Origin of the sequence: Campylobacter sp. JMF_08 NE1 (assembly GCF_027737875.1) — a bacterium.
Lineage (GTDB): Bacteria > Campylobacterota > Campylobacteria > Campylobacterales > Campylobacteraceae > Campylobacter_B.
Genome location: NZ_JAOVUC010000004.1, coordinates 57,672 through 115,342 on the forward strand (window position 1 = coordinate 57,672; position 57,671 = coordinate 115,342).

A 57,671-nucleotide genomic window follows, 5' to 3' on the forward strand; every position below is an offset into this window, starting at 1 on the left:
TCACGCCACGCGGATTTCGCGCGAAAATTTCAGCCCTAAATTCACTCTCGTTTTTTAAATTCAGCATTTCACCCGCCACCGACAAATTCGACTATTTCGTAAATTTTAAAATCTGAGATTTGCGAACTTTTCCAAAGCTTTTTTGATAAAATTTCTCCGTCGGCTTCCACGGCGATATAGCGCAAATCAAACCCTTGCGTAATCATAAATTCTTCCACGCTCATATCGGCGTCAAACTCGCACTCACGCCCATTTACGCGCACTTTTATCATCACTCTTCCCCCAGGCTCGCTCTGTATTCTTCGTAAGTCCCGCGAAAATCCACAATCTCGCCGTTTCCTTTAAGGTGCAAAATGCGGTTCGCAAAAGCGTCGATTAGTTCGCGGTCGTGGCTGACGCAAATCACGCACCCAGCGAAGTTATAAAGCGCTTCGCCAAGAGCGATAATCGCCTCCAAATCAAGGTGGTTGTTTGGCTCATCAAGCACCAAAAAATTTGGCTTAGTTAGCATTAGTTTGCTTAGCATTACGCGGTGCTTTTCGCCACCGCTTAGCGCACCCACGCTTTTTTCTTGCTCAGCTCCACTAAAAAGCATTCGTCCAAGGCACTTGCGAATTTCGTCTAAATCCTTGTTTTTCTCATCTCTGAGATAATCATACAGCTTCGCTTCGCCACTCACCGCCGAGCTCGTATCCTGCGCGAAGTATCCTTGCTCGATAGTCGCGCCCACATGCACTTTGCCCTTATCTGGCGCCATTTCGCCCACGATGATCTTGCACAGCGTCGATTTGCCCACGCCGTTTCGCCCGATAACCGCGATTTTATCGCCCTTTAAAAGCTTTAAATTGAAATTTTGCAAAATTTTAATCTCACCGAAACTCTTATCAATCTCGCTAAGTTCTAAAATTTCATTTCCAATCTCGCGCCCTAGTTTAAAAAGTATGCTTGGCTCCCTGCGAGAAGATGTCGCAATCTCGCTAATGTCGATTTTATCGAGCAGTTTTTGACGGCTTGTGGCCTGTTTGGCCTTGCTAGCGTTTGCGCTAAAACGGGCGATAAATTTTTCGAGTTCTGCCTTTTCTTTGACCTTTTTGTCGCGCTCAAATTCAGCCTGTTTTTTTATCAAATTTGCCGCGATAAACCAGTCATCGTAATTTCCGCTAAACTCGCGCACCTTTTTGAAATCCACATCCAAAATGTCCGTGCAGACGCGGTTTAGGAAGTGTCTATCGTGGCTGATGACCACCATAGTGCCCTCGTGGCGGTTTAGCTCGAACTCCAACCACGCAATCGCGTCGATGTCGAGGTTGTTTGTCGGCTCGTCTAAAAACAAAATATCAGGCTTAGGAAACAGCACCTGGGCTAGGAGGATTTTGACCTTGTCGCTAGCCTCGATTTCGCTCATTTTTTTGCCAAATTCATCTTCGCTAAATCCCAGCGAACTTAAAATTTTCTCGATTCTCGTCTCATACTCGTAGTTCGGATCCTCTTCGGCGCAGATGATTTCTAGCTCAGCCAAGCGGTCGTTGATTTCGTCCGTAAATTCAGGGCTTTCGTAGAGTTTTTCTTTTTCTTTAACAGCGTCGTAAAGGCGTTTGTTGCCATACAAAACCGCGTCTTTTACCAAAAATTCCTCAAAGGCAAATTGATTTTGCCCGAGCACGCCAATTTTGCGGCCGTTTTCGACGAGTATTTCGCCGCTACTATGCTCGACCTCGCCACTTAAAATTTTAAGTAGCGTCGATTTACCCGCGCCGTTTGCGCCGATTAGTCCGTATCTATGGCCTTTTAGAAGTGTCAAATTTACATTTTCAAACAGCAGCTGTTTGCCAAAACGCATTACTAAATCTTTGATTTCTATCATTTTTTATCCTTGGAATTTAAAATTTTGCGATTATACAAAAAAAGGCTAAATTTAGCCAAAATTTAGGCGCTATAATCGCTATCAAGGGCGATTAAAATTTCATAATCGCTAAATTTTGCGCTGACTTCTTTGATGATATTTTGGTGGATTTGCTCGCGGTTAATCGCATCAAAATCAATAATCACATCAAAACTGATGATTTTTTCGGTCAAATTTGCGTGAAATCCGTGCATTTGCAAAATTTTTTCATCGCTAAAAACTATTTTTTGAATTTCACTATAAATTTTAGCGGTTTGCTCATCTTTTAAATTTAGCGCATAAATGCCCACAGTATCAATAACCACGCTAAATTTGGCAAAAATTTCACTCTGAATTTTTCGCGTGAGTGTATCTATACTAGCCGCGCTCATATCCTCGCTAACTTCGATATGCACGGAGCCCAGCATTTTATCAGGGCCGTAGTCGTGAAACATCAAATCATACGCGCCAAGCACGCCGTCGATTTTCTTGATTTCGGTATAAATTTGCTTTGCAATCTCGATATTTAGTGGGCTTCCTAAAATTTTATTGATAGTGTCTTTTAAAATTTCGGCAGCTGTTTTGATAAGCAGTAGCGAAATAATCACGCCCAAATACGCCTCCAAAGCCACGCCGAAAAATATAAAAATAAACGCTGCCACTAGCGTCGAAAACGACACTAGCGCGTCAAATTTCGCGTCAATCCCACTTGCGATTAGCGAGTCAGAATTCGCCCTGACGCCCATTTTTTGAGTATATGAGCCAAGCACGATTTTTACCACGACCGCAACTGCGATCAAAAATAGCGAAACGCCGTCGTAATCTGGCGTGAGCGGAGCAAAAATCTTGCGCACACAGCTAATAAGCGCCGCAAACCCCGCATATAGGATAATCACGCCGATACTTAGAGCCGTGAGATACTCGATCCTGCCATGCCCGTAGGGGTGCTCTTTGTCTGGTTTTTTGCCAGCAAGTTTTAGCCCTACAATCGTAATGACCGAGCTTAGCACATCGCTTAGATTGTTGATAGCATCAATTACGATAGCAATGGAGTTTGTAAAAAACCCAATCGCCCCCTTAAACAGCGCCAAAATCACATTTGTAAGAATTCCAACTAGCCCTGTGCGAACGATGATTTTATCGCGTGGAACGACCTTTTCTGGGATTTGCATAGGTTTCCTTTTTGTAATTTAAAAGGCGCGATTTTATCAAAATAAAGCTTAATTTGATAATAAAGGAGAGAATTTATCGCGCCAAATTTGAAGTAAAATTTAGCGCGAAAGTGTTTGAAAGAAAGTTTTTATTCCTTGACTATGCCGTCTTTTGCATAAGCTTGAACATAGCGCAGTAGTCTTGCTTTTTCGTCATCGTCGATTTTAGCAAACAGCTGCATTGCTGTAATCAGCGCGTCCCACTCGATCATTAAATGCTCTTTTGGCTTGTGTGCGGCATGGCACGAACTGCAAGTATCGTAATAGAGCATTTCTACCTCTTCCCACGCTTCAAGCGGATCTGAGCCAAGCTTCGTGCTATCTACCAAAAACTGCGCCTTTGGCGTAGCCTTTTGCTCCTTCATTTTGAAAAATACCACAAGCGGATCTTTTTTAAGAGCCAAAATTTTATCATCTGTGACGCTTACTTCGCCACTAATTTCGACAAGGGCGAATTTTCCGTCATCTTTGATGATTTCCACTGGCGTTCCTTCTAAAATTTCGCCAACCACGCTTTTAGTGTTTGGATCAATCAAATCGGTTTTGATATCCGCGACAAATTTCGTCTCGCCAAACGCCAAATTTAGCAAAATTGCCATAAATACAACTATTTTTTTCATCTTAGCCCTCGATTACTTTTGGTTCGCTTATGCCTTTGTATGGGGTGACATCTACTTTTTTAATCGCTACTAGACAAGTATTTGCAGAAGTAGCCTGTGCCATTTGCGAAGTAGGAATTGAGGTTGTCAGCACATTTATGTGTCCTGCTTGATCCCTGCCCTCTTCGTCTGGATCATACCACGCGCCCTCACAAAGTGCTACTACGCCTTTCATTATGGATTTGCTTACGATTACACCAGCTAGCACTCTGCCACGATCATTGTAAATCTCAACCGTATCGCCGTCTTTGACACCAAGTGCGCTCGCGTCTTCGTCGTTTATGGTTACAGGCTCTCTGTTGCCGACTTTGCAAATTTTGCGTATAAAATCAGAATTATCCAAATTTGAGTGAATTCTATATGCTGGGTGCGGGCTTAAAATATGAAATGGAAATTTCGCTACAAGCTCTTTGTTTCCTAACCACTCGCTAGGTTCGAACCACATAGGGTGCGCCTTAAAATCAGGCAGATTATAACTTGCAAATTTATCTGAATAAATTTGAATTTTGCCTGTTTCGGTAGAGAGTTTGTTTTTTACCGGATCTGCTCTAAATGCGCCAAGTCGCACGAATTTTCGCGCCTCTTCGCCTGGCTCAAAATGCACAAATCCCTTTTCCCAGAACTCATCAAAACTCATATAATTTGGACAATCGCTACGCTCATAAAGTCCCCTAATTTGCTCCATTTTATCCTTGCCGCCAGTAAATTGTCGCCACGCTTTTTCAGAAACCATCTTTGCCATATCGGCGAAAATGTCATAGTCGTTTCTAGCTTCAAATGGCGGTTCAAAGACCTTTTTGAGTGCATAAACATAGTCTTGTGAATACGATCCGCCATAAGCTATATCATCTCTTTCGAGCTGTGTGGTTGTCGGCAAAACAATATCGGCCCACTTGCTCATCGGCGTCCAAAACGGCTCTTGGGAAATGATAGTCTCGACCTTGGCTAGGGCTTTTAAAACCTCGTTTGTATCTGGGTGATGACCTAGGATATTCGTTCCTACTGCATAAAGGACTTTGACATGCGGAAGTTTGATCTTTTCGCCCCTGAAATTTATCTCTTTTCCTGGGTTTAAAAGCGCTTCATTTACCCTTGAAGCAGGGATTATCAAATCGACTTTGTTTTTGCCTTGTGAAATTCCACCGGGCATTTTCACGCCACTTCTAGCTTGTGAGTTGCCGTTGTAATGCAATGCAAAACCAAATCCACCGCCAGGAAGCCCGACTTGACCTATCATACAAGCCAAAACTATCATCGCCCACTGCATTTGTTCGCCATGCTGGGCTCTTTGAAGCGACCAGCTTCCAGCTAGTAGTGTTCTATCGCTTACAAATAAATCGGCTAAGTTTTTTATATCTTCTTCGCTCACGCCTGTAATACCAGCCGCCCAAGCAGGAGTTTTTTCGATTTTGTCTTCGCTTTTTCCTAGCAAATACGGCACAAATTTATCAAATCCATAGGTGTATTTTTCGATAAATTCTTTGTCATATTTTCCACTAGTGTATAGATAGTGCATCATACCAAGCATTAGCGCGACATCGGTATTTGGGCGGATTTTAATCCACTGTGCGCCGAATTTTTGCGCGATTTGAGTGTATTGTGGATCAATCGCGATAAATTTAATGCCTGATTTGGCGTATTTTTCATACCACGCCACATTTGCGTGGTTTGCGATACGATAATCGATTTGATTGCATTTTAAAATATCCGCACCCCAAAGCACATAGGTTTTGGTGTTTTCTAAAATCACTTCGTGCGTAGTTTGCAATGCAAAAACTTCCAAATCGCCCGTAATCGAGCCATTTACCCTACTTGCAGCACCCACGCTATAATCCCCACTCGTAATCGCCGCACCACCAAAAGCGATATTAAAAAACCTGCCAGGAAGCGGGACGGTATTGTGCAAAATACCAGGGTGGCTCCACCCGTCATAACTAGCATTAAAAATTTCTTCTGGTTTTACGGCTTTTAATTTTTCTAGCACAAGCTCGTAAGCCTTATCCCAGCTAACTCGCACAAATTCCTCTTTGCCACGAAGCTCGGGAGTGTTTTTGCCCTCCAAAAAGCTTTTTCGCACACAAGGATACTTCACGCGGTTTTTCATATTTCTATCGATTAAGCCCTCGATACCTGGGAATTTAGGATCTTTGTTTGATTCTTGCGGACGGACCGCTATGACCTTGCCACTATCGTCTAAATCCGCATAAAACGCGCCATACCCACTAGCGTGAGCGACGCTTTTGGCAGGTTTTGTCTCTGCGCCAAATGACGCCGTAGCAGCCATGCTAACCACCACAGCCGATGATTGCAAAAATTTGCGCCTAGAAGTTGAAATTTGATCTTTCATACTTGCCCCCTATCGTTAGGAATTTTGGAATTTCAAAAATTATACAACTTTGATAAAATGAAATCAAATATCAACTAACGATAGAGTGCATATAAAAAAACGATATGTAATTTATAATTTCATATCGCGTAGATACTGCTCGATATTTGGGACATTATCCTTCCTGCAAATCATTGTAGTTGGGATATTTGCCTGTTTTTTGGAAAGAATTTTCAAATTTAGCTTTTTATCGTATCCAAGCTTTTCGATTATGCTTAAAGGCAGTATCGTCTGCCCAATCCCAGCCTCCACACAGCCTAAAATCGTCTCATAACTAGCAAATTCGAAAATTTTAGCCTCTATTTTGCGAGATTGCAGATATTTCATCGCAAAATCATTATAAGCGCACCCCTTACGATATGCCAGAAACACCGCATTTTCGCTCGTTTGCTTTGGACTTGCGATGACCATTGTCTCATCAAAAATATTTAGCGTCATCAAATCTTTATGCTCTACTATCCCGCTTACAAAGGCAATATCAGCCTTGTAATCAAGTAGCCATTTAAGGCACCCAGCAGTCGTATTTGTGGTAAGCTCTAACGAAGCACCCTTAAAGTCATTATAAAGCCTTAGCAAAAACGGCACCACGCGCACCGCAGCATTTGCTTCTGTGGAGACTACGCGCAGGCTTAATTCTTTGGATTTTTTAATCTCCTTGTTTAACCGCTCGATTTTGCTTACAATCTCACACGCCCTAGGATAGAGCATTTCGCCCTCTTTGGTAAGCAAAACGCCTTGCGGAACTCTGTGAAAAAGCTTAAAGCCAAGATCGTTTTCTAGCTGTTTGATACGAGCTGTGATGTTTGATTGAGCCTGTTTTAGCTTTTTTGCGCCCAGTGTTACGCTTTTTTTATCGGCAACCGTAACAAAAATTTTTAATAAATTTGAATCCATTTTTATCTCCAAATTTAAGAAATTTTATCAAATTTAAGAATTTTACTTTTTGCGGATATTTGTTATCGTCTCGCCCCCGATTGCGTAGTTATCGGTGCTAAGCTCATCTATGATGACGACGCAGGTTTTCTCTCCACGGCCGACGACTTTCACAAAAGCATCTGTTAGCTCGCGGACTAAATCCCCTTTTTGCTCCACACTCAAACCGCCGTCCTCGATAGTCATTTTGACATTGATAAGTGGCATTTTTGCTCCTTTTTTAAAAATTTTATCACACCTAGACTAAGTGCGCTAAGTCCCACAAAAATCGCGGTTAAAACCAGCGCCCTATCGTAGCTTTGATAGATATTAAAGATTTTAGCACAATACAGCGGCGCGATTATCGTTCCTATGGCATACGCAGCCGTTAGCGCGCTCATAATCGGTGCCGATGATTTGGGCGCTAGGCTCGCCCCATAGCTCATAAATAGCGCGGTTAGCCCCATCATCGTGTTTCCATATATAGCACCGCTTAATAAATTTAAGATTAAATTTTGGCTAAACACCGGGATTAAAATCCCTAAAATTTGTAGCACAAGCGAGGCTATCATCATCTCTACCCCGCCAAATCTCCGCCCCAAATTCACCCACACAAACGGTCCAAACATCGCGAAAACGCCCACCAAATACCACGCATAAGTGCCCATATTTTCTAGCCCTTTTACGCGGTTTATGATATCGGGCAAAAAGCTAGCCTGCACCACAAATCCCATGCCCTCCAAAAAATATGCAAAGATTAAAATTTTCAAAATTAGCAAATTTGGCAATTTTTCGCTTTTTGCGACCAAAAATTTGGCGTTTTTACCACGCCTAGGCGTGAGTGTATTTAGCGCGAAAATGCTTAAAGGAAGCGAAAAAACTATCAAAAAAACCCACGCGATTTTCCAGCTAAAAAACACAAGAGCTAAATTTCCCACAAGCGAGGTTAGCACGATAGAAATACCAGCCGCGCCAAAATAAAACGCCATGGCCTGTTTGTTGTGAGATAGCAGGTCAAAGACAAATGACGAACCCACGCCCATAACCAGCGCCGAACCCACTCCTGCGGCCACTCTCGCGCCAAACCAAAGGTAGTAATTTTTGCTAAATGCTAAAATAATTGTCGTAAAAATGCTTAGAAAAAGCGCTAGTTTAAAAAGCAAAATTTTAAACTCTCCCCCGCGCACAAAGACCGTGGCAAATGAGCCAACGAAGTATCCAGTGTAGTTTGCAAAGGCTAGAATTCCAGCCCGTTCTACGCTTAAAAAATCACCTAGCATTGGTGGCAAAAGTGCTGTAAAAGCAAATCGCGCCGTGCCGATAGCCACGATAAATGCGCAAATTCCAGCTAGTAAAATTTTAATATCGTTAAATTTCATATATTTTCTTAAATTTGGATTTTTGCGAGATTGTATCAATAAAAACGATTTAAAGTCAAATATGAAATAATGATTTGTGATATATAAAATTTATATACCAAACGGCAAAAATTCACCGTTTGGCAGGTGAAATTTGAAATTTAAGCCTGTGGTTGAATCGCTGAATTATCAGCTAAATTTTCCCTATCGACCTCTTCGATTTTTTCCCACAGCGCGCGCGCAGCCTGCTCGTAGCGTTTCGCACTCACAGATTTGGGCGCATAAAAGCTAATTGGCTTGCCATTATCGCCACCCTCGCGGATTGCGATTTCGATTGGGATTTCGCCGATGACTTTGGTATTGTAAGCACTAGCTAGCTTTTGCGCACCGCCACGGCCGAAAATATCGTATTCTTTGCCATTATCAGGGCAGATAAATCCGCTCATATTCTCAATAATTCCAGCCACTGGGATATGGAGCTTCTCAAACATATCAAGCCCCCTAGCACCGTCATCAAGTGCTACGGTTTGAGGCGTGGTTACGCACACCCCGGCTGTTACTGGCACGCTTTGGGCAAGTGTGATTTGCGCATCGCCAGTTCCAGGTGGCATATCTATGAAAAGCACATCTAAATCACTCCACGCGACATCTTTTAGTAGCTGTTCGATTGCCTTCATTATCATTGCACCACGCCACATTAGCCCCTGACCTGCTTCGATTAGCACGCCCATACTCATCATCTCGATTCCATGGCTTTCGATCGGCTTTAATCTCTGTCCGATTACGCTAGCTTGGGTGTTTTCCTCGCCTAGCATGCGTGGCATATTTGGACCATAAATATCAGCGTCTAGCACGCCTACTTTTTTGCCAAGTTTGGCTAGCGAAATCGCCAAATTTAGGGTAGTTGTGGATTTGCCCACGCCACCTTTACCGCTACTTATCATCACAAAATGTTTGATTTGTGGGGCGATATTTTTACCAGAGCGCGAATTGCTCTGCTCGGGGGCTAGTTTTGGTGTTTTGATCGAAATTTGCGCAGTTGGGATTAAATTTAAAATTTCAGCCTTAATCTGCATTGAAATTTCGCTTTTTTGGCTTGGGATTTCGATATCTATCACAGGATTTTCGCCCTCACTCACGCTTTTTACAAAGCCAAAATCAACGATAGATTTTGAAAACCCCGGATAAATCACGCCTCGAAGCGCGTTTAAAATTTCGTCTTTACTCATTTTTCCTCTTTCTTTGAAATTTGATAAAAGGCGCATTATATTTAAAAAGTTTGAAATTTTTTTTAAATTTAGCCGTTTAAAAAGCCCGTAACTTTGGCGCAAAATTTAAGCGGGAAAATGCGGGTCAAAAGGTTCGCTAGAAGCATAAACCTGCCGTCATACACTAGCGTTTTGCCACTCATCATCGCCTCAAACCCTCGCCTTGCTACGGCGCCAGCATCATCGCTTCGCGCAAAAATTTTAGCGTTTTTTACGCCGGCTCGCTCGCCAAAATTTGTAGCCACAGGACCTGGGCAAAATGCTGTAACGCTAATATTTTGTGCGCGAAGCTCTTCGCCTAGGGCTACGCTGAAATTTCGCACAAATGCCTTGCTTGCGTAATACACGCTCATTTTTGGACCAGCCGTAAGAGAGGCAGCCGAAGCGATATTTAGGATTTTTCCGCCATTTTGCTCAATCATTAAATTTGCGAAATAGTGCGTTAAATTTAGCAAACTAGCGATATTTACCTGCACCATTTCAAGCTGTTTTTTCAGATCGCTTTTAACAAATTCGCAGTGATCTCCAAAACCTGCGTTATTTATCAAAATGTCGATTTTTAGGGAATTTTCACGGACAAATTCGCAAATTTTATCCGCGCTAGTATTTTGCGATAAATCACAATCAAAAACAAAAACTCTCACGCCAAATTTAGCTTCAAGCTCGTTTTTTAGGGCGTTTAGCGCGTCAGTATTTCGCGCTGTGATAACCAAATCATATCCGTTTTCGGCACAAATCCACGCAAACTCGCGCCCCAAACCGCTACTAGCTCCCGTGATTAAGGCAGTTTTATTCATCGCTCATCTTTTGGGAAGTGTTCGCAATTTTGCTCTGCGATTTGGCGCGAAATTTTATACGCGCAAAATTTCGGCCCACACATCGAACAAAACTCCGCATTTTTAAAGCCCTCATCAGGCAAGCTCTCGTCGTGATATTCGCGCGCTCGCTCAGGATCAAGGGAGAGTTCAAACTGCTTGTTCCAGTCAAATTTATACCTAGCGTCGCTCATAGCGTGATCTCGCTCGATCGCCCCGGCTTTGCCAAGTGCGACATCTGCTGCATGAGCTGCGATTTTATGGGCGATTATGCCGTCTCTGACATCTTTTGCGTTTGGCAAACCCAAATGCTCTTTTGGCGTAACATAGCAAAGCATGCTAGCCCCGTGAAATGCTGCCATCGTCCCGCCAATCGCACTTGTGATATGATCGTACCCTGCGCCGATATCGGTCGGAAGAGGGCCTAGTATATAAAACGGAGCGTCGCCACACAGGCGCTGTTCTTCCTTCATGTTAAATTCAATCTGATTAAACGGCACATGACCAGGGCCTTCTATCATAACTTGAACATTTTTTGCATTTGCTCTAAGTGCTAGTTTGCCAAGCTCGGCAAGTTCGCTCATTTGGGCTTCATCTGTGGCATCATACAAGCAGCCTGGTCGCAAACTATCGCCAAGGGAGAGCGAAACATCATATTTGGCGCAAATGTCGCAAATAGCGTCAAAATTTTCGTAAAACGGATTTTCTTTGTGGTGTTTCATCATCCAACTAGCCATTAATGAACCGCCTCTACTTACGATTCCCATTTTGCGTTTGGCGACAAGTGGCATAAATTTAAGCAAAAATCCAGCATGAATAGTGAAATAATCAACGCCTTGCTTGGCTTGTTTTTCAATGCAATCAAGCATAATCTGTGGCGTTAGATTGTCTAAATCTTTAATGTCGTGGATAATTTGATAAATCGGCACCGTGCCAATTGGAACGGTTGAGTTTGCGATAATCGCACGGCGAATTTCGTCTAAATCCCCGCCAGTGCTTAGATCCATGACGGTGTCTGCGCCGTATTTTATCGAAAGGCGCAATTTTTCGATCTCTTCATCTATGCCGCTGCTAAGACTAGAAGAGCCGATATTTGCGTTGATTTTGCATTTTAGTGCCCTGCCAATGCCCATAGGAACTAGGTTTTTGTGGTTTATGTTGGCTGGGATTATGAGTTTTCCCTGTGCGATTTGAGAGCGGATAAATTCGGCTTCCAAACACTCTGTTTTTGCGACAGCCTCCATTTGTGGGGTGATAACACCATTTTTAGCGTAAAAAAGTTGAGTTGGGGTTGCGCAGTCTTTTAAATTTGGGGTTTGCATTTTTGACCTTTCGTGCGAAAATTTGTGAAATTTGATAGAATTTTACTACAAAAAAGCAAAATTTAAATCTTTTTTGCGTGTTTAAATTCGTAACACCGCTTGGCAAAATTTGCAAAATTTAGCCAAAATTTCACTATTTTTTAAATTTAATATGTATAATTTCGTAACATTTTTAAAATTTTAGGAAATCAAATGTCTGAAATATCACTCGTTTTACTCGCCGCTGGGGATTCTACGCGCTTTGCTAGCCCCGTAAAAAAGCAGTGGCTTCGCATAGGCGATGATCCGCTGTGGCTACATGTCGCCAAAGATCTCGCAAAAAAGGCAAATTTCGCAAAAATCATAATCGTAGCTAATCCGCAAGATTTAAAATACATGCGCTCATTTTGCGATGAATTCGAGTTTATAGCCGGTGGTGATATGCGCCAAAAATCGCTTAAAAATGCCCTTGAAATGGTGCAAAGCGAGTTTGTTTTAGTAAGCGATGTGGCGCGGGCTAGTATTTCGCAAAATCTCATAAACTCACTACTTGAAAATTTAGGCAAATTTGACTGCGTAAGCCCATATTTAGGCGTAAATGACACGGCGTATTTGGGCGAGTGCGAGATAGCGCGCGACGAAATCAAACTAATCCAAACCCCGCAACTCTCGCGCACAAATTTATTAAAAAAAGCCTTGCAAAGCGAGCAAATTTTCACAGACGATAGCCTTGCGATAAAAAGCATGGGCGGGAGCCTTGGCTTTGTAAAGGGCGAAATTTCAGCTAGAAAAATCACGCGAATTTGCGATTTAGAAAATTTTGATTTTCCTAGCGTTTGTTCGGACATTTTTTGCGGAAACGGCTTTGATGTGCATGCGCTAAAAGCTGGCTCGTTTATCACGCTTTGTGGCGTAAAAATACCTTGCGAGTATTCGCTCATCGCTCATAGCGACGGAGATGTGGCGATTCACGCGCTAATTGATGCGATATGCGGGGCAGCTGGGATTGGCGATATTGGCGAGCTTTTCCCTGATACAGACGAGGCTTACAAAGGGATTGATTCGAAAATTTTGTTACGAAAAGTAACAGATAAAATTCACCGCTATGGCTTTAAAATCGTAAATGCTGATATTACCATAATGGCGCAAAAGCCCAAACTAAGCCCATACAAAGAGCAAATGCGAAAAACATTGTGTGAAATTTTAGCCACGCGCAAGGTAAATGTCAAAGCCACCACCACCGAAAAACTAGGCTTTGTGGGCCGAAGCGAGGGCATTGCGGTGATTGCAAGTGTGAATTTAAAGTATTTTGACTGGAAAAAACTGCTTATCAAGGATTAGTTTTGAAAATCTTAATCGCCGAAAAGGAAAGCTACCTGGCAAACTCACTTAGCCTAAAACTAAGCGCGCTAAACCACCAATGCACCGTGGTTTCTACCCTGCCACTAGCCCTAAACGCTGGTGAGTTCGACGCTGTTTTGCTCTCATCATCGTGGGGAAGTGGTGATTTGCTAAGCGTGATTGCGCGCCACAAAAATGCAGTCGTGATAATGCTAGTCTCATACATCAGCAATGACACAGTTACAGCGCCCATAAATGCGGGCGCGACGGATTATATTTTAAAGCCGTTTATGATAGAAGATCTCATCAAAAAGCTCGATCACTACGCGTATTTTAAACAAATTTTGCGTGAAAAAGAGCGAAACGACGAACTCTTGCGCGCGCTAAAAGAAATTTACGACACGCCAAAAATAAACGCGCAAAAGCTCAAATTTCCGCTTTTTTTAAAGGGTTATGATGAAATTTCGCGCCTTTTATGCGCTCATCAAATCGCCCAAAATTTTGGCGTAAAAATCATAATCGCTAATGGCGAGGATTGTGAAAACTTAAAAATAAAAAACGAAATTTTATTCGTGCAAAAATTTGATAAAACATCGCCTGCCAAAAGAGCGCAAATTTTATCAAATTTTGCCGAAAAACGGCTAGTTTTGGAGGTTTGTTCTATGGAATTTAGCGAAAACTCAAATGAAATTTTACTCTCTCCATACTGCGCAAAAAACAAAATTTTAAGCCTGGAAGAGTATTTGAAATTTGCGATTTTAGCGCATCAGGGTGAGTATTTCGACTCTGAGCTCGCCTCGATTTTAGGGATTTCGCGAAAATCGCTTTGGGAAAAGAGAAAAAAATATGGTATCACGCGAAAAAAATAGCATTGAGATTTCAAAAAGCGAGCTTTGCGCCCTGCACCTTTTGAAATTTGGGGCATTTGGGGGCGAAGATAGGCTAAAAAACGGCAAAAATTTCGCCTTTGTAGCGGGGAAATTTAGAGCTGGCGCGGAAGTGAATTTGATCTGTGAAGGCGAAATTTGCGGAAAATTAAAAATTATTTCATCGCAAAAAATCACAGACGACGAAAAACAAAACTCCGTTTTTGAAAACAAACGCCCAGGAAACGAGGCGATTAAGGGCGAGCTTAGCCTAAATTCGCGTATAATTGGTGATGAGTTTGCGGAATTTTTCGCGCGAAAATCAAGCTTCAAAAACCCCAGAATTTCAGCCTTTTTCACCATGGCAGATCCCCTACACAGGGTGCATGAAAGGTTACTTCGCCTGATGATAGACAAGGCTGATTTTGTGGTGATTTTTTTGGTAGGTTCGAGCAGGACTGACGCATTTAGCGCAAATTTGCGCAAAAAAACCTTGGAGTTTTTGTGCGAAAATTTTCTTGTAGCAAAGCGGGTTTTGCTCATAGATTTAAACGATTTTAGCGCGCTAAATAACCACTCTGACCCCACGCTTGAATGCGCCATAGCGCACAATCTTGGCATAAATAAGGTCGTATTTGGGCAAAAACACAAGCATGTGGCAGGCTACTTCGACCACGGCGATATGCACTCTGTGCTGGATTTTTGCGATTACGAAAATTTCGAAATTTGGCTCATGCCAGAGTATGTGTATTGCAACAAATGTAAGGTCCTTTCCAGCGTGAAAAACTGCCCGCACGGCTCGCACCACCATGTGCATTATCACACGCGCAACCTCAAAGCCATGCTCTATGCTGGAATTTTGCCGCCTGCGCTTTTTATGCGAAAGGAGATTTCGGCGATGATTTTGGCCGAGCTTTTTCCTAATCGCTTCGCCGATTTGCAAGCCCTTTACGATGATTTGTTCCCTAACGACGGGCTTATCGAGCCTAGAAGCGAGAGTGAATTTTACGAAGAGTTAATGAGGCTGTATCAAACCAGCGCGCTAAAAACTTAAAATTTGAAATTTAAAAGGAGAAAATTTGAATAAGCTATTTGTTACATTTTTTGGAAGTGGGCTTTTGCGACCTGCGCCTGGGACTTGGGGGAGCGTGGCAGGCTGGATTGTAGGGCTTGTGATTTTGGCATTTGCAGGGGGAACGACGCTGTTTTTGTGCGCTGCTCTGGTTTTTGTAATCTCGCTAAAAATAATCGACGAATACGAAAAGCAGGTCGGCTCGCACGATAATAGTGAAATCGTAATCGACGAGGTCGTGGGCGTGTGGATCGCTATGAGCATCGGTGCTAGCGTGGGCGAGGTGTATGGGATAGATTTCGCGCAGATTATTTCTGGCTTTGAGGTTAGCGGGCTTTCGTGGCTTGCGATGATTTTATCCCTTGTGCTATTTAGGGTTTTTGATATATGGAAGCCATCTATCATAGGGCGCGCCGATCGCGATATCAAGGGCGGTCTGGGCGTAATGAGCGATGATATTTTGGCTGGATTTTTCGCTGGGCTTGGGGTTTTGATTATTTTTTCATTGATGATTAAATTTGGAATTGGAGGGCTGATTTTTTAATCAGCCTCTACCTACATTAAAGCGAGAATATTTTTTAAATGTCTCTAAATTATGGAAAGTTTTGCAAAGATTGCTTTTTTTGTTTATAGGATAAAGCTCCATAAAGTATAAATTTCCGTCGTGTTTGAGCGTGATATCTGCGCACATTTCCATATTTCCCTTTGATTTGACACCCACGCCGTATTTGATAGGCTTGCCGACTACGACTTTCGCGTTTAAATCCTCGTCGCTAAACTGGCGCACGCTCGTCATGTTTTTAAGCTCTCTAAATTCGCCCTTGGCGTCATAATCGCTTTTGATATCCTTAAAAAACCTATCCAAATCCGTCACAGCAGAAGCCGCCAATGGTCCGTCTGTAAGAGATGTGATTTTTGGCCACACAACCTTAACGCCGAAAAAAATCACAACTATGATTAAAATCAGACTACCTAGTCCGCTACCGCCTGCTCCGCCTTTACTCATCTTTTCACTCCTTCATCGATGTTTTTTGAAATAGCCTCTATTTTGCTAGAAAACATATAATTTTCATAACTCTTTTGAATATATGCCTTCAAAAGCTCGCCCACATCTACATGCAAACCATCTCTTGCGATCTCGCGCCAGTCCCGCTCAAAGCTGAGCGCAAACTCATCTTCTAGGCTGATAGAATACTCTTTACTCAAAGATTTGCTTGTAAATTTAACTGAAATTTCTCTCATTTTTAGTTGTCAAATTCATCTTTTGCAAAAATTTCATCTAGTTTTTTGCTAAGCTCCTCGTCGCTTAGTTTGCGATACTCGGCGTCCTCTTCTAGCGTGCCAAGCTGCATACTAATCGCCTCATTTTGCGCCTTGATACTAACTAGCTCTGCGCGCAATCTCGCGTTTTCTTCCCTAGCCTCGCTATATCTTCTGATAAGCTCCTCGACCTTTTGACCCAAACTCTCGACTTTTTTTTCTTCGTCAAAGATTGATTCCATATTTGTCCTTTTTTAGATATAATTTAAAGTTTTTATTCTAACCAAATTTAGCTTTAAAATAAAGGAAAAATTTGCAAAATTTTAAAATATCATCAAAATTTACCCCAAGCGACGATCAAAAAAACGCGATAGAAAAAATCGTGCAGGGTATCAAAAACGGCGAAAAATATCAAACACTGCTCGGTGTTACTGGAAGCGGAAAAACCTTCACTATGGCAAATATCATCGCAAATTTGCAAATTCCAACTCTCATAATGACACACAACAAATCCCTTGCGGCGCAACTTTATAGCGAATTTAAGGGCTTTTTCCCGCAAAATCATGTCGAGTATTTTATCAGCTATTATGATTATTATCAGCCAGAAGCCTACATTCCACGCCAAGACCTTTTTATCGAAAAAGATAGCTCCATAAATGACGAGTTAGAACGCCTTCGCCTCTCAGCCACGGCTAGTTTGCTTAGTTTTGACGATGTCATTACGATAGCTTCGGTTTCGGCAAACTACGGCTTGGGTGACCCTGCCGAATACAAAGGCATGGTGCTTCATTTAGAACTTGGTCAAAGTTTTTCTAGCAAATTTTTACTTCGCAAACTCGTCGATATGGGTTACAAACGCAATGATAATTTTTTTGATCGTGGCGATTTCCGCGCTAACGGCGATACGATCGACATTTATCCGGCGTATTTTAACGACGAAGCCATAAGGCTAGAATTTTTTGGCGACGAACTTGAAGCAATGTATCATTTCGATGTTTTGGAAAATAAAAAAACAAAAAGCGTAGCTAAATTTATCCTTTATCCCACAAGTCAGTTTATCGTCGGCGAAAACCGCCTAAAAACGGCGATTAAAGGCATTGAAGAAGAGCTTGGCGAGAGATTAAAATTTTTTGAAAATGAAAATAAACTCGTCGAAGCCCAGCGCCTAAAACAGCGGGTCGAATTTGACCTTGAAATGATGAGTGCAACGGGTATTTGCAAAGGAATCGAAAACTACGCGCGCTACTTAACGGGACAAAACGCCGGAGAAACGCCGTATTCGCTGTTTGATTACTACGAGAGCAAGGGACAAGACTACCTAGTCATCGTCGATGAAAGTCATGTTTCTTTGCCACAGTTTCGAGGTATGTTCGCAGGCGATCGAAGTCGCAAAGAAACACTCGTAGAATACGGCTTTCGCTTGCCTAGTGCGCTTGATAACCGCCCTTTGATGTTTGATGAATTTATCAGCAAAAAGGGCAAATTTTTATTCGTTTCAGCCACGCCAAATGAATACGAAGTGAATTTAAGTGGCGGAAAGGTTGTGGAGCAAATTTTGCGTCCGACGGGACTACTTGATCCTGAAATTTTAATCCAAGATAGCGACAATCAAGTCGAAATCCTGCACGACATGGCAAAAAAGGTCATAGCTAGAAATGAGCGAATTTTAGTAACCGTGCTAACAAAAAAAATGGCAGAAGAGCTTAGCAAATACTACCTTGAACTCGATATCAAGGTCAAATATATGCACTCAGACATCGACGCAATAGAGCGAAATGAGCTGATTCGTGGGCTAAGATCAGGCGAATTTGATATGTTAATCGGTATAAATTTATTGCGCGAAGGGCTAGATTTGCCCGAAGTTAGTTTGATTGCGATTTTTGATGCCGACAAAGAGGGATTTTTGCGCTCGGAAACTAGTCTTATTCAGACTATGGGACGGGCTGCTAGGAATTTAAACGGGCAGGTTGTGATGTTTTGCAAAAAAATCACCCGCTCAATGCAAAGCGCTATCGATATAACCACGACTAGACGCAAATTTCAAGATGAATACAATCGCGCTCACGGCATAACGCCGCACTCGGCAAGTCGCAACATAGAAGAAAGCCTAAAAATCGAAGATAACGCAGAAATTTTAACCAAAGCGAAAAAGTTAGAAAAAATGCCAGCCGCTGAACGAGCCAAAATCACAAAAGAGCTAAGAAAGCAAATGCTAGAAGCCGCTGCTGCGCTGGAATTCGAAAAAGCCGCTGCATTGCGTGATGAAATAGCGAAAATGAAAAAACTCTAAATTTAGGCAAAATTTGAGACCATAAAATAAACTCTGACAAATCCAAATTTAAAGCCCATAATTCTCAAACAAAAGTGATTTGTCAGAGTTAGATTGATAGTCTCCATTTTTGGTGGGCAAGGATGCCCACCCTACGATACTAGCGGTAAAAACGGCTTTGAAGCATTAAGTGAATTTGATACAAACAATGACGGAATAATAGATAGCAATGATGAAAAATTTGCAAATTTAAATTTACTAGTTGCTTGAATTTATAAATTTAAATTCAAATAATCAAATTTGAGTTTAAATTTGTGAATTCGAATAAATTCAGTATTTTTAAATACTGACCGAATTTGAATTTGCAAAAAAAACACAAAGGAATTATATGGATATTTTAATTGTTAATTTAATTGTGGCATTTGCTTGTGCGTTGTGTATAAAATACATCGCGAATTCACAGATAAACAAATTTGCGAAATTCTTTGCTTTGCTAATTTTCTTTGTTTTTGTTTTTTTTGGATTTTTTGTCTTTGTGTTTTTTCTGACTTTCTTATTTTTAGCATTAATCAAGAAAAAATACAGAGTTAAAATTCACAAAATAATAGACGAAAAAATAACTTATGAAAAAGTAGAAATTTCAAAAAATGATAAATTCTTATTTGCAAGTAAAGCCCGTTTTTTTGCTACTTTAATGGTTTTATTTTTCACTTGCGGATTTGTATTTGACGGGTTTAAGATACTTAAATTTGAATACGAGTGCAACATTAAAAAGGATTTTAAGATTGAAATCGTAAGTGATGATTATGAGATAAAAGAGAGTGATTATCATAGATGGGGAAACGCATTGCCTTTTAATTATGATAGCAATATAAGCATTGAAAGAATATATGGTAAATTAGATAGTTCAGGCGGATTATATCATAGACAAAATGTATTTTACAATAATAATTTAATTGCAAAAATATATGAATATTTTATGCCATATAATTATTTTATAGCAAAAATGTTATCTGTCGAGACAGAACAAACTGGCGAATTATGTGGTTATAGCAACGATGAAATTTTAAAAATTTTAGAAAAAAATTTAATAAACAAAAATTTTAATGAAAAAGACAAAAGATGAGTATTGTAGAGTGGGCATCATTGCTCACCAAAAAAACACTCAATTTAAATAAAACTTCTTTGCTTTGCAAAGCTTTACTCATAATGACACAAAACCAATCGTAAATTTAATCTCGCAAATCGCCACGATAGCATTGCTACCTCGCACTGACAATAGCAAGCATCGAGGCAGTGTTTTTAGCTTGCGAAATGCAATAATAAATACAAGAGTAAGGATTTTCCTTGAATTGCTTCGGCGTTGCACGCCTCGCAATGACAAATTTTGCGCCACTGCGAGAATTTGCAAATTTAAACCAAAACTAAAAATTTAAAATTTTAATTCCTAAAACTATGAATCGGCGCAGGTATTTGCCCGCCTCTGGCGATAAATTCAGCCGACGAGGCCAAATTTACACTCATCACTGGCGCGGAGCCTAGCAATCCGCCAAACTCGATCATATCGCCCTTTTGGCCTAGGGGGATAATGCGCACGGCGGTAGTTTTTTGGTTTATCACGCCGATTGCGGCCTCATCGGCTATCATCGCTGAAATCGTAGCTGCGGGCGTATCGGACGGAATCGCAATCATATCAAGCCCCACGGAGCAAATCGCCGTCATCGCCTCTAATTTTTCCAAATTTAGCGCACCGGCCTTGACCGCCTCTATCATGCCCTCGTCCTCAGAGACCGGTATAAACGCCCCAGACAGGCCTCCTACTTGATTGCACGCCATGACGCCGCCTTTTTTGACCGCGTCGTTTAAAAGCGCAAGCGCAGCCGTCGTGCCGTGCGCGCCCACACGCTCCAAGCCCATTTCTTCGAGCACTCTCGCCACAGAATCCCCCACAGCAGGCGTCGGCGCGAGCGATAAATCCACAATGCCAAATTTCACCCCCAGCCTCTCGCTAGCCATTGAGCCGACCAACTGGCCTATGCGGGTGATTTTAAAGGCGGTTTTTTTGACGGTTTCAGCGAGGATATCAAAGCTCTCTCCACGCACCTTTTCTAAGGCGCGTTTGACCACGCCAGGACCTGATACACCGACATTTATGACGACATCAGCCTCGCCTACTCCGTGAAATGCGCCCGCCATAAAAGGATTGTCCTCGACGGCGTTTGCGAAAACTACGAGCTTAGCGCAGCCAAATTTGCTTAAATTCGCGGTTTGTTTGATAATCTCGCCCATATCGCGCACAGCAGACATGTTTATGCCGGTTTTGGTCGAGCCTACATTTACGCTAGCGCAGACGCGCTCGGTTTTGGCTAGGGCGCGCGGGATTGAGCTGATTAGGATTTCATCGCCCTTTTGGTAGCCTTTTTGCACAAGTGCGCTAAATCCGCCGATGAAATTCACACCCACAGCGTGCGCGGCTTCATCTAGCGTGCGCGCAAAAATCGTGTAATCCTGTAAATCCGTGGCCGCACCGATGAGCGAAATCGGCGTTACACAGATGCGTTTATTGACGATTGGGATACCAAGCTCGGCTGAAATTTCATCGCCAACAGCTACCAAATTTTCGGCTTTTTTTGTGATTTTGGCGTAAATTTTCTCGCAGGCTTTCTCGGGGTTTGCGTCGATACAATCAAGAAGCGAAATGCCCATTGTAATGGTGCGGATATCGAAATTTTGCTCCTCGATCATTGAGATTGTTTCGGTTACTTGCTTGATATTCATTTGTGCGCCTTAGATATTGTGCATGGCGTCAAAAATCGCCGAACTTTGGATATTGATTTTGACATTTAGGCTAGCTCCGAACTCTTCAAGCTCGCTACGAAGGGCCGTGAAGTCCTTTTTATCATCGCTACTGACCACAGCCATCATTGTGAAAAACTCGTCTAAAACGGTCTGCGTGATATCGTCGATATTAAGCCCAAGCGCGGCTAGCTTGGTAGCTACGCCAGCTACGATGCCGACTTTGTCCTTGCCGACTACTGTTACGATTGCTTTCATGTGTGTCCTTATAAAATGTGAAATTTAAAGGGGGATTATAGCAAATTTGGGGGAAATTTGGAATTTTAAAATTCCAAATTTTAGCTTGCACTTTCTCGCATTAAAACAAGCTTAATTGTCTTTAAAATAATGACGAAATCCATATAAAGCGTCCAGTTTTTGACATACCAGATATTCATTTTCACCCTATCGCCAAACTCCGATTTTTCGCGGTCATTGATCTGTGCTAATCCTGTTACGCCAGGGCGAACTTGCAACACAATATCCCTTTCATATCTCGTCGCATCGCCCATTTCAAACTCTTTTTCTAGCACCGGTCTAGGCCCTACGATACTCATATCGCCTTTTAGGACATTTATGAGTTGCGGAAGCTCATCGATAGAGGTTTTGCGTAAAAAATTTCCAAGCTTTGTTATGCGAATATCATTTTCGTATTTGTGATATTTTTGATAATACTCGATTTCTTGCGGATTTTCCTCTAAATATTTTTTAAACATTTCATCGCAGTTTTCTCTCATCGAGCGAAATTTCAAACAACCAAAAGTCTTGCCGTATCTGCCCATTCTAGGGTGAGAGAAAAAAATGCTACCATGCGGCTCATTTATTTTCATAGCTATTATTACGACAGCGAAAATCGGCACAAGCAAAGGCATAGCACACATTATCATCGCGATATCAACAAAGCGTTTAAAAAACCTATTCATCGGTTTTAAGAGCGAATTTTCTAGCAAAAATAAATTCGTGCGAGAGTTAAAAAGGCTGAAAATTTCCCCGCCAGCGAAATCATATCCTTGCAAAGCGGGAGTAAAAATCACCTCGCGGTTTTTAATGACATTTTCTTCGACCAACCTGTTTAGCTCGTCAATACTCTTTAAATTTTTATTTGCGATAAAAACGGTCTCGTAGTCATCGCCACGGGTAAATTTATAGCCCAAATAGTGGTTTTTAAAGATTTCACGGCGGAATTCTTTATCGCCATTGATAACCCTAGCGTTTTTTTGCCAAATTCCCACACGGTAAAGGTATTTTTTAAGAAAAAATTTACACATCGGTATCAAAACCGCGCACAGCCCAAACGCCAAAAATATCACAAATCGCGAGTGCGAGACATTTTTGTTAATCGCAAGCAAGAAAAAAATCATCACCAGCGAAAACAGACACGACGAAAAAATTATATAACTTTCATGCCAAAAATCATAGCGTTTGGTGTAAATTTTACGATACGCTAATGTGCCGATAATCAAAACATATATAAAAAATGAACCAAGATAGGTGGTATAATGCTGATGAGTGTTACCAGCAAAATCGAATTCTATGAAATTTCTCACGCTCACAGCAATGAAAAATGATATCAAAATACACAAAACATCAGCCATTAAAAGTATAGCCATAGCATAAAATTTTTTCATAATTAAATTTTCCAAAAATAAATTTGCGACATTGTAGCCAAATTTTAGTTTAATTTCGATAAAATTAGAACTTTTTAAGATTTTTAAAATATTCGTATTGATTAATGTAATACACACTGGCTTGGCGCAAGTTTGATAGCAATGAAAAAATCGAAAATTTTCGCTATAATCGCGCCAAATTTTAAGGCAAAATTTTAAGGATAATAGTGAAAATCGCACTTTTTGGCGGGAGTTTTGATCCGCCTCATGCCGGACACGACGCGATAGTAAAAGAGGCTCTAAGCGCAAATTTGGCCGATTTGCTAGTGATTATGCCGACTTTTATAAATCCGTTTAAGTCCGAATTCACAGCCCCTCCGAGCCTACGCCTAAAATGGTGTCAAAGCCTTTGGGGTGAGCGCGAAAATATCCTTATTAGCGATTATGAAATCTCGCAAAACCGCAAGGTTGCGACTATTGAAAGCGTGAAATTTTTAAAGCAAAAATTTAACCCTAGCCAAATTTACCTCATCATCGGCGCAGACAATCTCGCCGAGCTTGAAAAATGGCAAAATTTCGAGCAATTGCGAGATTTGGTTTGCTTCGTGATCGCCACCAGAGAGGGCGCTAGTATCCCCACAAAATGGGCGAATTTGCCAAAAATTAATATTAATGTTAAAATCTCTTCCTCATCTTTTCGCGCCAGCTTAAAAGGCGAAATTCCAGCGCAAATCAAAGATGAAGTAATAAATTTTTATAAAGGAAAAAAATGCAAGAAGTAAGACAAAGAGCCGAAAAAATCGCTCATATCCTAAGCGAAAAAAAGGCCGAAAATCCCCAAATCATCGACATGAGCGAGAAAGAATACATAGCTAAATTTGTAGTCATCGCCACGACCTTTACTGGTCGTCACGCATACTCGCTGATTGAAGAGATGAAAACCACTCTCAAACCAGCTGGCGAGGAATTTTTGGCGATTGAAGAAGGCGATGATTGGAGCGTGGTTGATTTGGGCGATATAATCGTGCATCTTATGAGCGATACATACCGCGCCAAATACGATATCGAGGACTTTTTAGCAAAACTTAAAAAAGAAGAGTTCTAATGGAGCGTCAAACTTGGAGTAACAAACTCACCTATATCCTAACCGTCGCAGGCGCAACAATCGGCTTTGGCTGCACCTGGCGTTTCCCGTATTTAGTCGGCGAAAACGGCGGTGGGGCGTATGTTTTTGTATTTTGCGTAGCGATGATTGCGCTTGGAATTCCAATGATTTTGGTCGAAAATGTCATCGGACGCAGGGCGCTAAGAAATTCAGTCGATGCCTTTGGTGTGCCAAAACTTAATGGCGAGAAAATCTCGCAAAAATGGAAAATCGTAGGCATTATGGGGCTGATTGGCGCGTTTGGAATTTTGGCTTATTATATGGTGCTTGGCGGCTGGGTTCTGACATACATTATCAACATAATCAATGGAAATTTCAATCTCTCCGCCCCGATAACAGACCCAAAATTTACGGAAAATTTCTACAACGCAAATATCGAAAACAACCCGCTTTGGATCGGAATTTACACATTTATTTTTGTAGCGATTAACTGGTATATCCTAAAAAAGGGCATAATAGATGGAATCGAAAAATTTGTCAAATTTCTCATGCCGGCACTTTTTTTGTGTTTTATCGCGGTTATTGTTACGAATTTGACCCTGCCTAGCGCGACAGCGGGCGTGGGATTTTACCTTAGCATTGATTTTGCCAAAATCACGCCAAAACTTCTAATCGATGTGCTAGGACAGGTATTTTTCGCCCTATCTTTGGGATTTGGCGTTATGATTACACTTTCTAGCTTTTTGGATAAGGAAGAAAATTTAATCCAAACCGCCACACTCACAGCCGTGATAAACACGATAATTGCGGTACTTGCGGGATTTATGATTTTTCCTGCGCTCTTTTCTGTGGGTTTAGAGCCTACAAAGGGCACGAGGCTAGTGTTCGAATCCCTACCTATCGCGTTTTCGTATATGCCATTTGGCAATCTAATCGGCGTCGTGTTTTTGTCGATACTGCTCATCGCAGCACTTACCACATCGCTTACGATTTATCAGGTTTTGATAAATTATGTCGAGGAAAAATTTAACCTCACCACCATAAAATCCACAAATATCGTGCTTTTAGCTATTTTTGTGCTAGGAAATATCCCTTGCATACTTTCAAGCAATATCTTGGGCGATGTGCAAATTCTCTCTCGCTCGATATTTGACGCGTTTGACTTCGTGAGTGCAAATATTTTCTTTGTCCTAACAGCCTTGATGTGTAGCCTTTATGTAGGCTGGGTGCTAGGCGATGACGCCGTGCATGAGCTCACGAACGGCGGAAAACAAGGCGCAGGTTTAGCCAAAATTTGGCTAGTGTATGTGCGCTTCGTGCTACCACTAATCATAGCGGTCGTCTTTGTGTATGGAATTTTTGGATAGAAATTTATGATTTTATTTTTTCTTACAATGTTTCCGATTTCGCTAATGCCGGGCATTAATATGATTTATGCGCTAAATTTAGGCATGTCGCATGGATACGCACGCTCGCTTCCTGCACTGATTGCGCAAACTATCGGCATTGCGCTCGTTTCACTTGCTTGCATTTTAGGCATTGCTGGGCTTTTTATAACGCACCCAAGCGCACTTTTTGTAATCAAGGTTTTGGGCGGAATTTACATTTTATACCTTGGAATTTCGCTTTTTAGAAGCAACGGAAAATTCGAAGAAAAAGAGCAAAAAATAGAGAAAAATTTATTCGCGCAAGGCTTTGTGATTTCTACGACAAATCCCAAAGCGTGGATATTTTTCGCCGCGATTTATCCTAAATTTATCGACACTAACCAAATTTTGGGTTATTATAATTTCGGCTTAATCGGCGTAATGTGTCTAAGCGAGATTATCGCTCTTAGCGTGTATTCGCTTGGCGGAACGATTTTGAAAAATTTGCTTAAAACACATTTGCGATATTTAGAGATTTTTTGCGCGATTTTAATGTGCGTAATCGGAATTTTGATGATTTTTAGATGATTTAAGGAGGGAAAATGGCAGAGAGGTATGAAGGATATAATTTTAGGCTAAAAGATTCGCTTTTAGGCGTGCAATTTTTATTCGTAGCATTTGGCGCGCTAGTTCTTGTGCCGATTTTGACGGGGCTTGATACCAATGTCGCGCTATTTACGGCTGGTATTGGAACGCTTGTTTTTCAGCTTTGCACGAGAAAGCAGGTCGTGCCGATATTTTTGGCTAGTTCGTTTGCATTTATCACGCCGATAACTTTCAGCGTATCGCAATGGGGTGTGAGTGCGACAATGGGCGGATTAATGGCGGCAGGTTTGCTCTATGTCGCACTTAGCTTTGTGGTTAGATACAAGGGCGACGGCTTCATACACAAGCTCTTACCCCCAGTCGTCGTGGGTCCTGTCATCATCGCAATCGGCCTAATCCTAAGCCCGACAGCTGTGAATATGGCTATGGCAAAGGATATCGACGCAATCCCGCAAACTACCGCGCTTATCATCGCTTTTATCTCGCTAATCGCCACGATAATCGCCATAATGTTTGGCAAGGGTATCATCAGGCTAATACCGATTTTATCTGGTATTTTTGTAGGATACATCGCCTCGCTATGCTTCGGGGTCGTGGATTTCTCGCCAATTGAAAACGCGAAGTGGTTTTCCGTGCCAAATTTCAGCGCACCAAGCTTTAATCTAAACGCGATTTTATACATGCTTCCAATCGCCATAGCCCCTACAATCGAGCATATCGGCGATATTTTAACCATTAGCAATGTAACAAAGGAAAATTTCTTAAAAAACCCAGGACTTAAAAGCACACTTTTGGGCGATGGTTTAGCGACCACGGCAGCTGCGTGTTTTGGTGGTCCGCCAAACACCACTTATAGCGAAGTTACAGGCGCTGTGCGCTTAACCAAAGCCTTCAACCCAGCCATTATGACATGGACAGCCATAACTGCGATTTTGCTTGCATTTGTGGGCAAGCTAGGGGCATTTATCGCCACAATCCCAGTGCCTGTCATCGGCGGAATTATGATTTTGCTCTTTGGAATCATCGCTTCTGTGGGCATGGAATCTCTCATCAAAGCCAAAGTTGATCTGTCAAATCCGCGAAACATGGTCATAATCTCGCTAATCTTGGTCGTTTCAATCGGCGGGTTGGTGCTGGATTTTGGTTTTGCTAAATTTAGCGGAATTGGCCTTGGAGCAATCGTGGGCGTAGTTTTAAATTTAGTTCTACCAAAGGTCGATAAAATCGAAGAAATGGACTTCGAGCAATTAGAAAGCGACGAAGAATAAACTCAAAATTTAAAGATAAATTTGCAAAAATTTATCTTTAAATTCCTACTAAAATTCCAAATAAAACAAATTTTGTAATAAATTATAAATATGTAACATTTTAAGCAAATTTATTGATTTAAATCAACAAATTTTTACTAAATCGTGCTAAAATATCAACTTAACAAATTTTAAATGAAAGGAGTGCTTTGATTACTAACAAATCATCACAGAAAAAGCCTTTTTCTGTAGCCGGCCTCATTCTTTCAGCCTTGATAGGCTTAGTGTTTGGCTTCGGTGTTTTTACATTTGTCTATGCAGACGGCCTAGTGCATCTTAGCAAAGATCCAATCGCCTGTAAAAAATGCCATGTCATGAACCAAGTCTATGAGAGCTGGGAAAAAGGTGGTCACCAGCATGTCGCTACTTGTGGTGATTGCCACTTGCCACACGACTTTGTCGGCAAATGGCTAATGAAAGCAGAAAGCGGTCTTCACCATGGCTATGCTTTTACTTTCAAGGACAACCCGGTAGCTTTTTCAGCTAGCCCTAAGAGCAAAGCAATCGTGCAACAAAACTGCATCGAGTGCCATAAAGAGTATGCTGAACCAGCGATTCACGCTAAACAAGCAGGTGGCTCAGATGTCCAAAACGAAGCCCTTAGTTGCGTATCTTGTCATAGACAAGCCGGACACGCCCATAATTATTAAAATTTAAATAGGAGTACCATAATGAAAAAACTTTTTGCTACCGTTTTTGTCATCGCGGCACTTGCAGGTGCTGGCGTCCTTGCGCTTTTCGCTGACATTAACAGTAAAAAAAATGAGGATAGAGAATATCCACTAATGCTTACTAAGAACGACGATACTGTTCCAAATATCCAAGAGTGGGGTAAAAATTTCCCAAGCCATCTTGATATGACTTTGAAAATGAAAGACATAAATTTCGAGACTGATTGGGCTGGTTCATTACCATACTCAAAACTTCGCCGCTTCCCAGCTGCTAGCGTATTTTGGAAGGGCTATGCGTTTGCGGTAGATTACAATCGCCCAAGACTTCACTACTATTCACAAATAGATCAAATGGAGACTAAACGCAACAACAAAGAGTATCTAAATTCTCACGGATTGCCTAAATTTAACGGCCAACCAGGATATTGTATGAACTGCCACAGCGGTCATATCATGGCTATGATGAGCGATCCTGATTACAAAGAATTACACGATCCAGCTACTCGCCCAGAGTCATTTAACCAACCAATGGGTTATTTCGACAATGACAAAGAAAATGGCGTATTCAAAAAAGAAGCATGGACAAAAATGAACTCTATCCCATACTTCGATGTTGTTAAAATGATCACTAAAAAACACGGCGAAGATCCTCACGGCGGCGCTCAACTAGGTTCAGCCTGTGCAGACTGCCACCACCCAGATGATATGAGTTTGCGCGTAACTCGCCCAGGATTTGTAAATGCAATGGTTGAGCGTGGCTATGAAGCAGATCCTAAATCAGGTATCAAAGCTACAAGAGTAGAGATGAGAAACTATGTTTGTATGCAATGCCATGTCGAATACTATCCAGGCATGAACTCTACACTAGTTTTCCCATGGGCTAAATGGAAAAAAGACGAACCTTTCAAAATCGAGAATTTCGATGAATACTACGATGAGAAAGCTGCAAATGGTCAGTTCAAATTCGACTACAAACACAAACTAACTGACGCTCCAATTGTCAAAATGCAACACCCAGAAGCGGAGCTATACTCTACAAGTATCCACGCTAGAAGCGGTGTAACATGCGTTGATTGCCACATGCCATACAAACGCGAAGGTGCTAAGAAAATCACAAATCACACTATCCAAACACCTTATGCTGACATCACTGGTGCTTGCAAAACTTGCCACATGCAAAGTGAGCAAGAGCTAAAAGATAGAATTTCATTTATCCAAAATCGCTATGCGTTCGAGCTTAGAAAATGCGAAAACAACCTAATGGCATTTATCCAAGATGTCGTTACAGCACGCGAAGAGCTAGCTAAACACGAGCAATTCTCAGGCCTTGATGCTGACGCTCAAAAAGCAGCTATCAGCGAGGCACTAAAAGATGTTCTAGCTTACCACAGAAAAGCTCACATCCGCTGGGACTTCGGATTTAGCGAGAACAGCTACGGATTCCACGCTCCACAAGAAGCAAGCAGAATCGTAGGCCAATGCCAAACTATCGCAAGAGAGGGTCAAGCAGCACTTGTTAATGCCCTAGCTCCATACGGTATCACAATCGCTCTACGCCAAAACGCAGACGAGATCCCTGAGCCAGAGGTTATCACATCTCACAACTACCCAACAGCGATTGATCCTTCTGATAGACTCAAAAAACTTGACGAGGATATCAAAAATATGAATTTTAAATAATCTTTGATTGATTGAAATTCAGCTGCCCCGAGCAATCGGGGCATTTTTTTTTGCCCTAAAATTTTAAAATTTAACCTTCACAAAAGCACTATTTAACGCTAAATTTTGTATAATCGCCAAATTTTATTTTTGAAGGACGCTTATGAACGCAAAGGCATATTTTGGCGCATTTGGAGGGCAGTTTGTCCCAGAAACTGCGATGTTTGCGCTAGAAGAGTTAGAGGAAGCTTACGATAAAATTTCAAAAACCAAAGAATTTCAAGACGAGCTGGCAGATTTGCTGAAAAACTACGCCGGTCGCCCTAGCCCGCTTTACCACGCTACGCGCCTTAGCGAGCATTACGGGCATGAGATTTATCTCAAACGCGAGGATCTAAACCACACTGGCGCGCACAAAATAAACAACGCCCTAGCCCAAGCATTGCTCGCCAAAAAAATGGGCAAAAAAAAGGTCATAGCAGAAACCGGCGCAGGTCAGCACGGCGTGGCGACTGCGACAGCTGCGGCACTTTTGGGCTTGGAGTGCGATGTGTATATGGGCGAAACAGATGCCGCTAGACAGCAGTTAAACGCATTTCGTATGAAGCTACTTGGCGCAAATTTAGTCACCATTTCTGACGGATTAAAAACGCTCAAAGAGGCCACCACAGCGGCAATTCAAGCATGGGTAAATGAGATTGAAAGCGTGTTTTATGTCATCGGCTCGGCTGTGGGACCGCACCCATACCCTGCTATGGTGCGCGATTTCCAGCGCATTATCGGCGACGAAGCCAAAGCACAAGCCACAGAACTTGGCATAAAGCCTGATTTCGTCATCGCCTGCGTGGGTGGCGGAAGCAACGCGATTGGAATTTTCACTGCGTTTTTAGACGATGAGAGCGTAAATTTAATCGGTGTCGAAGCAGCTGGTCTTGGCGTAGATACACCTTATCACGCAGCGACTATCACAAAGGGCAAACCCGGCATAATCCATGGCATGAAAACTATCGTTTTACAAAACAAATACGGCATGATTGACCCGGTTCATAGCATTTCAGCAGGGCTTGATTATCCGGGTGTGGGCCCACAGCACGCGCATTTACACGATATCGCTCGCGCCAAATACGCCGCCGTCACAGACGATGAGTGCATAAACGCGCTTAAACTTTGCTCGCGTTTAGAGGGCATTATCCCTGCGATTGAGAGCTCGCACGCCCTAGCCTATCTCGAAAAACTCTGCCCAAATTTGAAAGAGAAAAAAACCATAATCGTAAATGTCAGCGGACGCGGTGATAAGGATATGAACACCGTAATGAATTATCAAAAAGGAACAATCTATGGATAAGATAGCAAGCGCATTTAAGGGCAAAAAGCCAAATATCGGCTACATCGTCGCAGGATACCCAAGCGTGGCGCACACGAAGGAATTTTTATCAAATTTAGACGCTGGCGCGCTTGATTTGCTAGAAATCGGCATACCATACTCAGACCCAATCGCCGATGGCAAAGATATTTTTAACGCTAGTTTTAGCGCCGTGCAAAATGGCGTTACCACCGACACGGTGTTTGAAATTTTAGGCGAAGTAAAGACGCAAAAACCGCTAGTTTTTTTGGTGTATTACAACCTGATTTTCGCTTACGGCGTGGAAAAATTCATCGAAAAATCCGCGCAGTGCGGGATTAGCGGATTTATAATCCCTGATTTGCCATTTGAGGAAAACGAGGAAGTATTCGCTCTGTGCCAAAAATTTAACCTAGCCCTAATCCCGCTAATTAGCGTTACTAGTGAGCATAGAGCCACGCGCCTTTTAAGCAGGGCGAGCGGATTTATCTACGGCGTAGGCGCGATTGGCGTAACCGGCACGAAGCAAACTCCGCTAGATAGGCTAAAAAACATGGTCGCCGACCTGCATAAAATGAGCGATTTGCCAGTGGCTATTGGCTTTGGAATTCGCACCAAAGAAAATGTTTCAGAAATCAAATCCTTTGCCGACGGCGCGATAATCGGCACTGCGATTGTGAATTTGTGCGCGAAATTTAGCGGAGCCGAGCTACAAAAACAAATCGCAAATTTATTTGAATAAAGAAAGAAAAAAATGAGAAAACTAATTTTAATCTTACTTGCAAATTTCGCCCTCGGGGCAAATTTATTACAATACGAAATTTTCAACAACGACGATAGCGTCGATATTGTGCTCTCTTTCGACTCGTCGTATGAGCCAGATATCACGCGCACGATCGACGGGCAGTCTATGAGCCTAGTGCTAAAAAATCTAGGCAGCGAAGAGAAATACAACGAAATGCGCACCAACCAAAAGGTTTTGCGCGGATTTACTATCGCGCCTAAGGGCAACAATGTCGAAATCAACTTCCCCACAGGGGCGAATTTAATCGCAAATGCGATTTCGCAAGACGCGAAATTAAAGCTCTCGATCAATATCAAAAACCCAAATTTTGACCAAAGCCAAATGAGCGTTTCGCCTAGCCAAACCGAAACCGAGCAAGAAAAACCTAGCTCAAATTCTGGCCTTGGCTGGATACTGCCTAGCATTGTCATTTTGCTACTAATCGGCGCAGTAATGGTGCTCGTGCGCAAATTTAAGGGATTTAAAGGGCGCAAAAGCATAGATGATACTTGGGAGCAGTTCAACTCATCTGTGCTAGAACGCCAAAATAGCGATGAAAGCGAGGATACAGGCGCGCAAGGTGGTGAGCGCAACTATGAAGCGCGGGCAAATTTCGACGATGAAATCAGCGACGAAGTAGCGCAAAACATATCCTTCACCCAAGAGAGCGAAAAATCGTGGCAAGAACTAGCCCAAAGCGACGAAATAGAGGAAGCAGTAGCGGAGGAATACGAACCGCGTGGCGATGAAATGAAAGAGAAATTCGAAGATGAATTTGAAGAAGAATTTGAGGAAGTCCCGCAAAACAGCGCTTCTCAAAACACTGCCCCGAAAAACACTGCGCCGCAAAGCTCATTTAGCTCAGAATTAAAAGAGCGTTTGGAGGCTAAAAGCGATAAAATTTCAGCCTTTGAAAGCGTTTTGCGAAATGAAATCAAAGAGAGTGTGAGCGCAAGCCCTAGCGATATCGGCGTCGAGTTTGTCAAAGAAATCGACGAAAGTAGCACCGCTGTGGTATTGAAATTTGCTGGCAAAAAACACCTTGTCGTGCTAAAAAACTCAAATATCATCGAATAATTCTAAATTCTAGGCGAAATTTAGCCAAATTTCGCCTTTTTTATCTTTTGTATCGTAAAAATTATATATTTTTTGCATTTTTTACAACGCACAAATTTTTTCAATAATTTTATTTATTTAAATTTGCCATTTTTTTATATATCGAAAATTCAAAAAATAAATTGGTATAAATTAAAATAATCACATAAATATGTATGAAAGAAAATAAAATGTAAAATAAAAAAGTAATTGGTTTTAGGCTATTCATTATAAATTCTATACCTGAAAAAATAGCTACAAAAGCAAAATGAAAATTTGGGACAAATATAAACAAAATCGCAAAAATGCTGACCAAAAAATAACCATTATCACTCAATTTGTAAAAAACATAATAGGTTTTGTATATAAAAATACCGCCAAATAGGTAACCTAAAAAAATAATAATATTAATCAGCAAGCTATCATCAGATACAAGATTGCGAAAATGCAAACAACTCGCCAACATAATAATCAAAACTCCAATCAAATATAAAATCCAAGAATTTTTGTTTTTTGCAGTTTTTGACATTATGTAAAATTGCTTTATTTTGATTAAAAGCACAGAAAATAAAGCAAAATAAGCCAAGCCTAAATTTATCGAGCTTGAAACTGGGAGAAAAACTATACACAAAAGACAAACGCTGACTATAAGTAATTGAATATGTATATATCTCTTATATTTTTTTAAATCAGTTTTTATTAAGTGCATTATTCAAATTCTTTATACTTTTCTATATTATTCTAAATTCTGCTTCTTTTTCACGGCTTCGTAAATTTCATCTACGCTGGTTAAATTCTGCTCGATAAATTTTTGCGCCCTTTCGCGGGTTTTGCGCCCGAAAATCCCGTCTTGCTTGGCTCCGACAGCCTTTTGGATAAAGATGATTTTCTCTTTTTGACTGATATTTACGCTATCGTTTGCATCGCGGATTATCACGACGCTGAAATTTCCCTCGTCCTTTATCGCTACGGGCGCGCTCGCGCTATCCCCAGAACTAAATTTCGCGCACAGCTGGCTGGCTAAATTTTCAAATTTGCCCGCAAGCGCGATTTTTGGGACGCTGTTTTTAGCCGCTAGTGCCCCATACACGCCACCAGCTAGCACAAAAACAGCCAAAATTTTCGCAAATTTCATAAACGCAGGGCGATTTCGCAGACTTCTGCGGTATTCACTTGGGATTTCGCGCTGTTTTATCAGCGTCCAAACGCTACTTAGCCCCCACAGCGCCGCACCGCACACGCTAGCGCTCAGAGCGAAAACACACAACGCGCCCAAAATCCCCACTAGCGCGCTTTTGCCTAGCGCCCCCGCCATAAATCCACACGCCCCAAGCGCGCCTAGCACCCATACTATCGCGCCTAGCACGCCCCACACGGCGCGCGAGTGCGTAGGCGAGACCCTATCTAAACAGCCCCTTATCATCGCGCTCATATTTCGCGCCATTTCATCGCCAATGAAGCCCTCGCATGAGCGTTTTACGATATTTGCAGCCTCGTCCTCGCTAGGATTTGGCGCGCTAGCGATTTTTTTCATCGCGCTATCAAGCACGGGCTGAGCGGAATATTTCTCGAAAAATCCATAAGCCTGACGCGCACTCATACCGCCTTGGGATTGAATTTTGACCAAATTTATGGCGTCATCGGCGAATAAATCATCGAAAATTTTAGGCTTTATAAAGATACTAAGCGGATTGCCAAAGCCCACCAAAACATAATTTTTATCAAAAATTTCAAACCTTAGCTCGACGACCTTGCATTTGCCGATATATTCGGCCTCGCACGCACTTTCGCTAAGCTCTTCCCCGCTTTGGGTAAAGGCGATTTTGCTAGCAATAAATTCTAAATTTTGCGCGCACAAATACGCCAAAAATTCATCATTATAAGCGATTTGGCGCAGTCCGATTCTAGCGCTTGCACTTGCATTTGCGCAAACGCTTCTAGTGCGGATAAAAAAGCCATTTCCCGCGCATACTTCGCAATCGCTCCAACCAGCCCCGTCGCAGGCTTTGCACTTCAATTTCCCCGTGCCAGCGCATTTTTGGCACTCTTCATAGCCCGCGCCACCGCATTTTTGGCAGGTTTGCACGCCCTCGACCATTTTGGTAGAGCCGTCGCTTTGCTCCTTAATGTATGTGGCTGGGATCTGACCTGCACCTGCGCAGACAAAGCAGGGTTGTTTGCCCGCACCCTCGCATGCTGGGCAATCTTGCGTGCCTGAACCTGCGCATTTTTTGCAGGCGATTTTGCCCTCTTGGGCGCATTTTTCGCAACCCTCATAGACACTAAATGGGCTAAATGAATAATACCTTTGCTGTGCTTGCGCGCTTGCGATTGCCGAATTTGCGCCCTCTCTTAGCGAGCTAAGTAAAATTTCATGCAGTTTTTGGCTGTTTTTGGCCTCGCTCATACACTCGCTTGCATGCGCTTCAAACCCCGCTCTATCCTTGCCAAAATGGATTGAGGCGTTTTCTCCACCGGCTACGACCTCATCGCTAAATTCGCCGTCAAATTCCCATTTAATGGAAATTTTGACCTCGCTAGGGAAAAAGTCCCCCCTAGCATTACGCAAATCGCTGGCCTTGGCAGAGTTTTTGTCGATTAAATTTCGTAATTTTTGTATCAGTGCTTCGTATATTTCGTCCATTTCATCGCCTCAAATTTAATCCCTAATTATAATCAAATTTAGCTTTATTAATTTTCAAATTTCGCCCACCAAGGCGCAACTAGGATAAAAATTTTGTTTTATAAGCAAATTTAAATTATAATCGCTTTATAAAAAAGGAAAACGGACAAAATGAAAAAACCAACCCCCATAAACGAAGAAATTCGCTTAGAACCAGATCGCTACATCGTATCCAAAACCGATACCAAGGGCTTTATCACCTTTGCCAACACTTATTTTTGCTATATTTGTGGATACAGCGCCGATGAGCTTCTAGGCTCGCCACACTCGATTATACGCCACCCAGACATGCCACGCCTCGCCTTTAAAATGATGTGGGACGAGATAAATCAAGGGCATGATTTTATCGCGCTGGTTAAAAATTTAGCCAAAGACGGGCGGTATTATTGGGTGATGACAGAGTTTCGCCCATACCGCGATCCCCTAAGTGGCGAGATTTACGAGCATACCGCATACCGCAAGGCTCCACCACGCTCTGCGATTGAGACAATCGCGCCGATTTATGCCAAGCTTTTGGAGGCTGAAAAAACAGGCGGAATCAAGGCTAGCAAAAAAATTTTGGACGAGCTTTTAGCTAGCAAGGGCAAAACTTACAAAGAGTGGATTTTGGAACTTACCCTGCGCAAAGATACATTTACCGATAATTTTTTCCGCACGATGAGAAATATCTTTAACCGCGGCGAGATTTGAAATTTTGCGTTATTCATTATCGTTGTAAGGAACAATAGCGACAAGGCAATCCAAAACGGCGAAGCCGTAACGAAAAATAAAACCAGCTAAATTTAGAAAAACGAAGTTTTTCTAAATTTAGCCACTTCTAAGGTTTTGCAGGGGAAATTCGCACGGTGCAAAAGGCGCGAACAGCGCTTTTGCGTGCGAATTAAATGTGGGGAGGGTAGCGTCTCGCAAAACAAGCGAAGCGCTCAGCGTCAGCCGATGTTTCCTTGAAAACCAGCGTAGCGGTGCAAGGCGGAAGCCAAAGCAGGTTTCCCCAGAGCGCAACGCGCGAAGCAGAGCAAACAAGCGCGCCCTCCCCTTACAAGAAAAGCAAAATTTTGCCTAAAATTTAAAAAATCGTTCAATGCTAAATTTAAGTAGAATTTAGAATTTAAATTTTTCTGGATTGCTTCAAATTTGCTACGCAAATTCTCGCAATGACAGCAAATTTGCATACTTTAAATTTTAAAGTCGTAGATTGCTTCGTCGCTATCGCTCCTCGCAATGACAATAGCGAGCAAAATTTGCATAATCTGTCATTGCGAGAATTTGCGTAGCAAATTCGAAGCAATCTACGAATTAAAAATTTAAAGTCAGTTTTTTTGCAAAATTTGCCTAAATTACTTCGCCCGTTGCGCTTGCAATAAGAATAATTTCGGTGCAGTGTTTTGGAGTTTGCGCTAGCGGAATTTGAAGAAAATGGCTAAATTTAGCCTTTGCCAAATTTAGCCCAAATTTTAAAATTTAGCCGTTTTTACGGGCGAATTCGTTCATAAACTCCACGAGAGTTTTGACATTTTGCGCTGTGATTGCATTGTATAGCGACGCGCGGATTCCGCCTAGCACGCGGTGTCCTTTGAGCCCAATCATACCAGCCTTGCTAGCCTCATCGATAAATTTCGCCTCAACCTCAGCCCCGCTTGCGATATTAAAGCTAATATTCATCAGGCTTCTGCTATCCGCTCTCGCATGCCCAGCGTAAAATCCGCCACTCGCGTCGATTGCCTCGTATAAAATCGCAGCCTTTTGCTCGTTGCGCTCAGCCATTTTGGCTAGGCCTCCAATTTCGTTTTCGATCCACTCTAACATCAAATCAAGCATATAAATTCCAAAGGTATTTGGGGTATTATACATAGAATCGGCGTTTGCTTGGGTTTTGTAGCGCAAAATCATAGGCGTGCTGGTATCATCAGCCCTATCAAGCAAATCCTCGCGGATCGCCACCATTGTTACACCTGCCGGACCGCCATTTTTTTGGATACCGCCATAAAACAGCCCCACGCTTGAAATATCCACAGGCCTAGAAAACAAATCGCTCGAACTATCCACGACTAGCGGGCATTTGCACTTCGGTAGAGCCTTATACTGCGTGCCATAAATCGTATTATTCGAGCAAATATAGCCATAATCGGCGTCGTCGCTGAATTTCACCTCTGGGATATGGTCGAATTTGCTCTCTTTACTACTTGCGATTACGCGGTGATTTATGCCTAAAATTTCCGCCTCTTTTATGGCTTTGTTCGTCCAGTTGCCGGTGTTTGCGTATTCAGCGTAGCCTGTTTTTGTCATGAGATTCATAGGCACTTGCGCGAACTGCAAACTGCCACCTCCTTGCAAAAACAAAATTTTGAAATTCTCGCCAAAGCCATAGAGCCGTTTTACGCGCGCCATTGCACTATGTAGGACTTCCTCGAAAATTTTGGTGCGGTGGGAAATCTCGATAATCGAATATCCATGACCCTTGTAGTCGGTAAATTCGGCCTTAGCGTGCTCTAAAACGCTTAGCGGAATCGTGCTAGGACCAGCGCTGAAATTAATAACTCTACTCATTTTGCCTCCTTGAAATTTAATCTAATATTTGCGCCTCTTTTTTAGCATTTTGCGATACAATCGCGATTTTATCGCCATTTTTTAACTCTTCTAGGCTGATTTTTTTGCCATCTTTTTGGATTTGCACTAAATCTTTTGTGAGCTCAAAATAGCTTGCTTTTTGTTTTAAAATTTCATTTTTTAGCTCGATTTGGTGAGTTAAATTTGCAAATTTGGCGTCGATTGTGTTTTTAAATTTAATCTCTAAATTTTGCAAATTTAGCAAATTTTGCGTGATTTTGGTATCCACAGACTTGCTTTTTAGCTCGAAATATCGCATTTTAAGCTCACTATGCAAATTTGCGATTTTTTCGTTTATAAATTTTCGTAGCTGATTTTCCGCGCCGTCTAAATTCTGATAAAGCGTGGAAATTTCAGGCAATAAATCCACCATAGCCGCTGTTGGCGTGAGCGAGCGATGATCTGCGACAAAATCGCTTATGCTAAAATCTATTTCGTGTCCCACAGCCGAAATTATCGGCGTTTGCGCTGCATAAATTTCGCGAGCGAGCATTTCGTCGTTGAAGCACCACAAATCCTCTTTGCTACCACCTCCCCTTGCGATAATAATCGCGTCATACCCAGCACTATCAGCCCTGCGCAGTGCCGATATGATCGAGCTTGGCGCGCTAGTTCCTTGCACCAAAGAGTTGTAAATATCGATTTTAAGCATAGGAAATCTATCGTTTGCTACTCTAAGCATATCCGCGCACGCAGCCGATCCTGCGCTCGTAATAAGCGCGATATGGCGAGGAAATTTCGGAAGCGGTTTTTTGCGCGACGCGTCGAAAAGCCCCTCGCCAGAGAGCTTTTCTTTAAGCGCATTAAAGCGCATTTCTAGCTCGCCGGCCCCAGCTTCTCGCATTTGCGTTACTTGGATTTGATACGCACCAGAGGCTGGATAAATCGTAAGTTTGCCCGTTAGCACGACACGCATGCCGATTTTTGGCGTGAAATTTAGCTTTTGATTGGCGAAGCGAAACATAGCGCAATTAAGGGCTGAGTTTTCGTCTTTTATCGTAAAATACCAGTGTTTGCTTATACTTTGCTCGCTAAATTTCGAGATCTCGCCCTCGACCTCGATACCAGCAAAGGTCGTTTCTAGTAGCGCTTTGGCCTTTTCATTGACTTCGCTGACGCTAAGCATCGCGCACCTTTTTGGCGATAAAAAGCGTGCTCACATCGAAGCTAAATCCCTTTATCACAAGTGGCTCAAAGCCCGAATTTATGAGCTTTTCTTTGAAGCTTGCGGTGTCTAGGAAATTGCCGATTGAGCTTGGCAAATACTCGTAAGCTTCCTTGTTTTTCGAAATCGCGCCACCAATTAATGGCAAAATTTTGCTGACATAAAAATCGCGCATTTTAAATACTAGCCCGCCGTTTTGGGCTTTGGTAAATTCTAGCACTACGACTAAGCCACCTGGCTTTATCACGCGGTTAAACTCGCGCAAAGCTTCATCTAGGGCCACTACATTTCGTATGCCATAGCTGATACTTACGATATCCACGCTAGCGTTTTCTAGCGTCGTTTGCGTCGCAGTCGCGGTGATAAAGGTGTGGTCTTTGAATTTCTCTTTGGCTACGCCTAGCATGCCCACGCTTGGGTCAATCCCTATGATTTGCTCGATTGAAACGCCGTGTTTTGGGGCTAATTCCTCCCAAATTTTAATCATATCGCCAGTTCCACACGCAATATCGGCGATTTTGACATTTTTACTCTCGCATAGACTAAGCGCACTATCCACGCCTGCTTTGCGCCACGAAGTATCCACGCCAAGGCTGATTGCGCGGTTTGCCTTGTCATAAGTAGGCGCGATTTCATCGAACATTTTTATAATTTTTTCTTGTTTTTCCACGATTTTTCCTATCTGTATATTTTGATTTTTGCAATTGCTTTTTTTATGGATTTTAAAAACTCATCTTTGTGAGCTAAAATCTCGCTTTTTAGGGACTTTGTCTTGGCAATTAGCTCGTTATTTAGAGCTAAAAGGTATTTAAAACTCTCGTCGTTTTTATCGCTTGCTTTTTGATACATGGCGATGAAATTTTGCCAAATACTCACATCTTGGAGCGCACCAAAGCTCTCTTGCGCGATTTTTACCTGCTTGTAAGCCTCGCTGATCCTAGCGCTCTCATAAATCCTAGCGCAAAATTCAAGCTCGTAGCGGACCTTTTTTAGATAAATTCGCGCATCGTGAAATTTGGCGATTTCACTTTTTTCGTTTAATTCGCTAATCACGCCTCTAAGGGCTTTTAACGCCTTGTTTAGGCGATTTGAGATAAATTTTTTGGCGATTTTTTCATACTCTGGGCTAAGGTAAATTCCGCCTAAATTTTTCAAAAAATCCTCAAATTTAGCCCTAAATTTATCAAATTCAGCGTCGCTTAAAGCTCTTTTTGTGCGCTCATTGATACTGCGCCCAAGTGTATTCATCTGCGCTCCAAAGTGCGCCGGGGCGGAGTTTTGCACCAAAAATTTGCTAAATACTTCGATATCTCGCATTTGATTTGTTTTGCCGACGATGTTTTTGAGATGAGTTAAAATTTCATCAGTGATTTTTGGCGCGAAAAGCGGAGCGAAAAATTTCACCATAACCCGCATTTTGCGCATTGCAATGCGAAATTTATGAAGCGCTTCCTCATCTTTGGCGCACATATATTCATCGTGCGATTTTAAAATTTGCGAATAAATTTTAGCAAAAATCACGCCAGCACTTTGCGCGCTATCGGCGTATGGCGGGATTTGAAATTTTATATCGTCAAATTTTTCAAAAACGCTTTTGGCAAAGCCATAATTTAGCTTTTCGCAAGGCTTGCCAAAACGCGCTAAATAGCGTGTTTTGTAGCGAAAATCATCGCTGATATCTAAAAATTCGTGCTCGCCAAATGTTTTGATAAAATCAAACTTCTTGCTAGCTTCTTCGCTTTTGAAATTCGCAACTAGTGTGATTAGCGTAGATAGCCTACCAGAATAAATTTCTAGGTGAAAATCAGCCTGAGAATTCGCAAAGCCATAACGGCATTTTTGCACCATTTCGCCCTGCATATCGGCCTTAGCTTCGCTAAAATCGTCTTTGGAAATTTTAAATTTCAAAGCCTCGCGGATGAGATCTTCTTTTTTATGATGAAGCGTGAAGGTATTGTTTTCGCAGACATAGTAAATTTCGGGCGAAAATGATGTATAAAACCAGCTAACATCGCTTTTGCGAAGTTTGACGCCAGCATCTTGCAATGCAAATAAAATCGCCCTATCATAAAGTAGAAATTTGCGCTTTGTCTTCATACCCACTCCAAAAATAAAATGGGTAATGATAGCAAATTTAAGCTTATATTACCTACAAAACTCGCAGTCTTCAACTGTGGCTGTGATATTTAGTTTGCGGACAAAATTTTTAAGCTGTTTTTCGACACTGGTGCGCATATCGTCCATAAAAATATCGCCCATAAACATATCGCTGACATTTCCGCATTTTTCGCAAACGACATGCATGTGCGGGGTGTTGTAGATATCGTATCTTGGCTTTTGGTTTGGAGTATTTACCTCGACAACCACGCCCTCATCAAGCAATCTATTTAAATTTTTATAAACCGTAGCAAGTGAGATTGATGGGTAATCCTCTTTAATCCCGTCATAGAGCGAGTCGATATTTGGGTGCTCGTGGCGGTCTAGCACTTTTAGGATACAAAGGCGTTGTGGCGTGGCTTTGAGCCCGCAGTTTTTGAGCAAATCTACATGTGTCATAATGTCGTCCTTAGATAAAATTTACTCATTATATGCAAAAAAATATTAAACTAAAATTATACTAATTGATAATTTTTTGTATTTGATATTACCTTTGCCAAATTTTGCGCGTCTAAACCTAGCGATTTCTCCACATCTGCGGTGCTTCCGTGCGGTAAAAAAATATCGTCAAATTCATAAGAAATAATTTTTACATTTTGAATATTTTCCTCTTGTAAAAACGCGCCTAGTATTTCGCCCACACCGCCTTTTTTCATACTTTGGCTAAATACGAACCAAATTTTGGTTTTTTTCGCTAAATTTAGTAAAAATTCTCTATCCAGCGGCTTTACAAAGACCAAATCAACAATATTTACGCTCATTTTATCATTTAGGATTTTTGCTACCTCGCACGCCTTGCCGGTGCTATCTCCATAGCCGATAAATGCGATTTGGCTAGTCTCACACTCTTTGATAAATCTCGATTTTAATGGCGAAATTTCAGGAATTTGCCCGAAATTTGGCTCTAAGCTTTGCATCGTAAAACTTCCGCGCGGATAGCGAATCGCCAAAATCCCCTTATGCTCGTGCGAATACCTCATCAAAGCCCTAAAACTCGCCTCATCGCACGGCGCACACATGCTTAAATTTGGAACCCCGTTAAATAGACTGATATCAAACACGCCCTCGTGCGTCTCGCCGTCCTCGCCCACGATTCCAGCCCTATCCATGGCGATTACTGCGTTTAAGCCCATAAGCGCTAAATCGTGGATTACTTGATCGACTGCGCGCTGCATGAAGGTCGAATATATCGTAATGTATGGCCTAAAACCCTCTTTTGCCATTGCTGCCATTGAGGTTATCGCATGCTCCTCGGCAATCGCCACATCCCAAAATCTATCAGGGAAACGCTCAATTAGCGCGTCTAGCCCAGTCCCGCTTGGCATAGCAGCTGTTACGCCAACTACATCAGAGTGAGCCTGCGCTAGCTCCAAAAGGGCTTCTTGGTAAATTTTTGTAGCTGATTTCGCGTCCGATTTTTTCTTAAATTCGCCACTTTTTATGTCGAAAGCTCCCACACCATGCCAGTTGCCGTCGTCGTTTTCGCTGTTTTTATAACCCTTGCCTTTGATTGTTTGGATATGCACGATTACGGGCTTTTTAGCACTCTTTGCGACCTTAAATGCGCTAATTAGATCGCCTAGGTTGTGTCCATCAACGGGGCCGATGTATTCAAGGCCAAGCTCCTCGAAAAACATGCCAGGAATTATGAGTTTTAGTGAATTTTCAAAGCGCCTTGCCATGTATGTAGCACTCTCTGGCGCGTGAGATAAAAGCTCTCTTATGCGCGATTTAAATTTTTGATATGTCTCGCCCGCCATCATCTGGCTAAGATACTTGCTAAATGCGCCGATTGGCTTAGAAATGCTCATTTTGTTATCATTTAGTATGATTACGCAAGGCAAATGCAAATCCCCTAGCTCGTTCATCGCCTCATAAGTCATACCCCCACTCATCGAGCCGTCCCCTACTAGCACCACAGGCACTCTGTCTTCGCCTTTGAGTTTGATCGCCTTTGCTGCGCCCACAGCTAGGCTAATCGAGGTGCTAGCATGCCCAGCTACGAAATAATCATGCGCGCTTTCGCTAGGCTTAGTATATCCGCTAAGTCCGCCAAATTTACGCAAAGAGCTAAATTCGTCCCAACGCCCAGTCAGAAGCTTGTGCGCGTAGCTTTGGTGGCTGACATCGAAGATAAATGGATCTTTTGCGCTATCAAAAACCACATGCATAGCCACTATCGCCTCGACAGCGCCCATATTTGAACTAAGATGACCGCCGTTTTGGCTCACGACTTCGACAATTCTGGTGCGAATTTGCTCACAAAGTTCGCTAAGTTCGGTTAGGCTTTTGTTTTTGATATCCACTATAACAACTCTTTTAAGGCTTTAAAAACGCGCGAATTTTGCTTCGGAAGCCCGATTGTAATGCGAATCGCGTTTAATCCATAACTCTTTAAATTTCGCAAAATTATACCTTGTCGCAAAAGAGCGTCGCAAATTTGGGTTGAATTTTGATTTTCGCCTAGCATAAATGTTATGAAATTTGCATAACTTGGTAGAAATTTAATGCCGTTTTTGGTGGCAAATTTTTCAAATTTTTTCATCTGCTGGAAGTTGTTTTGCAAGGTCTTTTGCACAAATTTATCATCGCCAAGTGCCGCAATCGCCGCTGCTAAGGTCGGCGTGGTGATATTAAATGGCGGGCGCAGTTTATAAAGCGCGCTAATAATTCCACTCTCACCAATTCCATACCCCACTCTCATGCCCCCAAGCCCATACGCCTTAGAAAATGTCCCAAGATAGAGGGCGTTTGTGAAATGCGTGGCTATAAATTTAGGGTCAAGGTGCTTGTTTTTGTCCTTAAATGTGGCAAACTCGTTATAAGCTGCGTCGATGATGACGAGGGTGTCCTTATCCACGCTAGCGATAAATTCGTAAATTTTCTCAGCGTCCAAACACTCGCCAAGAGGGTTGTTTGGCATACACAAAAATATCGCTTTTATCTCGTTTTTATGCGCCTCGTAAAGCGATTTTAGCGCCTCTAAATCGTGCGAAATTTCTTTGGTTTTATAAATTTTGCCCTCGCAGTGCCTTGCGTAAATGCCATACATCGCAAAGCTTACCCCTGCTTGAAGTATCGCAAAACCCTTACTAAGCACGCTGTGAAGGGCAAATTCGATGATTTGATCGCTACCTGCACCGATTATGATATTTTCGCTTTTTACGCCAAATTTCGCCGCTAGCGCGTCTTTTAGCTCAAACATACTATCATCAGGATAAAGATGAGCACAGGTGGCGCATTTTTTAATGGCTTTTTGCGCTTTTTTGCTAGATCCAAATGGATTTTCGTTGCTAGCTAGTTTTAGCACATCTTTTTTCTTCACGCCAAATTCGCGCACCACTAGCTCGATTGGCTTTCCAGCCTCGTAATTACTCAAATCGTCCAAAAATTTGTTAAATTTCATTATTCATCTCCATTTAAATAGCTTCCAAGCCAAGTTATTTCATGAGCGTGGCGAGTGGCGTTTTCTAGCACTCTAATCACACCCTCATCGTCGATATGCCCCTCAAAATCGATATAAAACACACTTTTGAAATCATGCGATTTAATCGGACGGCTCTCTAATTTAGTCAAATTTATCCCCTCATTGCGAAACATTTGAAGTAACTCCACTAAACCACCCGGTTTATCATCGGTTTTAGCCAAAATGCTGGTTTTGTTGCGATCGCTTCTTTGGTTTTTGAAGTCGCTTAGCACGAAAAATCTCGTGCGATTGTTTGCATTATCCTCGATTTTTTCATACATTACAGGCACGCCATACAGCTCGGCTGCGATTTTAGAGCAAATCGCTGCTGAATTTGGGGTTTCAAGCGTGGCTTGGGCAGCTTTGGCAGTGGATTTGGTGGCTGTAAATTTAACCCCGCTAAGTCCGTGATCGTCTAAGAATTTCAAGCATTGATTATAGGCTTGCGGGTGAGAGAAAATCTGCGTAATCTCGGCTGTTTGCGTGCAGTTTGTAACCAAAGAGTGGTGGATATCCATATAAATTTCGGCTACGATTTTGACCTCTTGATATTTGCGCAAACAATCCAGTGTAACGCCGACTGCGCCTTCGGTGTTGTTTTCTATGGGCACGACGCCGTATTTGGCCTCTTTGGTGATTAGGGATTTAAACACTGCCTCGATGTTTGAGAGTGGCTCATAGGTGCTAATCGCGCCAAATCTAGCCTTGGCTGCTTGGTGAGTGTATGTGCCAAAAGGCCCCAAAAACGCTACGACTTGCGGTTTTTCTAAATTTCTAGAAACTGAGAAAATTTCAAAAAATATCGCCTCAATAGCCTCTTTGTTTAAATTTTTTAGCTTTACCCCATCAAGCCTAGAAATTATCGCACGCTCCCTTTCTGGGCGATACACGGCGCTTCCTGTGGTCTGCTTCAATTCGCCGATTTTTTTGACATAATCCATACGCAAATCAATCAAACGAATAATCTCATCGTCGATTTTATCAATCCCTACGCGTAAATCTTCTATGCTTTTCATCACTCTTCCATATATTTTTTTTCGTTTGCAACGAGATCCTCGAAACTCTCTCTGGCTCTGATTAGGCGATCCTTGCCCTCGCTAATAGCCACCTCAGCTGGACGCGGGCGCGTGTTGTAGTTGCTAGACATGCTAAACCCATACGCTCCTGCGCTTTTTATCACCAAAATATCGCCGTGGTCTAAATTTGGCAAATTTACATTTTTGGCTAAAAAATCGCCACTCTCGCAAATCGGCCCTACGATATCACAAAGCGAGCTTTCGCCCTCTTTTTGCACTGCTACGACCTCGTGATAGGCTTGATATAGACTTGGGCGGATTAGATCGTTCATAGCTCCGTCTGTGATGACAAAGCGTTTGGCGCCGTTGTATTTCTCGTATAAAACGCTAGTGATAAACTCGCCCGCATTTCCTACGATAAACCTGCCCGGCTCGCATGTAATCGTAACATCTAAGCCACTTAAAACAGCCAAAATTCCTTGTGCATAATCATACAAACTAACCTGTTTTTCGTCTTTGTAGCGGATTCCAATCCCTCCGCCGATATCGAAAAATTTAATCTCAATCTGCGCTGCAAGCAGTTCGCGCAAAAGATCGCTTACGATTTTCGCTGCATCGTGGATCGGCGAAATGTCAGTTAGCTGCGAGCCTATGTGAAAGTGGATTCCAACTGGATTTAAAAATTCAGACTTTTTGGCGTAAAGATACATAGCGCGCGCATTATCAATGCTAACGCCAAATTTGTTTTCGTTAAGCCCAGTAGAAATGTATGGGTGGGTTTTGGCATCGACATTTGGATTTACGCGGATACTAATCCTAGCGGTTTTGCCCAAATTTTGCGCGATTTTTTCTAGGCGATACATTTCGGCTTCGCTCTCTAAATTTATATATAAAATTTCGCTTTTTAACGCCTCTTCTAGCTCGTAATCTTGCTTCCCCACGCCTGAATATATGATTTTATACGGATTTGCCCCAGCTAGTAGCGCGCGTCTGACCTCGCCGATACTCACGCAATCAAACCCGCTTCCTAGCCTTACTAAATGTTGCAAAATGCTTAAATTTGAGTTTGCCTTAATAGCGAAGCAAACTAGCGATTTGCGCGCTGCAAATGCACCTTTTAGCAATTCATAATTTTTCGTAATCTCGTCGAAATCATAAACATAAAGTGGAGAGCCGTATTTTGAGACTAAATTTTTGTAATTCATATATTTTCTTTCGGTAAAAAATTTTGCCCATTTTAGCAAATTCGGACTTAACGATGCTTAAAAACCAGCCAAATCGCAAATACTAAAAGTAGCAAAATCGGCACAATAATGCCTAATTCTGGGAGTATCACGCCATTAAGCGAGAAGCGAATCAGCACGAAAAACAGCCCCCACGCACACAGCGTAATGATAAAAAATCCAAAACTCATAAGAGCTAGGTTAAAAAACCTGCCAGTAATCGGAAAATAATAATAAAGGATTAAAATCATAATCGGCGCAAAAAGCGGGAAAAATATCATATTGTATAAATTTGCCTTGATTGAATTTACATTGACGCCCTGGTTTGCGAAGGTTTTGATAGAGCGAATCGCGTCTTTGATCGAATAGACATTGCTCGTATCATACACGCTTTCGATCGAGCTTGGGTTAAAGCCTCTTAGCATGGCTTCGTTTTGGATACTTTCCCTTTTTAACCCAGCCTCGCCAAGGCTTAAATTTGTAGGAATTTGGGTTTTTTCGCCCTCCCTAAATTTCCATTCTTTCGCGCTGTATTCGCCGTTTTTAGCCCAAATTCTACTTTGCAACTCGCTAGCGTTAATATCAAATGCTATCATCTCATCAGCGTGGTTTTGGTGAAGTCCGTTGATATAGACATATTTGCCTTCGTATTTGAGAAACATCTCAGGCCCTACCGGGGTAAAATCCGTCAAATTCTTTTGAAATTTCAAAGCATAGGCAAAAGGGGTGGTATTTAGATAAATATATCCTAGCGTGATAAAAAGCGATATCAAAAATGGCGGGATTATCAGGGCGTTTTTGCTCACGCCAAGGGCGTAAAAGCTGATAAGCTCGCTACTTCGAATCATGTTAAAAATCATTATAATTAGCGCAAAAATCAGGCTTAATGGCAAAATATAAGTAATCGCCACGCCAGCTGTTAGTGCCACATATAAAAGCCCTGTGTTGGCGCTTTGCGGGAAGTCTTTGAGATTGGTTAAGACATCGATTCCCACATAAAAAAAGTCCAAAGCTACAAATAAAATAAAAAAATATTTAAGATAAACAAGGCTTACATATTTGGCATACAGCTTCATTGCGCAACCTTTTTTATCGTGAATTTTTGCGAAATTTCATCTATATCGCTGCGAATTAGCTCATTTACAGCCTTTTTGGCATACTCTAAAATTTGGCTTAGTTTTTCTGTATCATCGTCCCCAAATTTAGCCAAAACAAAATTTGCAGCGTCCCAGCCTTCTGGCTTTTTGCCCACGCCGATACGCACTCTTTCATATTCAGTCCCGATTAGATTGTCGATTGATTTAAGCCCGTTGTGCCCACCAGCACTTCCGCCAAGCTTAAATTTAATCGCACCCAAAGCCAAATCAATATCGTCGTGGATTACGATAACTCTATCAGGTTTGTAAAAATCGCAAACCGCTTTGACAGCATTTCCGCTTAAATTCATAAAAGTTTGAGGTTTAAGAAGTAGAAGTGAGCCTTTTTTATAAAGCTCACCCTGGAATTTCGCCCCGCTAACATCGCTAAAACCGCCATTGCTTAGCAGAGCGTCGATTAGCATAAATCCTACATTATGCCTAGTGTGAGAATACTTCTCCCCTGGATTACCAAGTCCGACGAGCAGTATCATAGCTCACCTATTTAGCCGAAGTTACTCCGACAACTGCAACAGAGCCATCCATGATAATGCTTACGCCATCTTTTACAGGGATATCGCGAACTAGGATAAAATCGCCTAAATCTAGATCTGTAACATCTAGCGTAAAGCTATCTGGTAGATCTTTACCAGCGCATTTTACAGCTAAGCGGCGTTTTGATTGGACTAAAACACCTTTGTTTTTTAGGCCTTTTGCGATACCTGTTGTATAAACTGGAACAAGATATTTGCTAACTACATTGTCATCTACAACGCGTAAATCAACATGAGTTAGGGCGTTTGTTACAGGGTGTTTTTGGTATTCTTGCACTACTACTTTGTATGTGCTATCGCCCACTTTTACCTCGAAAGGCAAAGTATTTTTGCTGCGAACTGCTTTGATAAAATCGTTTGTTTTAAACGCAGCATTTATATTTTGTAATCCTTTCGCATAAATATTAGCGATTAGATAACCATCTCGTTTTAAAGACTTAGAAGCCTTTTTACCGATACTATCTCTAACGATACCTTCTAACATGAGTTTTCCTTTAAAAAAAATAGGGGCTGATTTTACTAAAATTTAACTTTAATATAGCTTTATAAAAGGGTGCTAGCAAGAAATTCTTGCTAGCGTAAATTTAACGACGAATATCTTGGAGTTGAACGACCTCTTCTGCGAGTTGATCTGGGATATCCTCGCCGTTTGCGAGCATAATACCGCGTTTTTTCGCTAGGTCTGCGTTTTTCATTTTTAGCTCTAAGTCGTTGCGTTTAGAGGCCTTATCAAGGGCTTCATCTCTCGTAATCACCTCTTGGACATACAGATCAAGTAGGTGTTGATCGAAAGTTTGCATACCATAAGTATTGCGTCCATCAGCGATTGCGTCTGGAATTTCAGAGTCGCGTCCTTCTAAAATCATATCTCTAATACGGGTATTTTTACGCAAAATTTCAACTACCGCCACGCGTTTTCCATCAATTGTGCGTGCAAGGCGTTGTGAGATTACAGCCTCGATAACGCTAGCTAGTGTCATACGGATACGCTCTTGCTCTGCTTGTTCAAACATCGCAACGATACGGTTGATTGTCTCTTTGGCGTCGATTGTATGCACGGTAGAAAAGACAAGGTGACCAGTCTCGGCAGCATGAAGCGCAGTCTCAATCGTCACAAGGTCACGCATCTCGCCCACGAAGATAACATCTGGATCTTCACGAAGCGCAGCACGAAGCGAATCAGCAAAAGTGTTGCAGTCCTCGCCGATAGCGCGTTGGTTGATGATACATTTATCATCTTTGAAAACGAACTCAACCGGATCTTCAATCGTAACGATATGGCTCGTTCTAGCGTGGTTTATGCGATTTAGCATAGAAGCGATTGTGGTTGTTTTACCGCTACCTGTCGGACCAGTTAGAAGCACGACGCCGCGCATAGCAGTATCGCAGATCTCTTTGATACTTTTTGGAAGTCCTAGCTCATCAATTGTAGGAATTTTAACTGGAATCGTTCTAAATACCGCACTTACGCCGTCAATTTGAAAAAAGATATTTACACGAAAGCGGTATTCGTCGTTTAATTTGTATGTAAAATCCACACTTTTGTTTTTAATCATCTCTGGGAAACGAGTTTTTAAAAGCTCTTTTGCCAAAGTCATCATATCCTCTTTAAGATAAGGATCTTTTGTAAATTTTACAAGCTCACCATTAATCCTACCGCGCACCACAGAACCTGCTTTTAGGTGCAAGTCGCTACCGCCATTTTGAACCAAAAAATTCAAAAATTTATCAAGTCTATCGCGTTGCTTAAAATCCAGCGTGCTTACATCGACTTGATATTGTGAATAATCAATTGCGTCAGCCATTATTTCTCCTTTTCAAGTGTTGTCATAATCTCATCAAATGCTTGTTCAAAAGCCACTAAGCCATCTTTTAAAAGCTTTTTGTAAATTTTATCCATATCAATGCCAGCCTTTTGCGCGACATCAGCGAAAAATTTATCAATTTCCTCATCGCTAAATGGAGTTTTTGACTCACATTTTGCCCCTATAAAAGCCTTGATTGTATCAAGCGGGGCAGTATTTACGCTAAGCGGATACAAAAGCTCTTTTATATAATAATCCGCAGGGATTTCGCCACCTTTTACCCCCGTGCTAGCAAAAAGCGCCCTAACAAACGGCAAATTTTCCTTTGCGATTATATTATAGCATTTCGTAGCGTTCATAATGCCGATTTTTGCGGGCTCTAAGCCAGCTTTTTTCATATCCTCATCAAGGGCTCTATCAAAACGGCTAACAAAAATGCTAATCACAGATTGCGGAAGTTTTACGCCTTCAAATTTAGCCGCGAACTCGCTTGTGCCCTCTTTAATCGCTTCTAGGCATTTTGTGGTTTGCTCTGGCGAGAAAATCAAGGTCGCATTTACATTTATACCGCGCCTCGTCAAAGCTCTCATCGTCTCGTATCCAGCCTGGGTCGCTGGGACTTTTATCATCACATTTGGCATGGCAATTTGCGCGAACAGCCTTTTGCCCTCTTTTATCATAGCCGCTGCATCATCTGAAATGCTAGGATCTACTTCAATGCTAATAAAGCCGTCATCGCCCTTAGCGTAGTTTGCCAAAAGCGCGTTTGCGGCGTTTTTGATATCAGTTATAGCTAAAATTTCATAAAGTTTTTTTGTGTTTTTGTGCGCAAATTTCGCCTTTTGCGCGCCGTAAGCTTGGGAGGTAGTAATGGCGTTTTTGAAAATAGAGGGATTTGAGGTCGCGCCATTAAATGTGCCTTTTGCGAGAAATTCGCCAAATTCCTTTGCGATAAAATCGCGCTCGATAAAATCGCACCACAAGCTAAATTTGATATCGTCGTTATACATATTGCATTATCTCCCTTAAATCTTTTTTATCCACGCAATGAGTTGCCTCTTTTTTCAAAATTTCATTAGCGCAAAACGCGATTCTTAGCCCCGCTTCTCTAAACATCGCCACATCGTTTGCCCCGTCTCCCACGCACATAACCTCATCTGCGCTTAAATGCAAAATCGCTTTGAGCTGTTGCAAGACCACGCCTTTGGAGTAGCCAAACATCATCTCTCCACCCACATGACCGGTTAAAACGCCGTCTTTTCGGTGCAAGATATTGGCAAAACTCGCATCAAATCCTAGCACCTCTTTTGCCCAGTCAGTCGCCACATGAAATCCACCGCTAAACACCACGACGGTAATTCCCTTGGCTTTGAGATAGCTTATAAGCTCTTTTGCGCCTGGCACAAAGGGCAAATTTTGCGCGATTTTTTGCATATCGCTAAATTTCATACCCTTTAAAAACATAGCCCGCTCTTGCAAACTCTCGAAAAAATCAATCTCGCCCGCCATTGCGCGCTTTGTAATCTCTTTAACCTCTTTTTCTTTTCCTACGCTTTTTGCAAAATTCGTTATCGTCTCCCCGTCCATAAGCGTAGAATCGAAATCAAACACACAAAGTTTTATCATTAAATTTCCTTTATAAAAAAAAGCAATTATATCTAAGTTTTAATTTAAGTTTTTTGAAAAGAGCTCAAAATTTTGGCTATTTTGCACCTCGTAAATTTTCTCACTCACGGCAAATGAGTTTAAATTTATATATTTTACGCCCTCAAATTCTAAAATTTCATCTTGGTGATAATGCCCCTCGATTACGATAGGCGCGGTGTAGTTGTGGATTTTTGGCTCGATATAGGATTTGAAATTCTCAGCCTTTTTATACAAAATTTTATTCTCTTGGCTTTTTAAAATCATTTTTGAAATTTTAAAATTTAGCGCACAATCGATTTTATCCATAAATTTCAAAAACGCCCTATTTCGCAGTGATAAAAGCGCAAATTTTGTCAAAGCTGGCAAAAAAATATCGCCGTGAGAGATTTGGATTTTTTCGCCTTTAAAGCTAAAATTTGCCGGCTGGGCGCAGTTTGCAAAGACCCTTGCGTGCGGGAAAATAGCCTCTAAATTAAAATCGTGATTTCCCTCGAAATAATAAATTTCGCATTTTTGCGAAATTTCGTTGATTATGGTGATATATTCGGCGTAAAATTCGCGCACAAATGTCGTATTTGCGAGGAAATCAAACATATCGCCAAGCATGAAAATTTGCGGCGGCAGTGTTTTCGCGCCCCTTAAATTTCGCAAAAATTTCAGGAAATTTCGCTTGTTCGCGTTATCGTGCGCGTCGCTGATAAAAACAGCTCCGGGCTTTATTTGCAGATTTTCCACGATTTAAATGCTATTTCCTAGGCGTGGCAAACCCTCGCCCACATCGTAGCCAAACATCAAATTCGCATTTGCCACAGCCTGACTTGACGCGCCTTTTAGCAGATTGTCGATTGCCGAGTTTATCCAAATTTTATCCCCTTGCGTTTTGACGAAAATATCACAAAAATGCGTTCCTGCGACATTTTTCACAGACACTGGCTCACTACGCACACGCACGAAAGGCGAATTTGCATAAAATTCGCGCAAAATTTTCTCCGCGTCGATACTCTCTTTTAGCACGCCAAAGACGCTTGCAAGCATTCCGCGCGTAAATGGGGCTAAATTTGGCACAAAAGATACGCTAAATTCCGCGCCATTTATTAGGCTAAGTTGTTCCATAATCTCGTCTGCGTGGCGGTGAGTGAGTGGTGAGTATGCGTTTATGTTTTCATTGACGCTCACGAAATGGCTAGTGGCTTTTAGCCCCTTGCCTGCGCCACTGACGCCACTTTTTGCGTCGATAAAAACGCCAATTTTGCTATCCATGTATTTCACAAACGGCGCAGCAGCTAGAACCGAGCATGTCGGATAGCAGCCAGGATTTGCCACTAGCCTTGCAGAAGCGATTTTTTCGGCATTTAGCTCAGCCAAACCATACACAGCGTGGGCTAAATTTAGCGGGTCTAAATGTTTGGTATAGTTTTTCTCGTAAAGTTCAAGCGATAGGCGATAATCCGCGCTTAAATCCACGACTTTGACGCTAGGAAATTTTAAAATTTCACTCGCAAACTCCATTGCCTTTTCGTGCGGAAGCGCCAAAAACACCACATCGCAACTTTGCGCGGCAGTTTTTGGATCTGCTATTTGCACCCTCATATCCAAAATCCCAGCCAACTGCGGGAAAATCTCAGAAATTTCGCCCTCACTAGTAGCGGCAAGATACGAAATTTCAAAGCCTTTGTGAGCTAGTAAAATTTTAACTAGTTCAAGCCCAGTATATCCCCCTACGCCGATGATTCCAGCTCTTTTCATAGTCTCGCCTTAAAATTTAATCGGTTTGTAGCTAACGCTAATAATCTCGACATCTCTGGTGCCACTTGGCAAGCTTAGCACCACTTCATCGCCCTCGGCCTTGCCCAAAAGTTGGCGCGCTAGCGGGGTGTTGATATTAAGCAGTCTTTTGGAAATATCAGCCTCCATAAGCCCCACGATGACATAGGTTTCCTCGATTTCGGTTTCCACATCCATGAAAGTCACGGTAGAGCCGAATTTGACCTTATCGTGCTCATAGCTTGCGGGATCTATTATGCGAGAGCGCGAGAGTATGTCGTTTAGCTCGGCAATGCGAGAGAGCAAAAACGCCTGTTCCTCGCGCGCCGCGTGATACTCGGCATTTTCCTTCAAATCGCCGTGATCTCGCGCGATATCGATTTGTTTGATGATGTGCGGGAGTTTGACATTTTGGAGCTCTTTAAGCTCGGCAGTGATTTTTTCGTATCCGTAAGAGGTCATGGGTTCTGTGATACTCATAGCAATCCTTTTTCAAATTTTTCTAATTATACTTTAAATTTCGCGTTTGTCGTTAAAATTCGCGCCACATTTTTCGCACTTGGCATAGCCAAATACTCTCTAAGCTCCACGCAAGCGCGCGCAAAGCGCTCATCATCGCGCAGGGCGTATGCGTCGTAGAGATTAGCCACACTCACTTCTTCTTGGATTAATTCTTTGTGAAGCTCGTCTTTTTCGCAAAAATCAAAGATTATGTTTGCAAGGCCGACATGTTTTAGCTTCACAAACCTGCGCGCGATCGCGACATCTAGGGCTTTGGCTTTGTAGCAAAGCACAAAAGGTGTGCCAATAAGGGCAGCTTGCAGGGTCGCAGTCCCAGAGCAGATAAAGGCAAATTCGCTTTTTACTAGGGTTTTTATAGCATCAGTTTCTATGCTAAAACCGCGCGTATCGCCGTAAATTTGCTCCACCTTATCCGCCAAAAATGGTGGCACAACTAGGCTAAATTTTAAATTTGCATTTTCGCTTTTTAGCTTTTCGGCTAATTCCCTATAAACTGGCATAAGCCGCGAAATCTCAGCCCTGCGAGAGCCCGGCATAAAGGCGATTAGGCCGTTTTTTTCATACGAGTTTTTGCGCTCTTTGATTTCATCTAAAAGCGGGTGTCCTACGAAGCAAAACCCGCTTTTATCGCTTAAATTTGGCAAATTTTCAAAATTTAGATCCAAAATTTTAGAATAAAACTGCCTCTCAAACTGCCAAATTCCACACAAAAAATCGCAATTTTCTTGCAAAGCTTTGACTCTACCGCGCTTCCACGCCCAAATTTGGGGCAAGATATAATACACTATCCTCGCACTCGCGCCCGATTTTTTCAGAGCCTTTGCAAGGGGCAGGTTAAAGGCTGGGCTATCGATTAATAGCACCACATCGCAGTTTTTTGCTAGCTCGCACATCTGCTTTAACGCCCTTTTTGCCTTGAAAATCAGCGGGATAATCTCCACAAACCCCATTGCCGAAAATTCGCTCGATTTATACAACGGCTCGCCGTGCGCGCTAAATTCCTCGCCAAAAATACCATAAATTTTAGCGTTTTTATCGAGGGCTAAAATTTCACGCAAAACCTCGCTAAAATGCAGATTTGCAGACGGCTCCAAACACGAAATCAAATAATTCAAACTCTTACCTTTTTTAATTTTTGGCAATTATATCAAAATGTGCTAAAATTAAACATTTTTAAATTTTAATCACAAGGAAAAATTATGCAAAAATCCCTAATTTGCGCCATTTGTGCGCTATTTGTGGCAGGGTGCGCTTCCACTCCGAGCTACCAAAAAATGCAAATCGACGAACCAGATAGTGCCATAAAAGTGGCAAAGACAATGACCGCAAACAACGCCCCAGAGGGTATCGCAAGGCAAATCAGCGATAGTTTTCGCGCTCACCCTGGCGCGCAGGCTGATTTTAACGGCGCAAGGCTAGTAGATGTTACAAACGAGGGAGCTAGCGCGATTTACCACTTCGAACTATCCTCAAAATGGGGCGAAATGAGCCCAAAAAATAAGGAAAATTATCTCAAATCCTTCCAAATCGTCCTAGCAAATCAAGCTTGCAACTCGCCTAGCAAGCGCATTTTGCTTCGACATGGCGTGAAATTTAGCCATAGATTTTTCTACGATGACCCAGCCTCGCCACTCTCATCTAGTGATGTCGATGAGAGCTTTTGCCTAAGCAAGGGGCTTTAATGCACGAAATTTTAATCACAAACGACGATGGCTTCGAAGCTAGGGGACTTTTAGAACTTGCGAGCGCACTAAGGGATATCGCGCATATCACTATCGTAGCCCCAAGCTCGCAAAAATCCGCCTGCTCGCACTCTCTCACGCTCACTCGACCGCTTCGCTTCATCGCAATCGGCGATGATTTTTACAAACTCGACGACGCTACGCCTAGCGATTGCGTGTATCTCGCACTTCAAGCCCTGTATTCGCGCAAACCCGACCTTGTGATTTCTGGCATAAATCACGGCGCAAATATAGCCGAGGATATCACATACTCAGGCACTTGCGGAGGGGCTATGGAGGGGGTTTTGCAAGGAATTCCTGCAATCGCAATCAGCCAGTATTACAGCGCAGATTCACTGGATAAATACGGATTTAGCCTAGCTTGCAAATTAGCGCGAAATTTGGTTAAAAAGATTTTTGCTACCGGTTTTCCGCTTCCGCCAAAGCAGTTTTTAAATTTAAATGTCCCGGCTGTGAGTGCGCCCCAGTTTTTGGGGCTAAAATGCGCGAGGCTTGGCGAGAAATTTTACGGACACGACGCCACGCTAAATCGCAATCCGCGCGGCGAAGAGTATTACTGGCTAGGAAATGCGGTTTTTGAGTTTGATAGCGAAAAAAACGCAGGTAGCGACATAGACCTTTTGATGAAGGGCTATGCTACGCTCTCGCCGGTGCAGTTAAATTTGACCGCAAATGAGCAATTAAAGGGGCTTGAAGAGTGGATTATGAAATAAATGATCGCTTCACCAGAGCGCGCTGGATTTTTGGCGAGAAATTTGAAATTTTGCAAAATGCGCGCGTGCTTGTGTGTGGCTGTGGTGGCGTAGGAGGCGCACTCATCGAGGCGCTGTATCGCAGTGGCGTGGTAAATTTAAGCGTGATTGACTGCGATGAATTTGACATCACCAATCAAAACAGACAATTTGCAAGCGAAAATTTAGGCGAGAAAAAGGTAGAAGTTTTCGCGCGTAAATTTGAAGGCGTGCGCGCAATCTGCGCCAAAATAGATAGCGAATTTTTAGCTGGTTTTGACATAGGCGAATTTGACTTCATAATCGACGCAATCGATGATGTGGGCGCCAAAATCGCGCTTGCCACGCTCGCACACGAAAAAAATGTGAGATTCATAAGCTCTCTTGGCGCAGCCAAACGGCTGAACCCCGCCAAAATCGAAATCGCCTCCGTGTGGAAAACCCACACCGACCCATTTGCGCGCAAATTTCGCTA

The 57,671-nt window shown here is 42.3% G+C and carries 60 protein-coding genes (2 of these 60 cut by a window edge); 21 read left to right on the plus strand and 39 right to left on the minus strand.

Going from position 1 to position 57,671, the window contains the following annotated elements:
* From thiF to thiC, 12 genes are all read right to left on the minus strand, one after another.
* Positions 1-67, minus strand: partial view of a sulfur carrier protein ThiS adenylyltransferase ThiF gene (gene thiF, locus OFN91_RS04685; RefSeq protein ID WP_270873449.1) — the 5' end (the start) only. The gene continues 566 nt to the left of window position 1, outside the view; the window shows 67 of its 633 coding nt (coding positions 1-67); its start codon is at positions 65-67; the stop codon falls past the left edge of the window.
* A gap of 1 nt (position 68) precedes the next feature.
* Entirely contained in the window at positions 69-272 is a 204-nt protein-coding gene (gene thiS, locus OFN91_RS04690; protein ID WP_270873450.1) for a sulfur carrier protein ThiS, read from the minus strand.
* A complete protein-coding gene (locus OFN91_RS04695; RefSeq protein ID WP_270862055.1) occupies positions 272-1,864 on the minus strand; it encodes an ABC-F family ATP-binding cassette domain-containing protein in 1,593 nt (530 codons plus the stop codon). Before OFN91_RS04695 ends, thiS begins: the two co-directional genes overlap by 1 nt.
* A 62-nt stretch (positions 1,865-1,926) precedes the next feature.
* The gene (locus tag OFN91_RS04700) at positions 1,927-3,054 is read right to left on the minus strand and encodes a cation diffusion facilitator family transporter (RefSeq protein WP_270873451.1); all 1,128 of its coding nucleotides are present in this window, start codon (positions 3,052-3,054) and stop codon (positions 1,927-1,929) included.
* 128 nt (positions 3,055-3,182) lie between these two features.
* Positions 3,183-3,713, minus strand: coding sequence for a hypothetical protein (locus OFN91_RS04705; protein ID WP_270873452.1), 531 nt, complete (start codon positions 3,711-3,713; stop codon positions 3,183-3,185).
* A gap of 1 nt (position 3,714) precedes the next feature.
* On the minus strand, positions 3,715-6,087 hold the full coding sequence (locus OFN91_RS04710) for a molybdopterin-dependent oxidoreductase (protein ID WP_442868050.1): 2,373 nt from the start codon (positions 6,085-6,087) through the stop codon (positions 3,715-3,717).
* 123 nt (positions 6,088-6,210) lie between these two features.
* A complete protein-coding gene (locus OFN91_RS04715; protein WP_270873454.1) occupies positions 6,211-7,032 on the minus strand; it encodes a LysR family transcriptional regulator in 822 nt (273 codons plus the stop codon).
* Between the two features lie 42 nt (positions 7,033-7,074).
* Positions 7,075-7,278, minus strand: coding sequence for a tautomerase family protein (locus OFN91_RS04720; protein WP_270873455.1), 204 nt, complete (start codon positions 7,276-7,278; stop codon positions 7,075-7,077).
* Positions 7,254-8,429: a YbfB/YjiJ family MFS transporter gene (locus OFN91_RS04725; RefSeq protein WP_270873456.1), complete on the minus strand. Its 1,176-nt coding sequence runs from the start codon at positions 8,427-8,429 to the stop codon at positions 7,254-7,256. The genes OFN91_RS04720 and OFN91_RS04725 overlap by 25 nt, the downstream gene beginning before the upstream one ends.
* 140 nt (positions 8,430-8,569) lie before the next feature.
* Positions 8,570-9,637 (minus strand): Mrp/NBP35 family ATP-binding protein, encoded by a 1,068-nt coding sequence (locus OFN91_RS04730; protein ID WP_270868932.1) that lies wholly within the window; start codon positions 9,635-9,637, stop codon positions 8,570-8,572.
* Positions 9,638-9,705: 68 nt separating this feature from the next.
* Positions 9,706-10,473: an SDR family NAD(P)-dependent oxidoreductase gene (locus tag OFN91_RS04735; RefSeq protein ID WP_270873457.1), complete on the minus strand. Its 768-nt coding sequence runs from the start codon at positions 10,471-10,473 to the stop codon at positions 9,706-9,708.
* Positions 10,470-11,813, minus strand: a complete 1,344-nt coding sequence (gene thiC / locus OFN91_RS04740; RefSeq protein ID WP_270873458.1) for a phosphomethylpyrimidine synthase ThiC — start codon at positions 11,811-11,813, stop codon at positions 10,470-10,472. The genes OFN91_RS04735 and thiC overlap by 4 nt, the downstream gene beginning before the upstream one ends.
* A 192-nt stretch (positions 11,814-12,005) precedes the next feature.
* Here thiC and OFN91_RS04745 point away from each other — a divergent pair, with 192 nt between their 5' ends.
* From OFN91_RS04745 to OFN91_RS04760, 4 genes are read left to right on the plus strand one after another with little or no spacing between them, the layout of a single operon-like run.
* Positions 12,006-13,133, plus strand: a complete 1,128-nt coding sequence (locus OFN91_RS04745) for a bifunctional 2-C-methyl-D-erythritol 4-phosphate cytidylyltransferase/2-C-methyl-D-erythritol 2,4-cyclodiphosphate synthase (protein WP_270873459.1) — start codon at positions 12,006-12,008, stop codon at positions 13,131-13,133.
* Between the two features lie 2 nt (positions 13,134-13,135).
* Positions 13,136-14,002 carry a hypothetical protein gene (locus OFN91_RS04750; protein ID WP_270873460.1) on the plus strand — a complete coding sequence of 289 codons (867 nt, stop codon included), beginning with the start codon at positions 13,136-13,138 and terminating at the stop codon, positions 14,000-14,002.
* Complete coding sequence (locus tag OFN91_RS04755) at positions 13,980-15,053, plus strand: sulfate adenylyltransferase (RefSeq protein ID WP_270873461.1); 1,074 nt, start codon at positions 13,980-13,982, stop codon at positions 15,051-15,053. The genes OFN91_RS04750 and OFN91_RS04755 overlap by 23 nt, the downstream gene beginning before the upstream one ends.
* A gap of 25 nt (positions 15,054-15,078) precedes the next feature.
* Complete coding sequence (locus OFN91_RS04760) at positions 15,079-15,615, plus strand: phosphatidylglycerophosphatase A family protein (RefSeq protein ID WP_270873462.1); 537 nt, start codon at positions 15,079-15,081, stop codon at positions 15,613-15,615.
* Here the strand turns inward: OFN91_RS04760 and OFN91_RS04765 are convergent, their stop codons facing one another.
* The 3 genes from OFN91_RS04765 to OFN91_RS04775 are packed head-to-tail and all read right to left on the minus strand — an operon-like array spanning position 15,616 to position 16,573.
* Entirely contained in the window at positions 15,616-16,077 is a 462-nt protein-coding gene (locus OFN91_RS04765) for a hypothetical protein (RefSeq protein WP_270865216.1), read from the minus strand.
* Positions 16,074-16,277, minus strand: coding sequence for a hypothetical protein (locus OFN91_RS04770; RefSeq protein WP_270858295.1), 204 nt, complete (start codon positions 16,275-16,277; stop codon positions 16,074-16,076). Before OFN91_RS04770 ends, OFN91_RS04765 begins: the two co-directional genes overlap by 4 nt.
* Before the next feature lie 38 nt (positions 16,278-16,315).
* The gene (locus OFN91_RS04775) at positions 16,316-16,573 is read right to left on the minus strand and encodes a hypothetical protein (protein ID WP_270858296.1); all 258 of its coding nucleotides are present in this window, start codon (positions 16,571-16,573) and stop codon (positions 16,316-16,318) included.
* A gap of 71 nt (positions 16,574-16,644) precedes the next feature.
* Between OFN91_RS04775 and uvrB the strand changes: the two genes are divergently transcribed.
* From uvrB to OFN91_RS04790, 3 genes are all read left to right on the plus strand, one after another.
* Positions 16,645-18,621 (plus strand): excinuclease ABC subunit UvrB, encoded by a 1,977-nt coding sequence (uvrB, locus tag OFN91_RS04780; protein ID WP_270873463.1) that lies wholly within the window; start codon positions 16,645-16,647, stop codon positions 18,619-18,621.
* A 93-nt stretch (positions 18,622-18,714) separates the two neighbouring features.
* The gene (locus OFN91_RS04785; protein WP_270873464.1) at positions 18,715-18,870 is read left to right on the plus strand and encodes a hypothetical protein; all 156 of its coding nucleotides are present in this window, start codon (positions 18,715-18,717) and stop codon (positions 18,868-18,870) included.
* Between the two features lie 118 nt (positions 18,871-18,988).
* Positions 18,989-19,726, plus strand: a complete 738-nt coding sequence (locus OFN91_RS04790) for a hypothetical protein (RefSeq protein WP_270873465.1) — start codon at positions 18,989-18,991, stop codon at positions 19,724-19,726.
* A gap of 314 nt (positions 19,727-20,040) precedes the next feature.
* On the opposite strand, the gene OFN91_RS04795 is transcribed toward OFN91_RS04790, so the two are convergent.
* The 3 genes from OFN91_RS04795 to OFN91_RS04805 form a co-directional block, all read right to left on the minus strand.
* Entirely contained in the window at positions 20,041-21,378 is a 1,338-nt protein-coding gene (locus OFN91_RS04795; RefSeq protein WP_270873466.1) for a PFL family protein, read from the minus strand.
* 9 nt (positions 21,379-21,387) lie between these two features.
* On the minus strand, positions 21,388-21,654 hold the full coding sequence (locus OFN91_RS04800; protein WP_270858301.1) for an ACT domain-containing protein: 267 nt from the start codon (positions 21,652-21,654) through the stop codon (positions 21,388-21,390).
* An 80-nt stretch (positions 21,655-21,734) separates the two neighbouring features.
* Positions 21,735-23,063, minus strand: a complete 1,329-nt coding sequence (locus tag OFN91_RS04805) for a sugar transferase (protein ID WP_270873467.1) — start codon at positions 23,061-23,063, stop codon at positions 21,735-21,737.
* A 206-nt stretch (positions 23,064-23,269) separates the two neighbouring features.
* On the opposite strand from OFN91_RS04805, the gene nadD reads away from it, so the two are divergent.
* The 10 genes from nadD (at position 23,270) to OFN91_RS04855 (ending at position 32,960) form a co-directional block, all read left to right on the plus strand.
* On the plus strand, positions 23,270-23,824 hold the full coding sequence (nadD, locus tag OFN91_RS04810; protein WP_270866716.1) for a nicotinate (nicotinamide) nucleotide adenylyltransferase: 555 nt from the start codon (positions 23,270-23,272) through the stop codon (positions 23,822-23,824).
* Positions 23,812-24,147: a ribosome silencing factor gene (gene rsfS, locus OFN91_RS04815; protein ID WP_270859674.1), complete on the plus strand. Its 336-nt coding sequence runs from the start codon at positions 23,812-23,814 to the stop codon at positions 24,145-24,147. The genes nadD and rsfS overlap by 13 nt, the downstream gene beginning before the upstream one ends.
* Entirely contained in the window at positions 24,147-25,514 is a 1,368-nt protein-coding gene (locus OFN91_RS04820) for a sodium-dependent transporter (RefSeq protein ID WP_270873468.1), read from the plus strand. Before rsfS ends, OFN91_RS04820 begins: the two co-directional genes overlap by 1 nt.
* Before the next feature lie 6 nt (positions 25,515-25,520).
* Complete coding sequence (locus OFN91_RS04825; protein WP_270865222.1) at positions 25,521-26,102, plus strand: LysE family translocator; 582 nt, start codon at positions 25,521-25,523, stop codon at positions 26,100-26,102.
* A 14-nt stretch (positions 26,103-26,116) separates the two neighbouring features.
* Positions 26,117-27,388 (plus strand): uracil-xanthine permease family protein, encoded by a 1,272-nt coding sequence (locus OFN91_RS04830; RefSeq protein ID WP_270865223.1) that lies wholly within the window; start codon positions 26,117-26,119, stop codon positions 27,386-27,388.
* 188 nt (positions 27,389-27,576) lie between these two features.
* On the plus strand, positions 27,577-28,077 hold the full coding sequence (gene nrfH / locus OFN91_RS04835; protein ID WP_270859678.1) for a cytochrome c nitrite reductase small subunit: 501 nt from the start codon (positions 27,577-27,579) through the stop codon (positions 28,075-28,077).
* 21 nt (positions 28,078-28,098) lie between these two features.
* Positions 28,099-29,778: an ammonia-forming cytochrome c nitrite reductase subunit c552 gene (locus OFN91_RS04840; RefSeq protein WP_270873469.1), complete on the plus strand. Its 1,680-nt coding sequence runs from the start codon at positions 28,099-28,101 to the stop codon at positions 29,776-29,778.
* A 142-nt stretch (positions 29,779-29,920) separates the two neighbouring features.
* Positions 29,921-31,102 carry a tryptophan synthase subunit beta gene (gene trpB, locus OFN91_RS04845; protein WP_270871419.1) on the plus strand — a complete coding sequence of 394 codons (1,182 nt, stop codon included), beginning with the start codon at positions 29,921-29,923 and terminating at the stop codon, positions 31,100-31,102.
* The gene (trpA, locus tag OFN91_RS04850; protein ID WP_270859681.1) at positions 31,095-31,841 is read left to right on the plus strand and encodes a tryptophan synthase subunit alpha; all 747 of its coding nucleotides are present in this window, start codon (positions 31,095-31,097) and stop codon (positions 31,839-31,841) included. Before trpB ends, trpA begins: the two co-directional genes overlap by 8 nt.
* Positions 31,842-31,853: 12 nt before the next feature.
* Positions 31,854-32,960: a hypothetical protein gene (locus OFN91_RS04855; protein WP_270873470.1), complete on the plus strand. Its 1,107-nt coding sequence runs from the start codon at positions 31,854-31,856 to the stop codon at positions 32,958-32,960.
* Between the two features lie 109 nt (positions 32,961-33,069).
* Here OFN91_RS04855 and OFN91_RS04860 read toward each other — a convergent pair whose 3' ends face one another.
* Both OFN91_RS04860 and OFN91_RS04865 read right to left on the minus strand, forming a co-directional pair.
* Positions 33,070-33,507 (minus strand): hypothetical protein, encoded by a 438-nt coding sequence (locus tag OFN91_RS04860; protein WP_270873471.1) that lies wholly within the window; start codon positions 33,505-33,507, stop codon positions 33,070-33,072.
* A 207-nt stretch (positions 33,508-33,714) separates the two neighbouring features.
* Complete coding sequence (locus OFN91_RS04865; protein ID WP_270873472.1) at positions 33,715-35,622, minus strand: zinc finger-like domain-containing protein; 1,908 nt, start codon at positions 35,620-35,622, stop codon at positions 33,715-33,717.
* A 150-nt stretch (positions 35,623-35,772) separates the two neighbouring features.
* Here OFN91_RS04865 and OFN91_RS04870 point away from each other — a divergent pair, with 150 nt between their 5' ends.
* Positions 35,773-36,351 carry a PAS domain-containing protein gene (locus tag OFN91_RS04870; RefSeq protein WP_270871415.1) on the plus strand — a complete coding sequence of 193 codons (579 nt, stop codon included), beginning with the start codon at positions 35,773-35,775 and terminating at the stop codon, positions 36,349-36,351.
* A 771-nt stretch (positions 36,352-37,122) separates the two neighbouring features.
* Here the strand turns inward: OFN91_RS04870 and serC are convergent.
* The 19 genes from serC to lpxB form a co-directional block, all read right to left on the minus strand.
* Positions 37,123-38,208 (minus strand): phosphoserine transaminase, encoded by a 1,086-nt coding sequence (gene serC, locus OFN91_RS04875; protein ID WP_270873473.1) that lies wholly within the window; start codon positions 38,206-38,208, stop codon positions 37,123-37,125.
* A gap of 16 nt (positions 38,209-38,224) precedes the next feature.
* A complete protein-coding gene (gene xseA / locus OFN91_RS04880; RefSeq protein ID WP_270873474.1) occupies positions 38,225-39,394 on the minus strand; it encodes an exodeoxyribonuclease VII large subunit in 1,170 nt (389 codons plus the stop codon).
* Positions 39,387-40,103: a bifunctional demethylmenaquinone methyltransferase/2-methoxy-6-polyprenyl-1,4-benzoquinol methylase UbiE gene (gene ubiE, locus OFN91_RS04885; RefSeq protein WP_270873475.1), complete on the minus strand. Its 717-nt coding sequence runs from the start codon at positions 40,101-40,103 to the stop codon at positions 39,387-39,389. The genes xseA and ubiE overlap by 8 nt, the downstream gene beginning before the upstream one ends.
* An 8-nt stretch (positions 40,104-40,111) precedes the next feature.
* The gene (locus OFN91_RS04890; protein ID WP_270873476.1) at positions 40,112-41,530 is read right to left on the minus strand and encodes a CYTH and CHAD domain-containing protein; all 1,419 of its coding nucleotides are present in this window, start codon (positions 41,528-41,530) and stop codon (positions 40,112-40,114) included.
* Between the two features lie 48 nt (positions 41,531-41,578).
* Entirely contained in the window at positions 41,579-41,989 is a 411-nt protein-coding gene (locus OFN91_RS04895) for a Fur family transcriptional regulator (RefSeq protein WP_270859690.1), read from the minus strand.
* A 56-nt stretch (positions 41,990-42,045) separates the two neighbouring features.
* Positions 42,046-43,896, minus strand: a complete 1,851-nt coding sequence (gene dxs, locus OFN91_RS04900) for a 1-deoxy-D-xylulose-5-phosphate synthase (RefSeq protein ID WP_270873477.1) — start codon at positions 43,894-43,896, stop codon at positions 42,046-42,048.
* Entirely contained in the window at positions 43,896-44,996 is a 1,101-nt protein-coding gene (gene hisC / locus OFN91_RS04905; protein ID WP_270872802.1) for a histidinol-phosphate transaminase, read from the minus strand. Before hisC ends, dxs begins: the two co-directional genes overlap by 1 nt.
* Complete coding sequence (gene pheA / locus OFN91_RS04910; protein ID WP_270859693.1) at positions 44,996-46,072, minus strand: prephenate dehydratase; 1,077 nt, start codon at positions 46,070-46,072, stop codon at positions 44,996-44,998. Before pheA ends, hisC begins: the two co-directional genes overlap by 1 nt.
* Positions 46,072-47,277, minus strand: coding sequence for a diaminopimelate decarboxylase (lysA, locus tag OFN91_RS04915; protein ID WP_270866703.1), 1,206 nt, complete (start codon positions 47,275-47,277; stop codon positions 46,072-46,074). Before lysA ends, pheA begins: the two co-directional genes overlap by 1 nt.
* Positions 47,278-47,324: 47 nt before the next feature.
* On the minus strand, positions 47,325-48,371 hold the full coding sequence (locus tag OFN91_RS04920; RefSeq protein WP_270859695.1) for an LptF/LptG family permease: 1,047 nt from the start codon (positions 48,369-48,371) through the stop codon (positions 47,325-47,327).
* The gene (gene pth / locus OFN91_RS04925) at positions 48,368-48,925 is read right to left on the minus strand and encodes an aminoacyl-tRNA hydrolase (protein ID WP_270862155.1); all 558 of its coding nucleotides are present in this window, start codon (positions 48,923-48,925) and stop codon (positions 48,368-48,370) included. Before pth ends, OFN91_RS04920 begins: the two co-directional genes overlap by 4 nt.
* Before the next feature lie 7 nt (positions 48,926-48,932).
* Entirely contained in the window at positions 48,933-49,469 is a 537-nt protein-coding gene (locus tag OFN91_RS04930; protein WP_270868834.1) for a 50S ribosomal protein L25/general stress protein Ctc, read from the minus strand.
* Between the two features lie 100 nt (positions 49,470-49,569).
* Positions 49,570-50,790 (minus strand): type IV pilus twitching motility protein PilT, encoded by a 1,221-nt coding sequence (locus tag OFN91_RS04935; protein ID WP_270859698.1) that lies wholly within the window; start codon positions 50,788-50,790, stop codon positions 49,570-49,572.
* Entirely contained in the window at positions 50,790-51,800 is a 1,011-nt protein-coding gene (locus tag OFN91_RS04940) for a transaldolase (protein ID WP_270873478.1), read from the minus strand. Before OFN91_RS04940 ends, OFN91_RS04935 begins: the two co-directional genes overlap by 1 nt.
* On the minus strand, positions 51,793-52,416 hold the full coding sequence (serB, locus tag OFN91_RS04945; RefSeq protein WP_270859700.1) for a phosphoserine phosphatase SerB: 624 nt from the start codon (positions 52,414-52,416) through the stop codon (positions 51,793-51,795). Before serB ends, OFN91_RS04940 begins: the two co-directional genes overlap by 8 nt.
* Before the next feature lie 39 nt (positions 52,417-52,455).
* A complete protein-coding gene (locus OFN91_RS04950) occupies positions 52,456-53,172 on the minus strand; it encodes a UDP-2,3-diacylglucosamine diphosphatase (RefSeq protein WP_270873479.1) in 717 nt (238 codons plus the stop codon).
* Positions 53,173-53,175: 3 nt separating this feature from the next.
* Positions 53,176-54,183 carry an N-acetyl-gamma-glutamyl-phosphate reductase gene (gene argC, locus OFN91_RS04955; protein ID WP_270873480.1) on the minus strand — a complete coding sequence of 336 codons (1,008 nt, stop codon included), beginning with the start codon at positions 54,181-54,183 and terminating at the stop codon, positions 53,176-53,178.
* A 9-nt stretch (positions 54,184-54,192) separates the two neighbouring features.
* Positions 54,193-54,675: a transcription elongation factor GreA gene (gene greA, locus OFN91_RS04960; RefSeq protein ID WP_270873497.1), complete on the minus strand. Its 483-nt coding sequence runs from the start codon at positions 54,673-54,675 to the stop codon at positions 54,193-54,195.
* Between the two features lie 32 nt (positions 54,676-54,707).
* A complete protein-coding gene (gene lpxB / locus OFN91_RS04965; protein WP_270873481.1) occupies positions 54,708-55,838 on the minus strand; it encodes a lipid-A-disaccharide synthase in 1,131 nt (376 codons plus the stop codon).
* A gap of 84 nt (positions 55,839-55,922) precedes the next feature.
* On the opposite strand from lpxB, the gene OFN91_RS04970 reads away from it, so the two are divergent.
* The 3 genes in view from OFN91_RS04970 to OFN91_RS04980 are tightly spaced (each overlapping or abutting the next) and all read left to right on the plus strand, a layout consistent with a single transcriptional unit that may run on beyond the window.
* Positions 55,923-56,405 carry a hypothetical protein gene (locus tag OFN91_RS04970; RefSeq protein WP_270873482.1) on the plus strand — a complete coding sequence of 161 codons (483 nt, stop codon included), beginning with the start codon at positions 55,923-55,925 and terminating at the stop codon, positions 56,403-56,405.
* Positions 56,405-57,178, plus strand: a complete 774-nt coding sequence (gene surE, locus OFN91_RS04975; protein WP_270873483.1) for a 5'/3'-nucleotidase SurE — start codon at positions 56,405-56,407, stop codon at positions 57,176-57,178. The genes OFN91_RS04970 and surE overlap by 1 nt, the downstream gene beginning before the upstream one ends.
* A protein-coding gene (locus OFN91_RS04980; RefSeq protein WP_270873498.1) for a tRNA threonylcarbamoyladenosine dehydratase crosses the window boundary here: on the plus strand, positions 57,175-57,671 show its 5' portion. Its footprint extends 157 nt past the window's final position; the window shows 497 of its 654 coding nt (coding positions 1-497); it begins with the start codon at positions 57,175-57,177; its stop codon lies beyond the right edge, outside the window. The genes surE and OFN91_RS04980 overlap by 4 nt, the downstream gene beginning before the upstream one ends.

Bases quoted from the DNA above. Each gene is read 5' to 3' on its own strand.
- OFN91_RS04720 (WP_270873455.1), bottom strand. From the start codon at position 7,278: ATGCCACTTATCAATGTCAAAATGACTATCGAGGACGGCGGTTTGAGT.
- OFN91_RS04895 (WP_270859690.1), bottom strand. From the start codon at position 41,989: ATGACACATGTAGATTTGCTCAAAAACTGCGGGCTCAAAGCCACGCCA.
- OFN91_RS04840 (WP_270873469.1), top strand. From the start codon at position 28,099: ATGAAAAAACTTTTTGCTACCGTTTTTGTCATCGCGGCACTTGCAGGT.
- OFN91_RS04745 (WP_270873459.1), top strand. From the start codon at position 12,006: ATGTCTGAAATATCACTCGTTTTACTCGCCGCTGGGGATTCTACGCGC.
- OFN91_RS04730 (WP_270868932.1), bottom strand. From the start codon at position 9,637: ATGAGTAAAGACGAAATTTTAAACGCGCTTCGAGGCGTGATTTATCCG.
- OFN91_RS04970 (WP_270873482.1), top strand. From the start codon at position 55,923: ATGCAAAAATCCCTAATTTGCGCCATTTGTGCGCTATTTGTGGCAGGG.
- OFN91_RS04820 (WP_270873468.1), top strand. From the start codon at position 24,147: ATGGAGCGTCAAACTTGGAGTAACAAACTCACCTATATCCTAACCGTC.
- OFN91_RS04795 (WP_270873466.1), bottom strand. From the start codon at position 21,378: ATGAATATCAAGCAAGTAACCGAAACAATCTCAATGATCGAGGAGCAA.
- OFN91_RS04860 (WP_270873471.1), bottom strand. From the start codon at position 33,507: ATGTCAAAAACTGCAAAAAACAAAAATTCTTGGATTTTATATTTGATT.
- trpA (WP_270859681.1), top strand. From the start codon at position 31,095: ATGGATAAGATAGCAAGCGCATTTAAGGGCAAAAAGCCAAATATCGGC.
- OFN91_RS04695 (WP_270862055.1), bottom strand. From the start codon at position 1,864: ATGATAGAAATCAAAGATTTAGTAATGCGTTTTGGCAAACAGCTGCTG.
- OFN91_RS04725 (WP_270873456.1), bottom strand. From the start codon at position 8,429: ATGAAATTTAACGATATTAAAATTTTACTAGCTGGAATTTGCGCATTT.
- pheA (WP_270859693.1), bottom strand. From the start codon at position 46,072: ATGAAAAGCATAGAAGATTTACGCGTAGGGATTGATAAAATCGACGAT.
- OFN91_RS04735 (WP_270873457.1), bottom strand. From the start codon at position 10,473: ATGAATAAAACTGCCTTAATCACGGGAGCTAGTAGCGGTTTGGGGCGC.
- OFN91_RS04825 (WP_270865222.1), top strand. From the start codon at position 25,521: ATGATTTTATTTTTTCTTACAATGTTTCCGATTTCGCTAATGCCGGGC.
- thiS (WP_270873450.1), bottom strand. From the start codon at position 272: ATGATAAAAGTGCGCGTAAATGGGCGTGAGTGCGAGTTTGACGCCGAT.
- OFN91_RS04855 (WP_270873470.1), top strand. From the start codon at position 31,854: ATGAGAAAACTAATTTTAATCTTACTTGCAAATTTCGCCCTCGGGGCA.
- OFN91_RS04870 (WP_270871415.1), top strand. From the start codon at position 35,773: ATGAAAAAACCAACCCCCATAAACGAAGAAATTCGCTTAGAACCAGAT.
- OFN91_RS04920 (WP_270859695.1), bottom strand. From the start codon at position 48,371: ATGAAGCTGTATGCCAAATATGTAAGCCTTGTTTATCTTAAATATTTT.
- xseA (WP_270873474.1), bottom strand. From the start codon at position 39,394: ATGCTTAGCGTCAGCGAAGTCAATGAAAAGGCCAAAGCGCTACTAGAA.
- OFN91_RS04800 (WP_270858301.1), bottom strand. From the start codon at position 21,654: ATGAAAGCAATCGTAACAGTAGTCGGCAAGGACAAAGTCGGCATCGTA.
- surE (WP_270873483.1), top strand. From the start codon at position 56,405: ATGCACGAAATTTTAATCACAAACGACGATGGCTTCGAAGCTAGGGGA.
- OFN91_RS04705 (WP_270873452.1), bottom strand. From the start codon at position 3,713: ATGAAAAAAATAGTTGTATTTATGGCAATTTTGCTAAATTTGGCGTTT.
- OFN91_RS04805 (WP_270873467.1), bottom strand. From the start codon at position 23,063: ATGAAAAAATTTTATGCTATGGCTATACTTTTAATGGCTGATGTTTTG.
- OFN91_RS04765 (WP_270865216.1), bottom strand. From the start codon at position 16,077: ATGAGTAAAGGCGGAGCAGGCGGTAGCGGACTAGGTAGTCTGATTTTA.
- OFN91_RS04715 (WP_270873454.1), bottom strand. From the start codon at position 7,032: ATGGATTCAAATTTATTAAAAATTTTTGTTACGGTTGCCGATAAAAAA.
- OFN91_RS04790 (WP_270873465.1), top strand. From the start codon at position 18,989: ATGGATATTTTAATTGTTAATTTAATTGTGGCATTTGCTTGTGCGTTG.
- thiC (WP_270873458.1), bottom strand. From the start codon at position 11,813: ATGCAAACCCCAAATTTAAAAGACTGCGCAACCCCAACTCAACTTTTT.
- pth (WP_270862155.1), bottom strand. From the start codon at position 48,925: ATGATACTGCTCGTCGGACTTGGTAATCCAGGGGAGAAGTATTCTCAC.
- serC (WP_270873473.1), bottom strand. From the start codon at position 38,208: ATGAGTAGAGTTATTAATTTCAGCGCTGGTCCTAGCACGATTCCGCTA.
- OFN91_RS04890 (WP_270873476.1), bottom strand. From the start codon at position 41,530: ATGAAGACAAAGCGCAAATTTCTACTTTATGATAGGGCGATTTTATTT.
- serB (WP_270859700.1), bottom strand. From the start codon at position 52,416: ATGATAAAACTTTGTGTGTTTGATTTCGATTCTACGCTTATGGACGGG.
- rsfS (WP_270859674.1), top strand. From the start codon at position 23,812: ATGCAAGAAGTAAGACAAAGAGCCGAAAAAATCGCTCATATCCTAAGC.
- lysA (WP_270866703.1), bottom strand. From the start codon at position 47,277: ATGAATTACAAAAATTTAGTCTCAAAATACGGCTCTCCACTTTATGTT.
- OFN91_RS04865 (WP_270873472.1), bottom strand. From the start codon at position 35,622: ATGGACGAAATATACGAAGCACTGATACAAAAATTACGAAATTTAATC.
- OFN91_RS04700 (WP_270873451.1), bottom strand. From the start codon at position 3,054: ATGCAAATCCCAGAAAAGGTCGTTCCACGCGATAAAATCATCGTTCGC.
- OFN91_RS04930 (WP_270868834.1), bottom strand. From the start codon at position 49,469: ATGTTAGAAGGTATCGTTAGAGATAGTATCGGTAAAAAGGCTTCTAAG.
- OFN91_RS04935 (WP_270859698.1), bottom strand. From the start codon at position 50,790: ATGGCTGACGCAATTGATTATTCACAATATCAAGTCGATGTAAGCACG.
- argC (WP_270873480.1), bottom strand. From the start codon at position 54,183: ATGAAAAGAGCTGGAATCATCGGCGTAGGGGGATATACTGGGCTTGAA.
- hisC (WP_270872802.1), bottom strand. From the start codon at position 44,996: ATGAAATTTAACAAATTTTTGGACGATTTGAGTAATTACGAGGCTGGA.
- OFN91_RS04830 (WP_270865223.1), top strand. From the start codon at position 26,117: ATGGCAGAGAGGTATGAAGGATATAATTTTAGGCTAAAAGATTCGCTT.
- OFN91_RS04755 (WP_270873461.1), top strand. From the start codon at position 13,980: ATGGTATCACGCGAAAAAAATAGCATTGAGATTTCAAAAAGCGAGCTT.
- OFN91_RS04775 (WP_270858296.1), bottom strand. From the start codon at position 16,573: ATGGAATCAATCTTTGACGAAGAAAAAAAAGTCGAGAGTTTGGGTCAA.
- OFN91_RS04940 (WP_270873478.1), bottom strand. From the start codon at position 51,800: ATGTATAACGACGATATCAAATTTAGCTTGTGGTGCGATTTTATCGAG.
- trpB (WP_270871419.1), top strand. From the start codon at position 29,921: ATGAACGCAAAGGCATATTTTGGCGCATTTGGAGGGCAGTTTGTCCCA.